Annotated in this window: 42 protein-coding genes (1 of these 42 running past the window's edge); 22 read left to right on the top strand and 20 right to left on the bottom strand. The window is 70.7% G+C overall.

Annotation, left to right across the window (positions count from 1 at the left end; all coding sequences use genetic code 11):
• Both AQJ27_RS09875 and AQJ27_RS09880 read right to left on the bottom strand, forming a co-directional pair.
• Positions 1-65 carry the beginning of a phosphatase PAP2 family protein gene (locus AQJ27_RS09875; protein WP_067364971.1) on the bottom strand. The gene continues 976 nt to the left of window position 1, outside the view, so 65 of the gene's 1041 nt are visible here — the first part of the coding sequence; the start codon lies at positions 63-65; its stop codon lies beyond the left edge, outside the window.
• Positions 66-304: 239 nt separating this feature from the next.
• Entirely contained in the window at positions 305-1474 is a 1170-nt protein-coding gene (locus tag AQJ27_RS09880) for a glycosyltransferase family 39 protein (protein ID WP_067364974.1), read from the bottom strand.
• Between the two features lie 258 nt (positions 1475-1732).
• Here AQJ27_RS09880 and AQJ27_RS09885 point away from each other — a divergent pair, with 258 nt between their 5' ends.
• Both AQJ27_RS09885 and AQJ27_RS09890 read left to right on the top strand, forming a co-directional pair.
• Positions 1733-3340 carry an MFS transporter gene (locus AQJ27_RS09885; protein ID WP_067364977.1) on the top strand — a complete coding sequence of 536 codons (1608 nt, stop codon included), beginning with the start codon at positions 1733-1735 and terminating at the stop codon, positions 3338-3340.
• Between the two features lie 262 nt (positions 3341-3602).
• Complete coding sequence (locus AQJ27_RS09890; RefSeq protein ID WP_067364980.1) at positions 3603-4793, top strand: acyl-CoA dehydrogenase family protein; 1191 nt, start codon at positions 3603-3605, stop codon at positions 4791-4793.
• A gap of 39 nt (positions 4794-4832) precedes the next feature.
• Here AQJ27_RS09890 and AQJ27_RS09895 read toward each other — a convergent pair whose 3' ends face one another.
• Positions 4833-5273 (bottom strand): cell division protein SepF, encoded by a 441-nt coding sequence (locus AQJ27_RS09895; RefSeq protein ID WP_067364983.1) that lies wholly within the window; start codon positions 5271-5273, stop codon positions 4833-4835.
• Positions 5274-5563: 290 nt separating this feature from the next.
• Here AQJ27_RS09895 and AQJ27_RS09900 point away from each other — a divergent pair, with 290 nt between their 5' ends.
• Positions 5564-6799 carry a DUF5685 family protein gene (locus AQJ27_RS09900; RefSeq protein ID WP_079064890.1) on the top strand — a complete coding sequence of 412 codons (1236 nt, stop codon included), beginning with the start codon at positions 5564-5566 and terminating at the stop codon, positions 6797-6799.
• 159 nt (positions 6800-6958) lie between these two features.
• Here AQJ27_RS09900 and AQJ27_RS09905 read toward each other — a convergent pair whose 3' ends face one another.
• On the bottom strand, positions 6959-7912 hold the full coding sequence (locus AQJ27_RS09905; protein WP_067364986.1) for an ABC transporter substrate-binding protein: 954 nt from the start codon (positions 7910-7912) through the stop codon (positions 6959-6961).
• 434 nt (positions 7913-8346) lie between these two features.
• Between AQJ27_RS09905 and AQJ27_RS09910 the strand changes: the two genes are divergently transcribed.
• The 11 genes from AQJ27_RS09910 (at position 8347) to AQJ27_RS09960 (ending at position 23392) form a co-directional block, all read left to right on the top strand.
• The gene (locus AQJ27_RS09910) at positions 8347-9204 is read left to right on the top strand and encodes an amino acid ABC transporter permease (protein ID WP_067364988.1); all 858 of its coding nucleotides are present in this window, start codon (positions 8347-8349) and stop codon (positions 9202-9204) included.
• Positions 9201-10955: an FAD/NAD(P)-binding protein gene (locus AQJ27_RS09915; protein WP_067364990.1), complete on the top strand. Its 1755-nt coding sequence runs from the start codon at positions 9201-9203 to the stop codon at positions 10953-10955. Before AQJ27_RS09910 ends, AQJ27_RS09915 begins: the two co-directional genes overlap by 4 nt.
• Positions 10956-10998: 43 nt before the next feature.
• Positions 10999-11760: an amino acid ABC transporter ATP-binding protein gene (locus tag AQJ27_RS09920; protein ID WP_067364991.1), complete on the top strand. Its 762-nt coding sequence runs from the start codon at positions 10999-11001 to the stop codon at positions 11758-11760.
• Between the two features lie 51 nt (positions 11761-11811).
• Positions 11812-12891, top strand: coding sequence for an LLM class flavin-dependent oxidoreductase (locus tag AQJ27_RS09925; RefSeq protein ID WP_067364993.1), 1080 nt, complete (start codon positions 11812-11814; stop codon positions 12889-12891).
• A complete protein-coding gene (locus AQJ27_RS09930) occupies positions 12888-14186 on the top strand; it encodes an NtaA/DmoA family FMN-dependent monooxygenase (protein WP_067364997.1) in 1299 nt (432 codons plus the stop codon). The genes AQJ27_RS09925 and AQJ27_RS09930 overlap by 4 nt, the downstream gene beginning before the upstream one ends.
• Before the next feature lie 4 nt (positions 14187-14190).
• The gene (locus tag AQJ27_RS09935; protein WP_067365000.1) at positions 14191-14973 is read left to right on the top strand and encodes a DUF1684 domain-containing protein; all 783 of its coding nucleotides are present in this window, start codon (positions 14191-14193) and stop codon (positions 14971-14973) included.
• 302 nt (positions 14974-15275) lie between these two features.
• Positions 15276-16175, top strand: a complete 900-nt coding sequence (locus AQJ27_RS09940) for a S1 family peptidase (protein WP_067365004.1) — start codon at positions 15276-15278, stop codon at positions 16173-16175.
• Positions 16176-16361: 186 nt separating this feature from the next.
• On the top strand, positions 16362-17318 hold the full coding sequence (locus AQJ27_RS09945; protein WP_079064891.1) for a slipin family protein: 957 nt from the start codon (positions 16362-16364) through the stop codon (positions 17316-17318).
• Between the two features lie 246 nt (positions 17319-17564).
• Complete coding sequence (locus tag AQJ27_RS09950; protein ID WP_079064892.1) at positions 17565-18647, top strand: S1 family peptidase; 1083 nt, start codon at positions 17565-17567, stop codon at positions 18645-18647.
• Positions 18648-18836: 189 nt separating this feature from the next.
• On the top strand, positions 18837-22421 hold the full coding sequence (locus tag AQJ27_RS09955; protein WP_067366352.1) for a DNA polymerase III subunit alpha: 3585 nt from the start codon (positions 18837-18839) through the stop codon (positions 22419-22421).
• Complete coding sequence (locus tag AQJ27_RS09960) at positions 22418-23392, top strand: DNA polymerase Y family protein (RefSeq protein ID WP_067365014.1); 975 nt, start codon at positions 22418-22420, stop codon at positions 23390-23392. Before AQJ27_RS09955 ends, AQJ27_RS09960 begins: the two co-directional genes overlap by 4 nt.
• Positions 23393-23409: 17 nt before the next feature.
• Here the strand turns inward: AQJ27_RS09960 and AQJ27_RS09965 are convergent, their stop codons facing one another.
• On the bottom strand, positions 23410-23784 hold the full coding sequence (locus tag AQJ27_RS09965) for a cupin domain-containing protein (RefSeq protein ID WP_067365017.1): 375 nt from the start codon (positions 23782-23784) through the stop codon (positions 23410-23412).
• A gap of 93 nt (positions 23785-23877) precedes the next feature.
• Here AQJ27_RS09965 and AQJ27_RS09970 point away from each other — a divergent pair, with 93 nt between their 5' ends.
• Positions 23878-24321, top strand: a complete 444-nt coding sequence (locus tag AQJ27_RS09970; protein WP_067365020.1) for a MarR family winged helix-turn-helix transcriptional regulator — start codon at positions 23878-23880, stop codon at positions 24319-24321.
• Between the two features lie 183 nt (positions 24322-24504).
• Positions 24505-25362: an esterase/lipase family protein gene (locus tag AQJ27_RS09975; protein WP_067365023.1), complete on the top strand. Its 858-nt coding sequence runs from the start codon at positions 24505-24507 to the stop codon at positions 25360-25362.
• A gap of 75 nt (positions 25363-25437) precedes the next feature.
• Here the strand turns inward: AQJ27_RS09975 and AQJ27_RS09980 are convergent, their stop codons facing one another.
• Positions 25438-26520: a lytic polysaccharide monooxygenase auxiliary activity family 9 protein gene (locus AQJ27_RS09980; protein WP_067366355.1), complete on the bottom strand. Its 1083-nt coding sequence runs from the start codon at positions 26518-26520 to the stop codon at positions 25438-25440.
• Between the two features lie 172 nt (positions 26521-26692).
• On the opposite strand from AQJ27_RS09980, the gene AQJ27_RS09985 reads away from it, so the two are divergent.
• Positions 26693-27154 (top strand): GNAT family N-acetyltransferase, encoded by a 462-nt coding sequence (locus AQJ27_RS09985; protein ID WP_067365026.1) that lies wholly within the window; start codon positions 26693-26695, stop codon positions 27152-27154.
• A gap of 52 nt (positions 27155-27206) precedes the next feature.
• On the opposite strand, the gene AQJ27_RS60145 is transcribed toward AQJ27_RS09985, so the two are convergent.
• Positions 27207-27341: a hypothetical protein gene (locus tag AQJ27_RS60145; RefSeq protein WP_096240005.1), complete on the bottom strand. Its 135-nt coding sequence runs from the start codon at positions 27339-27341 to the stop codon at positions 27207-27209.
• Positions 27342-27580: 239 nt separating this feature from the next.
• On the opposite strand from AQJ27_RS60145, the gene AQJ27_RS09990 reads away from it, so the two are divergent.
• Positions 27581-28177, top strand: a complete 597-nt coding sequence (locus tag AQJ27_RS09990; protein ID WP_067365029.1) for a class I SAM-dependent methyltransferase — start codon at positions 27581-27583, stop codon at positions 28175-28177.
• Positions 28178-28226: 49 nt separating this feature from the next.
• Here AQJ27_RS09990 and AQJ27_RS09995 read toward each other — a convergent pair whose 3' ends face one another.
• Together AQJ27_RS09995 and AQJ27_RS10000 are read right to left on the bottom strand one after the other, a co-directional pair.
• Positions 28227-28727, bottom strand: coding sequence for a ribonuclease FAU-1 family protein (locus tag AQJ27_RS09995; protein WP_067365032.1), 501 nt, complete (start codon positions 28725-28727; stop codon positions 28227-28229).
• Positions 28708-29637: a GNAT family N-acetyltransferase gene (locus AQJ27_RS10000; RefSeq protein ID WP_067365035.1), complete on the bottom strand. Its 930-nt coding sequence runs from the start codon at positions 29635-29637 to the stop codon at positions 28708-28710. Before AQJ27_RS10000 ends, AQJ27_RS09995 begins: the two co-directional genes overlap by 20 nt.
• Positions 29638-29708: 71 nt before the next feature.
• On the opposite strand from AQJ27_RS10000, the gene AQJ27_RS10005 reads away from it, so the two are divergent.
• Entirely contained in the window at positions 29709-30077 is a 369-nt protein-coding gene (locus AQJ27_RS10005; RefSeq protein ID WP_054231064.1) for a GntR family transcriptional regulator, read from the top strand.
• Here AQJ27_RS10005 and AQJ27_RS10010 read toward each other — a convergent pair.
• Positions 30074-30838 carry a DUF72 domain-containing protein gene (locus tag AQJ27_RS10010; RefSeq protein ID WP_067365037.1) on the bottom strand — a complete coding sequence of 255 codons (765 nt, stop codon included), beginning with the start codon at positions 30836-30838 and terminating at the stop codon, positions 30074-30076. The genes AQJ27_RS10005 and AQJ27_RS10010 overlap by 4 nt on opposite strands.
• Positions 30839-30873: 35 nt before the next feature.
• A complete protein-coding gene (locus AQJ27_RS10015) occupies positions 30874-31968 on the bottom strand; it encodes a DUF5925 domain-containing protein (RefSeq protein ID WP_054231066.1) in 1095 nt (364 codons plus the stop codon).
• 158 nt (positions 31969-32126) lie between these two features.
• On the opposite strand from AQJ27_RS10015, the gene AQJ27_RS10020 reads away from it, so the two are divergent.
• Positions 32127-33548 carry a GH39 family glycosyl hydrolase gene (locus AQJ27_RS10020; RefSeq protein ID WP_067365040.1) on the top strand — a complete coding sequence of 474 codons (1422 nt, stop codon included), beginning with the start codon at positions 32127-32129 and terminating at the stop codon, positions 33546-33548.
• Between the two features lie 50 nt (positions 33549-33598).
• On the opposite strand, the gene AQJ27_RS10025 is transcribed toward AQJ27_RS10020, so the two are convergent.
• From AQJ27_RS10025 to AQJ27_RS10045, 5 genes are all read right to left on the bottom strand, one after another.
• Positions 33599-37465, bottom strand: coding sequence for a lipopolysaccharide biosynthesis protein (locus tag AQJ27_RS10025; RefSeq protein WP_067365043.1), 3867 nt, complete (start codon positions 37463-37465; stop codon positions 33599-33601).
• A complete protein-coding gene (locus AQJ27_RS10030) occupies positions 37458-38258 on the bottom strand; it encodes a polysaccharide deacetylase family protein (protein WP_067365046.1) in 801 nt (266 codons plus the stop codon). Before AQJ27_RS10030 ends, AQJ27_RS10025 begins: the two co-directional genes overlap by 8 nt.
• The gene (locus tag AQJ27_RS10035; RefSeq protein ID WP_067365049.1) at positions 38255-39298 is read right to left on the bottom strand and encodes a glycosyltransferase family 2 protein; all 1044 of its coding nucleotides are present in this window, start codon (positions 39296-39298) and stop codon (positions 38255-38257) included. Before AQJ27_RS10035 ends, AQJ27_RS10030 begins: the two co-directional genes overlap by 4 nt.
• Positions 39295-40113 carry a glycosyltransferase family 2 protein gene (locus AQJ27_RS10040; RefSeq protein WP_067365052.1) on the bottom strand — a complete coding sequence of 273 codons (819 nt, stop codon included), beginning with the start codon at positions 40111-40113 and terminating at the stop codon, positions 39295-39297. The genes AQJ27_RS10035 and AQJ27_RS10040 overlap by 4 nt, the downstream gene beginning before the upstream one ends.
• Positions 40114-40525: 412 nt before the next feature.
• On the bottom strand, positions 40526-41068 hold the full coding sequence (locus tag AQJ27_RS10045; protein ID WP_341866066.1) for a hypothetical protein: 543 nt from the start codon (positions 41066-41068) through the stop codon (positions 40526-40528).
• 297 nt (positions 41069-41365) lie between these two features.
• On the opposite strand from AQJ27_RS10045, the gene AQJ27_RS10050 reads away from it, so the two are divergent.
• Positions 41366-42172, top strand: coding sequence for an SGNH/GDSL hydrolase family protein (locus tag AQJ27_RS10050; RefSeq protein ID WP_079064894.1), 807 nt, complete (start codon positions 41366-41368; stop codon positions 42170-42172).
• 7 nt (positions 42173-42179) lie between these two features.
• Here the strand turns inward: AQJ27_RS10050 and AQJ27_RS10055 are convergent, their stop codons facing one another.
• From AQJ27_RS10055 to AQJ27_RS10070, 4 genes are all read right to left on the bottom strand, one after another.
• Complete coding sequence (locus AQJ27_RS10055) at positions 42180-43865, bottom strand: serine/threonine-protein kinase (protein ID WP_079064895.1); 1686 nt, start codon at positions 43863-43865, stop codon at positions 42180-42182.
• Between the two features lie 54 nt (positions 43866-43919).
• On the bottom strand, positions 43920-45728 hold the full coding sequence (locus tag AQJ27_RS10060; protein ID WP_067365058.1) for an urease accessory protein UreH domain-containing protein: 1809 nt from the start codon (positions 45726-45728) through the stop codon (positions 43920-43922).
• Entirely contained in the window at positions 45725-47278 is a 1554-nt protein-coding gene (locus AQJ27_RS10065; protein ID WP_067365061.1) for a tetratricopeptide repeat protein, read from the bottom strand. Before AQJ27_RS10065 ends, AQJ27_RS10060 begins: the two co-directional genes overlap by 4 nt.
• 140 nt (positions 47279-47418) lie before the next feature.
• Positions 47419-48942 carry a DUF4331 domain-containing protein gene (locus AQJ27_RS10070; RefSeq protein WP_067365064.1) on the bottom strand — a complete coding sequence of 508 codons (1524 nt, stop codon included), beginning with the start codon at positions 48940-48942 and terminating at the stop codon, positions 47419-47421.
• 274 nt (positions 48943-49216) lie between these two features.
• On the opposite strand from AQJ27_RS10070, the gene AQJ27_RS10075 reads away from it, so the two are divergent.
• A complete protein-coding gene (locus AQJ27_RS10075) occupies positions 49217-49759 on the top strand; it encodes a sigma-70 family RNA polymerase sigma factor (protein ID WP_067365067.1) in 543 nt (180 codons plus the stop codon).
• Positions 49760-49836: the final 77 nt, after the last annotated feature.

Here is a 49836-nt window from a genome sequence, read left to right on the forward strand (position 1 = left end):
TCCGGCTCACGGTCCAACCGGGCGAAGACCCGGTCCAGACGGGTGAGGTTTCGTTCGGTACGCACTCAATCGACGTTACAGCGAGTGAGCTGCGTTCCAGGCCGAATCACTCGCTTTGTGATGACGATGTGATGTGGGATTCCTCTCAGGGCGATGTTTAATTCCAATGATTCTCTAATCATCGGCGCCCTGATCCTTCAATTCCATTGATCGGCTCGGGCTTCTGTTTTATGCCACTTTTGAATTCGTTCACCGAATCCTGGGGTGGAATTCTCCGGCCGCTCACCGAGCGTCAGCGGCTGGATCATGGCGGACCGGAGCCGTTCAGCCAGAACGCTCCGTAGAGCGCGGAGGCCATCGCCACGCCACCGAGAATCAGCGCTGACCTGGATGTACGCAGTCGGGCCAGGGCCAGGGCGAGGGGGAGCAAGAGGGGGAAAGCGGGCAGTAGGAGGCGCGGTTTCGAGCCGAAGTAGCTCGACGCGCACAGGGCGAGCGCGACGACGATCCCCGCGTACACCAGCAGCGCCGGCGGCTGGCCCTGTCGTACGCATGTCACGTACAGCCAGACGACCAGTGCGACTCCGACGATCAGTCCGACGCCGGCCAGGGCGGACGGGAATGACGTGAACTTGTCGCCCACGAAGCGGGCGAACGCGTACCCGCCGTCGAATCCGTTGCGCCAGCCCGCCTGGACGTCGAGATAGCCGAGTGGCCCCTTGCCTGTGTGGTGGCCGACCCAGAGCACATACCCGGCGGCGCCGAGCGGCGCGAGGAGCATGCCGAGGGCGCGCCGGAGCACGGGCGCGCCGTGCGCGGGGTGCGCGCTCCGATCCCGCACGAACGAGGCGATGGCCGCCACCCACAGGGCCGCGACCACCGCGGCCCCCACCGGACGGGTCAGGCCGGCGAAGGCGGCGAGCAGGCCGGCCGTCACCCAGCGATCGGTCAGCACCGCGTAGAGCGACCAGGCGGCGAGCGCCGTGAACAGGGACTCGCTGTACGCCATCGACTGCACGACGCCGACCGGCAGCACCGCCCAGACGAGCGCCGCGCAGACGCCCGCGCGGGGGCCGTACACGTGGTCCGCGACGGCGAAGATCCCCCAGGCCGCGGCGAGCGAGGCCAGCGTGCTGACCAGCAGCCCGGCATCCGCGTACGACAGAGGGGTGAGCGCCGAGACGAGCCGCTCCAGCCAGGGCAGCAGCGGGAAGAACGCGAGGTTCGAGTGCACGTCACCGTTGGGCAGCCGCACCTCGTAGCCGTAACCGAGATCGGCGACACGGGTGTACCAGAGCGAGTCCCAGCGGGCCGTCAGCAGTGTGTGGGCGCTCTTGCCGTTCGCCGCGCTCCACAGCGCGAGCGTGAGGACGCCAAGGGCCCGTACCGCGGCGTACCCGAGGAGGGCGGGCGCGGCCCGGCGTGGCGCGCTCGCGCCGGGCGGCGTCGCGAGGGGCGTCTCAAGATCGGTCACGGGCTCGATTATCGACGGCGGGCGGAACCGGGCGGCCGTCCGGGGCGTGGTGCACCAGGGGAGCGTGGCGTACGCCACATGCCCGGCAAGGAGAACGTGAGAGGTCCGCCACGTGTATGAGACAGGAACTCGCGTACTCTGGCCGCTCACTCGCCTTTGATGCGTGCGTCCGGGACCCCGCTCCTCCTGGACCGCAGCCGCAGGGAGTCCCCACCCAGCGGATCGCCGAACGCGAGGGAACATCTGGGAGGTACGTACATGTCCGGGACGACCACGGCCACCGCGCGTCGCCGTCGGGAGGCCGGGGCCGGTGCCAACCGCTGGGTCGTCCTCGTGGTGTTGTGCGTCAGCCTGCTCCTCGTGGCCCTCGATGCCACCGTGCTGCACGTCGCCGTGCCCGCCGTCACCGAGGATCTCAAGCCCGGCGCGATAGAACTGCTCTGGATCGTCGACGTCTATCCGCTCGTCTGCGCCGCGCTGCTGATCCTCTTCGGCACGCTGGGTGACCGGGTGGGCCGCAGACGTGTGCTCCTCCTCGGATACGGACTCTTCGGCATCGCCTCCGGGATCGCCGCGCTCGCCGACAACGCCCAGGTCCTCATCGGCGCGCGCGCCCTGCTCGGGGTCGGCGGCGCGATGATCATGCCCGCGACCCTGTCGATCCTGCGCCAGGTCTTTCCCGACCGACGGGAGCGGGCGCTCGCGATCGGCATCTGGAGCGCGGTCGCCGCGGTGGGCGCGGCGGTCGGGCCGCTGCTCGGCGGATTCCTTCTCGAACACTTCTGGTGGGGATCGGTCTTCCTCGTCAACATCCCGCTGATGCTGATCAGCCTGCCGATCGGACGGCTGCTGCTGCCCGAGTCCTACGGTGACCGCGACGGTCCCTGGGACGTGGTGGGGGCCCTGATGGCCGCCGCCGGGCTCTTCGGGCTCGTGCTCGGAGTCAAGCGGCTCGGCGGCGGTGAAGCGCCGTTCGGTCCGTTCACGCTGGCGCCGCTGCTCGTGGGCGGCGCGCTGATGTTCGCCTTCGTGCGGCGCCAGCGACGGCGTGCGCATCCGTTGGTGGACCTGCGGATGTTCTCGCGGCCCGCGTTCAGTACGTCCGTGTGCTGCATCGTCCTCGCCATGCTCGCGCTGGTCGGCCTCGAGCTGATCGCCGCGCAGTACCTGCAACTGGTCCTCGGGCTCTCGCCCCTGCAGACCGGGCTGCGACTGCTGCCGCTCACCTTCGCGGCGATGGCCGCGGGGCTCGCGGGGGCGCGGCTGCTGCGGCGGTTCGGGCCGCGCGCGATGGTCTGTTTCGGGTTCTGTCTCACGGCGGTGGCCGTGGTCATGCTCACCGCGATGGGAGTGGACGACAACACCGGGCTGCTGCTGTTCGGGTTCGTGCTGCTCGGGTTCGGGCTGGAGACGACGCTCTTCGGGGCGTACGAGTCGATGCTGAGCGAGGCGCCGCCGGCGCAGGCGGGTGGGGCGGCGGCGATCGGCGAGACCTCGTACCAGCTGGGGGCGGGGATCGGGATCGCGCTTCTGGGGAGTGTGATGAACGCGGCGTACGCGCCCGGACTGTCGTCCGTACGGGGGGTCTCGCCGGGGGACTCCGCCGCGGCGGGGCACTCGTTGGGAGAGGCGTACGACGTCGCTGCGCGGCTTGGCGGGGTGCGGGGGGCGGCCCTGCGGCATGCGGCTCGGGACTCCTTTGTGCACGGGCTGCATGTGACGTTGCTCGTCAGTGCGGGGTTGTTGTTGCTGGGGGCGGGGATGGCGTTGCGGTTGCCTCGGGTCATGGAGTGCGGGGTGCCTGCGGCGGGCTCGGCGGAGATTCCGGCGCCTCGGGGGGTTGCGGAGTCCCGCGTCTCGGCTTAGCCGACAGTTCTCCCACCCACGCACCACCCGTTTCCACCATGTCGACACGTGCGGGTCTCCCGTGGCGGTTGACCGCCGTCGGCGCCTGCGGCTTCCCGACGGCCGCCGAGCGCCCCCGATCGAACCGGAAGCCGCCGATGGCGCTTCACCCCCGCGGGGGACCCGCACTTGAGAGGTACTGGACGTGCGGGACGCTGGGTCGTACCGTCGGGGCGAGACCGTAACTAGCGGTGCTAGTTTTAGCGTGCCGGAGGCTGCCCCCATGTCCGCGTCCTCGAAGCTCCCGCCCTTCGACCCCACCGACCCCCTCGGCCTCGACGACCTCCTGGACCCGGAGGACCTGGCGATCCGGGACACCGTACGGACCTGGGCCGCGGACCGCGTGCTGCCGTACGTCGCCGAGTGGTACGAGAAGGGCGAGCTGCCCGGGATCCGGGAGCTGGCGCGCGAGCTGGGCGGGATCGGGGCGCTCGGGATGTCGCTGGAGGGGTACGGATGCGCGGGCGCGACCGCCGTGCAGTACGGGCTCGCCTGTCTGGAACTGGAGGCCGCCGACTCGGGCATCCGGTCCCTCGTCTCCGTACAGGGCTCCCTCGCCATGTACGCCATTCATCGGTTCGGGAGCGAGGAGCAGAAGCAGCGGTGGCTGCCGGGCATGGCCGCCGGTGAGGTCATCGGGTGCTTCGGGCTGACCGAGCCCGACCACGGGTCCGACCCGGGCGCCATGCGGACGTACGCCAAGCGCGACGGCGGCGACTGGGTGCTCAACGGCCGCAAGATGTGGATCACGAACGGGTCCGTGGCCGGGGTCGCGGTCGTCTGGGCGCAGAGTGAGGACGGGATCCGGGGGTTCGTCGTGCCCACCGACGCCCCCGGGTTCTCCGCTCCCGAGATCAAGCACAAGTGGTCCCTGCGGGCGAGCGTGACCAGTGAGCTCGTACTCGACGACGTACGACTGCCCGCCGACGCCGTACTGCCGGACGTGACCGGGCTCAAGGGCCCGCTCAGCTGTCTGTCGCACGCGCGGTACGGGATCGTGTGGGGCTCGATGGGCGCCGCGCGGGCCAGTTTCGAGGCCGCCGTCGAGTACGCGAAGACGCGCGAGCAGTTCGGGCGGCCCATCGGCGGCTTCCAGCTCACCCAGGCCAAGCTCGCCGACATGGCGGTGGAACTGCACAAGGGGATTTTGCTCGCCCACCATCTGGGCCGGCGTATGGACGCGGGGCGGCTCCGTCCCGAGCAGGTCAGCTTCGGCAAGCTCAACAACGTACGGGAGGCGATCGAGATCTGCCGGACCGCCCGTACCATCCTCGGCGCCAACGGGATCTCGCTCGAATACCCCGTGATGCGGCACGCGACCAACCTCGAATCGGTGCTCACCTACGAGGGCACCGTCGAGATGCATCAACTCGTGCTGGGCAAGGCGCTCACCGGACTCGACGCCTTTCGGTGAGTCGAGCACCGGAGAGCAGGGCCGGTGAGCGGCCCTGCCTCAGCTCTGGTTGAAGAAGCCGCCCGTCTGGCGTCCCGGGGCCTCGCCGCTGACGATCTCGGTGTTGGCAGGGGTCAGCAGGAAGACCCGGGTGGCGACCCGCTCGATGGTGCCGCGCAGGCCGAAGGTCAGGCCGGCCGCGAAGTCCACCACGCGCTTGGCGTCGGCGGGCTCCATGGCCGTGAGGTTGATGATGACCGGGACGCCGTCCCGGAAGAGTTCGCCGATACCGCGTGCGTCCCGGAAGCTGTCCGGGGTGACCGTGCCGATCCGGCGGCCTGTCTCTTCCGCCGTCTCGGACGCGACCTTCACGCGCGGGTCCGTGACCCAGGCATCGCCGGAGTCCTGTCCTTCGGCGTAGTTGTCGTCGTCGTAGTAACGCTCGTCATCGTTGTCGTCGACGAGGCCAAGCCAGGCACTCGCCTTGCGCACCGATCCCATGGACGCCTCCTCTCACAGCGGTCTTTCTTGCTTTCCGCATCCCCATGGTCGTCCATGATGCGGATGTCGCGCCAAGTGGATAGACGCCGCGCGGGGGTTTCGTGACGGTACTGGTGCACAGCGAATTCGTCGAGAGCCCGCGTCCCCCAAGGGTCTTGCGGTGTACGGCTGCTGACTGTGAGTGAAATATGATTCTCGACGGCGTTCGGGTGACGGGTAGGGCGTACGGGTGAACGAAGGGGTCGGTACGATGCCGCAGCTCAACGTCGTACGAGGCACGGGGGAGTGTCATGTTCGGAATCGTGAGGCCCTGCAGCCACCGTCTCGGTGAGGGGCTCAAAACGCAGTGGATGGCGCATCTGTGCGGACTCTGTCTCGCGTTGCGCGGAGACCACGGACAGTTCGCTCGGGTTGTCACCAATTACGACGGGCTGCTGATATCGGTTTTGACGGAGGCTCAGGCCGAGCGCACCACCGGGTGGCGGCGTACGGCGGGGCCGTGCCCGTTGCGCGGGATGCGGACCGCGTCCGTCGCGCAGGGTGAGGGAGCCCGCCTCGCCGCCGCCGTCTCGCTGGTGCTGGCCTCGGCCAAGGTGCGCGACCACGTGGCGGACAAGGACGGGCTGTTGGCGCGCAGGCCGGTGGCGCTCGCCGCCCGCCGGGTCGCCGCGAGCTGGGGGCGCGCCGGGGCCCGTACCGGATCCGACGTGGGCTTCGACACCGCCGTACTCGTCGACGCCGTCGACCGGCAGGTCGGCATCGAGGCGCTCGCCGGTCCCGGGACGCCGCTTCTGACCGTCACCGAGCCCACCGAGACCGCGACCGCCGCCGCCTTCGCGCACACGGCCGTCCTGGCCGGGCGGCCGGGCAACGCCGGGCCGCTCGCCGAGGCCGGCCGGCTCTTCGGGCGGCTCGCGCATCTGCTGGACGCCGTGGAGGACCAGGGGACTGACGCCGCGTCAGGAGCGTGGAACCCGCTCACGGCCACCGGCACCCCGCTCGTGGAGGCGCGCCGGCTCGCCGATGACGCTCTGCACGGGATACGGCTCGCGCTGCGCGAGGTGGAGTTCACGGACGGCAAGCTGGCGCATCTGCTGCTCGCGCACGAGCTGGGGCGGTCGGTGGACCGCGCGTTCGGGACCTCGGGGTGCGGGCACCAGGACCACGCGGACGGTGGGCGGGGGGCTTTCGGCCCGCCGCAGCACGGCGGGCCGTACAACCCGCGGAGCCCACAGAGCCCGCACGACGGGCAGAATCCTTACGGCGCTGGCGGCAACCCCTTCGGTGGCGCGCCCTCCTTCCCGCCGCCCGGGCCCGGCAGGCGAGGCTTCTGGGCCGGGTGCGCGGCCGCGATCGGGGTGTGCTGCACCTGCAAGGTGTGCTGTGCCGACGAGTTCGAGGGGCCGTGGTCGCGCAGGAAGCGCGAGGGCTGCCTCGGCAACTGCGACTGTGACTGCAGCTGCTGCGAGGCCTGTGAGATCTGCGAGTGCTGTGAATGCTGCTCGTGCTGCGACTGCGGACTGTGACGGACCTCGTATACGGCGGCGTGGGTGATCACGCCGCCGTACGGGTCCTGCCTGCCCGGACGGGAGCTGGGCGCGCCCGCGCGGCGGAGCCGCATGACGTCTCGGCCCCGCGCCCCTTCGTGGCGCTCCTGTGCGGGACGCGGGGAATGGCCAGGTTTCTCAGTTCTTGAGTTCCGGTGGGGAGATCTCCGACTTCGCTATCGCCGAGCCCGTCGTCCCCCACTTCTTCAGGATCTTGTCGTATGTCCCGTCCGCTATGAGCTTGTTGACTGCCGCCTGGAAGGCGGGGGCGAGCTTTGTGTCCTTCTTGAAGGCGAAGCCGACGTCGAGGCGGTGGTACTCGTTGAGGAACTTGACGCCCTGCTGGTGGGCGACGGCGTAGCGCAGGCCGTTGATGGTGCTCATCACGAGGTCGCTGCGGCCCTGTTGGAGTGAGGACCAGATCGCGCCCTGCTCGCTGTAGGTCTGCACCTTGTACGTCTTCTTGCCGGCGTCGGTGCAGACCTTCTTGTTCTCCTCCAGCGTCGCCTCGAAGGTGGTGCCCGCTCCGGTCGCGACGTTCAGGCCGCACAGCTGCTTGAGGTCGGTGATCTTGGCCAGCTTGCTGTCGGAGCGTGTGGCGAAGCCCTGGCCGTCGTTGATGTAGGTGACGAAGTCGATCGTCTTGCGCCGCTCGTCGGTGACGCCGAAGTTGCTGGCGCCGAAGTCGTACTTGCCGCTGTCGAGGGCCGGCAGGATCGCCTCGAAGCCGGCCTGTTCCGTCTTCAGCTTGATGCCCAGGACCTTGGCGACGGCGTCCGCGAAGTCGACGTCCTGGCCCGTCAGCGTCTTGCCGTCGTCCAGGTACGTCGTGCCGGGTGGCGTACCGCCGACGGCCACCGCCACGGTGAGGCCGGTGACGCCGGACGGGAGCAGCTTGGCGGCGGCCTCGTCCTTCGGGATGGCCGAGACGACGTCCGTGGTGGGGATCTTGTCGGCCTTGGCCGCCGCGTTCGCCGCGGTGCCGGTCGTGTCGTCCGAGCCGGAGCCGCATGCCGTGAGGAGCAGGGCCGTCGAGGTGATGATGACAAAGGGCGCAAAATGCCGATAACGGGTACGCGTGGACGTACGCATGGTGTGCGGTCTCCTGAGAGCAAGAGTGAGCAGAACCCGAGGGGAGGGGTGCGCGTGTGAAGGCGAAAGGGAGGGAGAACGCGAAGGGCGCCCGGTCGATCAAGGGATCAGGTGATCGGATCGATCAAGGGATCAAGCGATCGGGGCGCGCAGTGGGTCAGCTCAACAGGAAGAGGACCACACTCGACCGAAGTCGATGTGGGAGCGCTTGACCAGCCACTGCTGTGGATGCATGGGCCAAGTGGAACAGGCATCCGGTTGTGCGTCAACCGACTTGAGACGTACGGCTCACAGTATGGACAGCCTTGACAGTGGGGGGAAACGAGCCCGTACTCTCGGTGGACGGCCCTGCTGAGGGGCTCGGCCGTACTGCGCCGCGAGGCGCTTTGTGTGAAGGCATCCACCCGTGTTCGACTACGTCACGGAGTCTTCGCATGTCTTCCGACACCCTCGCCAAAACATCCGCCGCACCGGACATACCGGAGCAGGCCGATTCCCTGCGGATCGTTCCGCAGCGCCGTCTGGGCCAGTGGACGGCCGCCGTCGCCGTGCTCGTCCTGCTCGGGCTCGCCGTCACCTCCGTCGTCCGCAACAAGGCGTTCCAGTGGGGGGTGGTCGGTGACTACTTCACCTCGGACTCCGTGCTGCGCGGCCTGTGGCTCACCCTGTGGCTGACGGCTGTGGTGATGGTGCTCGGCTTCGCGCTGGGGACGCTGCTCGCGGCGGCCCGGTTGTCCGCCAACCCCGTTCTGCGCAGCGTCAGTTGGGGTTATGTGTGGCTGTTCCGGTCGATTCCGATCCTGGTGCAGCTGCTGCTGTGGTTCAACATCGGGGCGCTGTATCCCGAGCTCCTCGGTGTGAAGACGGTCAATCTGTTCACCCCGATCGCGGTCGCGATCATCGGGCTCACCCTGCACGAGGCCGCCTACGCCGCCGAGGTCGTCCGGGGCGGCATCCTCTCCGTCGACCGCGGGCAGATCGAGGCCGCGCAGGCGCTCGGTCTGAGCCGGTGGCGCCGCTGGTGGCGGATCGTGCTGCCGCAGGCGATGCGCTCCATCGTGCCGCCCGCCGGGAACATGCTGATCGGCACCCTCAAGGGCACCTCGATCATCAGCGTCATCGCCGTGCAGGACCTGCTCTTCTCGGTACAGCTGGTCTACCACCGCACCTACCAGGTCATCCCGCTGCTGATGGTCGCCACCCTCTGGTACACCGTCGTCACCTCGGTCCTCGGCCTCGGCCAGTACTACGTCGAGAAGCACTACGCGCGCGGCTCGGAGCGCACCCGATGAAGCCCTCTCTCGTGATCGTCGGGGCCGGGCCGCGGGGGACCGGTCTCATCGAGCGCATCGCCGCCAACGCGCCCGAGCTGTACGCCGGTTCGGGACTCGACATCCATCTCGTCGACCCCCATCCGCCGGGCGCCGGACGCATCTGGCGCGAGGCGCAGTCGCCGCTGCTGTGGATGAACTCGCACGCCGAGGACGTCACCATGTTCACCGACGAGACGGTGGTCATGGACGGGCCCGTGCGCCCCGGCCCCACGCTGCACGAATGGGCGGCCATCGACGGTCGCACCTTCGCCGACCGGCAGCTGCAAGGGGCTTACCTGGGCTGGGTGCACGAGCAGGCCGTGGCCGCCCTGCCGCCGGACGTCGCCGTCCACCATCACCCGTGCAGGGCCCTGCGCGTCAGCGGCCCGCGCGAGGGGCGCCAGCAGGTGTGGCTGGAGGGCCGTCCGCGTCCCCTCCTCGCCGACCTCGTCGTCCTCGCGCTCGGCCATCTCGACGCCGAACTGGACGAGGAACAGCGCGAGTTGGCTTCGTACGCGCACGCCCACGACCTGGTCCATCTGCCGCCCGACTTCACCGCCGACAGCGACCTGTCCTCGCTCGCGGCGGGCGAACCCGTCCTCGTGCGCGGCTTCGGGCTCGCCTTCGTCGACCTGATGGTGCTGCTCACGGAAGGGCGGGGCGGGCGGTACGACGGTGACACCTACCTTCCGTCGGGGCGGGAACCGGTGCTGTACGTCGGGTCGCGGCGCGGAGTGCCGTACCACTCGAAGATCGGTTACGACTGGACCGGTGAACGGCCGCCGCTGCCACGGTTCTTCGGGCCCGCCGAGGTCGACGCGCTGCTGGCGCGGCCGGATGGCTTCGACTTCCGGCGGGACGTGTGGCCGTCGATCGAGAAGGAGCTGGGGTTCGCGCACTACCACCGGCTGTTCACCGTCCACCCCGAGCGGACGGGCATCGCCTGGACCGACTTCGAGGAGAAGTACGCGGCCGGGGAGGCGGCGGAGCGCGAGGCCCTCGTGGCATCCGCCGTGCCCGACCCCGCCGACCGGCTCGACCTCGCGGCGCTCGACCGTCCGCTGGACGGGGTGCGCTACGCGTCGCACGAGGAGTTCCAGGACGGGCTCCGGGCGTACGTCGAAGGAGATCTGAGCCGCCGTCACGATCCCGAAAACAGCCCTGACCTGGCCGTCTTTCTCGGACTGCTTTCCGTATACGGGCAGTTGATACGGCTCGGAGACGTCGGACCCTGGTGGCACGGCTTCTTCAGCTACCTCGCCTCAGGGCCGCCCGGACCCCGGCTGCGGCAGATGCTCGCGCTGTCCCGGGCCGGCGTCGTGCGGTTCGTGGGCGCGGACATGGCCGTGGTCGCCGAGGACGGGGTGTTCCGGGCGTCGAGCGTGACCGTGCCGGGCGAGACGGTCGAGGCGCGGGCGCTCGTCGAGGCGCGGCTGCCCGAGCCCACCGTCGGGCGCGCCCTCGACCCGCTGCTGCGTGAACTGCACGCCGACGGGGCCGTCGAGACCCCGGAGGGGCTGCTGCGGGTGGACCGCTCCGACGGGCGGATCCTCGACCGGGGCGGCCGGCCGCATCCCCGGCGCTTCGCACTGGGGCCCTACACCGACGTGCGTACCCCCGGCGCCTTCACCCGGCCGCGCACCGGCGGGCCCGCGTTCCGGCAGAACGACGCCACCGCGCGAGCCGCACTGGCGTTCCTGCGCGATCTTGCCTGTCGGGCCGCCGCGTAACCCCCGACCGTCAACTCCACTGCCAGCACAAGGGATTCACACGATGACCGTCATGGTCGACATCAGGTCCGTCCACAAGAGCTTCGGCCCACTGGAAGTGCTCAAGGGCATCGACCTCGCGGTGCGCACCGGCGAGGTCACCGTGATCCTCGGCCCGTCCGGCTCCGGCAAGTCCACGCTGCTGCGCACCATCAACCACCTGGAGAAGGTGGACCGGGGCCGCATCAGCGTCGACGGCTCGCTGGTCGGCTACCGGCGCTCCGGCGACAAGCTGTACGAGCTGCGCGAACGCGAGATCTTGAGGCAGCGCACCCGCATCGGGTTCGTCTTCCAGAACTTCAACCTCTTCCCGCACCTCACCGTGCTGGACAACATCGTCGAGGCCCCGGTCTCCGCGCTGAAGCGCCCGCGCAAGGACGCCGTCGAGGCGGCGCGGGCGTTGCTCGACCGGGTGGGGCTCGCCGACAAGGCCGACGCCTACCCGAAGCAGCTCTCCGGCGGCCAGCAGCAACGCGTCGCCATCGCCCGCGCGCTCGCCCTGGAGCCGAAGCTGCTGCTCTTCGACGAGCCGACCTCGGCGCTCGACCCCGAGCTGGTCGGCGAAGTCCTCGACGTCATCAAGGACCTGGCCCACCAGGGCACCACGATGATCGTCGTCACGCACGAGATCGGGTTCGCCCGGGAGGTCGCCGACACCGTCGTCTTCATGGACGACGGGCGGATCGTCGAACAGGGCGCCCCCGGTGACGTACTCGACCGGCCGCGGCACGAACGGACGCGGTCGTTCCTGTCCAAGGTTCTTTGATCCCTCTCCAGGGGGCTCTGATCGGATTACCGGAGAAAGGTTTCACCCGATATGACCGCACCGCACGGCCGGGGGCTGCTGCACCTGGCCGCCGCCCTCGATCAACAGGCGGCCTTCGACGCCGCCTCGTATGTCGGGCCGGCGCAGCTCGCGGAGCGTGGCGGGCTCGACTTCGTGACGCTCGGCGACACCTTCGCGCGCCCAGGGCCCGACGCGCTCGCCGTACTCTCCCGTGTCGCGCCCGCCACCCGCCGGATCGGTCTGGTGCCGACCGTGACCACCACCCACACCGAGCCCTTCCACGTCCAGGCGGCGGTGGCGACCCTCGACTGGGTCAGCCGCGGCCGGGCCGGCTGGCAGCTCGACGTGTCGACGACCGAGGGCGAGGCCCGCCTCTTCGGCCGCAGGCACGCGGCACCCGCCGACGCGCTGTGGCGGGAGGCCGGCGAGATCGCCGAGGTGGCCGCCCGGCTCTGGGACAGCTGGGAGGACGACGCCGAGATACGCGACGAGGCCACCGGCCGTTTCATCGACCGGGACAAACTGCACCACGTCGACTTCCGGGGCGCCACCTTCTTCGTGAAGGGCCCCTCGATCGTGCCGCGGCCCCCGCAGGGCCACCCCGTCCGGGTCGTCGACGCCACCGAGGGGCCCGCCCGGCGGGTCGCCGCCCGGTACGCCGACGTGGCGCTCGTCCGGGTCGTGGGACCCGCGCAGGCCCGGGCCGTACGGGCCGAACTCCGGGACGCGGCGGCGGAGTTCGGCCGCAACCCCGACACCCTGCGGGTCCTCGGCTCACTCGTCGTCGACCTCGGCGACGGGGAGCGCGCGGCCGAGCCTGGCCATGGGGGTGGCGGTCCCCGGCAGAGCGCGCAGGGGCCGCTGTACCGGGGCGGCCCGGTCGACCTGGCCGAGCTGATCGCCGCCTGGCACGCGTCCGAGGCCGTCGACGGCTTCCACCTCACCCCGGTCGAGCCGCGCCGTGACCTGGAGCGGCTCGTGAACGGAACGGTGGCGCTGCTCCAGCACCGCGGTCTCTTCCGCACCTTCTATCCGGGCAGCACGCTCAGGGAGCACCTGGGGCTGGCCCGGCCCGCCAACCAGTACGCCGTGACAGGGGGAGCGTCATGACCGTACGCAAGCGCATGCATCTGGCGGCGCACTTCCCGGGCGTCAACAGCACGACCGTCTGGACCGACCCGCGCTCGAAGTCCCAGATCGACTTCGCCTCCTTCGAACACCTCGCGCGCACCGCCGAACGCGGCCTGTTCGACTTCTTCTTCCTCGCCGAGGGGCTGCGGCTGCGCGAGCACAAGGGACGCGTCCACGACCTGGACGTCGTGGGGCGACCGGAGTCGATCACCGTCCTCAACGCGCTCGCGGCCGTCACCGAACGGCTCGGGCTCGCCGCCACGGTCAACGCGACCTTCAACGAGCCCTACGAACTCGCCCGCAGACTGGCCACGCTGGACCACCTCAGCGGGGGCCGGGCCGCCTGGAACGTGGTCACCTCCTCCGACGCCTTCACCGGGGAGAACTTCCGCCGCGGCGGCTTCCTCGACCGCGCCGACCGGTATGCGCGCGCCGCCGAGTTCGTCGCCACGGCACGAGAGCTGTGGGACTCCTGGACGCCGGAAGGCGTGGCGCGCCCCTTCGCCCACCAGGGGCAGCACTTCGACATCGCGGGGGAGTTCGGGCTGCCGCGCTCACCGCAGGGGCAGCCCGTCGTCATCCAGGCCGGGGACTCGGACGAGGGCCGGGAGTTCGCCGCGGCCACCGCGGACGTGGTCTTCACCCGGCACGGGACCCTGGACGCCGGCCGGGAGTTCTACGCCGATGTGAAGGGGCGGCTCGCGACGTACGGGCGGGCGCCCGAGGACCTGAAGATCATGCCCGGAGTCACCGTCGTGCTCGGTGACACCGCGGCCGACGCGGTGGGGCGGGCCGCCGAGATCTGCCGCCGGCAGGTCTCCCCGCAGAACGCGCTCCTCGCCCTGGAGCAGATCTGGGGCGTCGACCTCTCCTCGTACGACCCCGACGGGCCCCTGCCCGACATCGATCCGGAGCCGGAGCCGGCCCTCGCGCAGGGGCGGGTGCGCGTCGCCGACCCCCTCGCGGTGGCGGAGAAGTGGCGGGCCCTGTCGCGGGCGAAGGGACTGTCCATCCGGCAGACCGTGATCGAGGCGTCCGGGCGGCATTCCTTCGTCGGCACGCCGGAGACGGTCGCCGCCGGACTCGACGAGTTCGTGACGGCCGGCGCCGCCGACGGATTCATCCTCGTCCCCCAGCTGACCCCGGGCGGACTGGACGAGTTCGTGGACCGGGTGGTCCCGCTGCTCCAGGAGCGGGGCGCCTTCCGCACGGAATACACCGGCACGACGCTGCGCTCACACCTCGGGTTGCCGGACCCCATATGGAAGGGTTGATCACATGACGAAAGACGCATCCGAGGACTGGGGGCGGTGGCACGAGCGCCGCGTCGAGACGGTGTCCGCCTCCTACGGCCCGTTGGCGCTCACCGGCACACACTGGCTGGAGGACTATCCGGACGGGCGACTTCCGGACATCCCCGGTCTGTGGACCGACCAGGAGGACGGCGTCCTGCTGACGGCGGCCCCCGAGGACGGTCTGAGCCTGGACGGAAAGCCCTTCACCGGCGAGGTCCGGCTCGACGCCGACCCCGGGTCGGCGGCCGGGTCCCGGGTCGGGCTCGGTGAGCGCCGGTTCGTCGTCCTGGTGCGCGAAGGGATCTGGGGCGTACGCGACTTCGACCCCGCCTCCGAAGCGCGCGCGGCCTTCAAGGGAGTCGAGGCGACGCCGTACGACCCGCGCTGGTCGGTGCCGGGGCACTTCACGCCGTACGGCGAGAGCCGGACCGTCCATGTGGAGAACGCGGACGGAGTCGCCCGCGGTCTGGGGCTCGGCGGCATCCTCGCCTTCACCCTGGACGGCGAGGACCTCACGCTCCAGGTGTCGGTGGAGAGCGACGGCTCGCTGTGGGCCGTGTTCGCCGACACCACCAGCGGGGACAGCAGCTACCGCTTCCGGTTCCTGCGCCCTGCCGCACCCGACGCGGAGGGGCGTACGACGGTGGACTTCAACCGGGCCGTGCTTCCGCCGTGCGCGTTCGCAGACCACTTCCTCTGCCCCTTCCCGCCGCCCGGGAACACCCTGGGCGTGGCCGTCCCTGCGGGGGAGCGCACGCTGCTCTGAGGTTCACTCCTGCGCGCCCTCCACTCACTCCTCCAAGCCCTCCAGGCACTTCGAGTGCCCCGACGATCCACACGCAATCCGCACACCCGAGTCTGGGAAGATCAACTGCCGCTGGTGGTACGTCAGTTGAACGCTGCACGGCCGAAAGGCGCCCTTGCGCCGGTCGGCCGTGCCGCCGAATACTCCCCCACAGCGCTTGTCAGGAGCACGGCTTGTCCGGAATCCGGTCAGGCGGCTCCCGGCTGCGCCTCACGGGCCCCGACCCCACGCGGGCCCCCTACTTCCCTCGGGAGGAACGACAAGTGAGGATCAAGCGCACCACCCCCCGCAGCGGTATAGCGAGACGGACCCGGCTGATCGCCGTGACCACCGGACTCCTGGCCGCCGCAGCGTTCTCCGTCCCCACCGCGAACGCATCCGACGTCCATACGTTCAGTGCCACCCAGCTGAGCACGGTGAACAAGTCGGTACTCAAGTCCGACATCGCGGGAACCGCCTGGGCGGTCGACGCCAAGACGAACCGCGTCGTCGTCACCGTCGACAGCACGGTCTCCAAGGCCGAGATCGCGAAGATCAAGAAGGACGCGGGCGGCAACGCCGCGGCCCTCACGATCAAGCACACCCCGGGCAAGTTCAAGAAGCTGATCACAGGCGGCGACGCCATCTACGGCGGTGCCTACCGCTGCTCGCTCGGCTTCAACGTGCACAGCGGGAGCACCTACTACTTCCTGACCGCCGGCCACTGCGGTGAGGTCGCCTCCACCTGGTACTCCAACTCGGGTCACACCACCACGCTGGGCACGAACGTCAGCTACAGCTTCCCGACCAACGACTTCGCGCTGGTGCGCTACACCAACACCTCGATCGCCCACCCGAGCGCGGTCGGCAGCCAGACCATCAGCAGCGCCGCCACGCCGAGCGTGGGCACGACCGTCTACCGTCGCGGCTCGACCACCGGCACGCACAGCGGCCGGGTCACCGCGCTGAACGCCACGGTCAACTACGGCAGCGGCGACGTGGTCTACCAGATGATCCAGACCACGGTCTGCGCCGAGGGCGGCGACAGCGGCGGTCCGCTCTACGCGGGTTCCGTCGCCTACGGTCTGACCTCCGGCGGCAGTGGTGACTGCACCTCCGGCGGTACGACGTTCTTCCAGCCGGTCACCGAGGCGCTGAGCTACTACGGCGTGAGCGTCGGCTGACCGACGATCCCCCGCAAAACCCGCACGACCGGACCTGCAGCCAGCAGCAGGCGAGCCCCCGTACGCAACTGTCGTGCGGGGGCTCGCCCTTGCTCGGGTGACGGAGTTACCGTCGAAGTACACGCCGGGTACGCGCCTGATGCGGTACTTGCCCGATGCGCCCACTTCGGACCCTGGGGGGCCGTGATGGTCGAGGAACTGGTGGCGGCGGGAGTCTCCGTCGTATCCGTGGGGATCGTCTACGCGATGGCCGGGGCCCGTGTCGTCAAACAGTACGAACGCGGTGTGGTGTTGCGTCTGGGCCGGTTGCGCTCGGACGTGCGCGGGCCCGGGTTCACCATGGTGGTGCCCTTCGTCGACAAGCTGCGTAAGGTCAACATGCAGATCGTGACGATGCCCGTCCCCGCGCAGGACGGCATCACGCGGGACAACGTCACGGTCCGGGTCGACGCGGTCATCTACTTCAAGGTGGTCGACGCGGCCGACGCCGTCATCCAGGTCGAGGACTACCAGTTCGCGGTCTCGCAGATGGCGCAGACCTCGCTGCGTTCGATCATCGGCAAGAGCGACCTGGACGATCTGCTCTCCAACCGGGAGAAGCTCAACCAGGGCCTGGAGCTGATGATCGACAGTCCGGCCATGGGCTGGGGTGTGCAGATCGACCGGGTCGAGATCAAGGACGTGTCGCTGCCGGAGACGATGAAACGGTCGATGGCCCGGCAGGCCGAGGCCGACCGGGAACGGCGCGCGCGGGTCATCAACGCGGACGCCGAGCTCCAGGCGTCGAAGAAGCTGGCGGAGGCCGCCGGGGTGATGTCCGAACAGCCCGCCGCGCTCCAACTGCGGCTGCTGCAGACCGTGGTGGCGGTCGCCGCCGAGAAGAACTCCACCCTCGTGCTCCCCTTCCCGGTGGAACTGCTGCGGTTCCTGGAACGGGCGCAGGTCCAGCCGGCCGCCCCGGCGCCCGAGCAGGCGCGGCCGTCGACCGGGCAGCCGGTGCGGGAATCGGTGGAGCAATCGGTGGAGCAACCGGTGGAGCAATCGGTGCGGGAATCGGTGGAGCAATCGGTGCAGGAGCAACCGTCTTCCGTCGCGCCCTCGTTGGGATCGGACCCTGAAGGGTCGAAAACAAGACAGGACTAGACCTCACGGGCTGCACATACGTCACTCGCACATGGTGTTTGCACTGCGAACGCACAGGGTGCGATCACGCAGGGTCAAGGTGCCGGGGGCGTACACCCGTTGCTGCACGCGCGTCCTGAAGTCGACCTTGTGAGCCACCTGTGGGCCTCGGAATAGTGGGCGCCCGTACGCCTTTCGATTCCGTACACCTTCCGGCCCCGGAGGTCCCCACGACCTCTCGGGCCGCCCCCCACAGGAGGACGCGAAGTGAAACACCGACGTATATCCGGGCGGCGCGCAGCCGTGGCAGGCGCGGGTGTCGCCGCCCTGATCGCCGCGGGAGTCACCTTCCAGACTGCGAACGCGAGCGAGACGCAGAAGAGCGCGACGCCCCGGCCGCTCTCGATCGCGGCGGCCGGAAAGCTCGCCTCGACGCTCGGCAAGGACCTGGGTCCCGACGCGGCGGGAACGTATTACGACGCGATGGCCGGGCACCTCGTCGTCAACGTGCTCGACCGGGCCGCGGCGCGCGTCGTCGAGGCGGCCGGCGCCCAGGCCAGAATCGTCGAGAACTCCCTCGCCGAACTGACGAGCGCCCGTACCACCCTCAAGGAGGACGCGACCATCCCCGGCACGTCCTGGGCGACCGACCCGGGGACCAACAAGGTCGTCGTCACCGCCGACCGCACGGTCGGGGGCGCGACCCTCGCCCGGCTGACCAAGGTCGTCGACGGTCTCGGCGCCAAGGCAGAACTCCAGCGCACGAAGGGGGAGTTCAAGCCCTTCATCGCGGGCGGCGACGCGATCACCGGCTCCGGCGGGCGCTGCTCGCTCGGCTTCAACGTGGTCAAGGGCGGCCAGCCGTACTTCATCACCGCCGGGCACTGCACCCGGGAGATCTCCACCTGGTCGGACTCCAGCGGCAAGGAGATCGGCACGAACGAGCAGTCCAGCTTCCCCGGCAACGACTTCGGTCTGGTCAAGTACACCTCGACGGTCGCCCACCCGAGCGAGGTCGATCTCTACAACGGCTCCGCGCAGCCCATCACCCAGGCGGGTGCGGCGACCGTCGGGCAGTCGGTGACGCGCAGCGGTTCGACGACCCAGGTGCACAGCGGCACGGTCACCGGCCTGGACGCCACCGTGAACTACGGCAACGGCGACATCGTCGACGGACTCATCCAGACCGACGTCTGCGCCGAGCCCGGTGACAGCGGCGGCTCGCTCTTCTCGGGCTCCACGGCCATCGGCCTCACCTCGGGCGGCAGCGGCGACTGCACCTCGGGCGGCGAGACCTTCTTCCAGCCGGTCACCGAGGCGCTGTCGGCCTTCGGCGCCCAGATCGGCTGACGCGCTCCGTCCTGCCTGCTCAGGGCCGGTGGACCGGTGTTTGCGCAGGTGGGACGGGCTCGAACGGATGTCGCACACTTGTTCGGAAATTGGTCTATGGTGGGGGTGAGGTCATTGGGAACGAATGTTCGAGAGCCTGGCTAGGGGCCCTCGGACACGAACGGATACGGACGGGTGCGGGAGGTGCGTGTGCCGGGGTTCACGCATCTGCACACCGTCTCCGGGTTCTCCCGGCGGTACGGGGCCTCGCACCCGGAGCGGCTGGCCGAGCGTGCCTCGGAGCGGGGCATGGACGCCCTCGCGCTCACCGACCGGGACAGCCTCGCGGGCACGGTCCGGTTCGCCAAGGCCTGCGCGAAGGCGGGTGTCCGTCCGCTGTTCGGGGTGGACCTCGCGGTCGAGGCTCCCGCCCGAGAGGCGAGGGCCTCCGCCCGAACGGCGGGGTCCTTCGCCCGGGCGGCCGGGGCCTCCGCGCCGACGGGCTCGGCTTCCGCCCGGGCGGCCGGGGAGCCCGTACGAGGAACCGGGGAGCCCGTACGAGGAGAGCGGCGCCGCGCCCCGGTCCGTGGCGGTGCCTTCATCGACGAGTCGACTCCCCGCGTGACCTTCCTGGCCCGGGACGGCGCGGCCGGCTGGGCCGACCTCTGCAGAATCGTCACGGCGGCGCATGCGGGCGGCGGTCCCGACGGCGGCCCGGGGCGGCAGCCCCTGCTGCTCCGGCCGGACAACCACGCCGCGGGACTGACCGTACTGCTCGGCCCCGCCTCCGACGTCGGCCGCGCACTCGCCGCGGGGCGCCCCGACCGCGCCGCGAAGCTGCTCGCGCCCTGGCGGGAGATCTACGGCGACGCCCTGCGTCTCGAAGCCGTCTGGCACGGCCGCGAGGGCACCGGGCCCGGGTCCCTGCGGCTCGCCGCCCGCACCGTCGGCTTCGCCGCCGAACAGCGGGTGCGCCCGGTGCTCAGCAACGCCGTCCGGTACGCCGACCCGGGCCTCGGTCCGGTCGCCGACGTCCTGGACGCCGCCCGCCGCCTCGTCCCCGTCGACCCCCGGCGCGAGCTGGACTCCGGCGAGGCCTGGCTCAAGGGCGAGGCCGCCATGCTGGGCGCCGCCGAACGGATCGTCGAGGCCGCGGGCTACCGCCGTGACACCGCGTACCGTCTGCTCGAACAGACCCAGGCCACCGCCGCCGAGTGCCTCGTCGATCCCGAGGACGACCTCGGCATCGGCACCGTCCACTTCCCGGAGCCGCGTCTCGTCGGCGCGGGCCGGCGTACCGCCCAGCGCGTCCTGGCCTCCCGGGCGGCGGCGGGCATGGTGCTGCGCGGCTACGACCGCAGGCGGGACTACTGGGAGCGGATGCACCGCGAGCTGGACATCATCGCCCACCACGACTTCGCCTCCTACTTCCTGACGGTCGCCCAGGTCGTGGACGACGTACGGAAGATGGGCATCCGGGTTGCCGCGCGTGGCTCCGGCGCGGGCTCCCTCGTCAACCACCTCCTCGGCATCGCGCACGCCGACCCGGTCGAGCACGGGCTGCTGATGGAACGCTTCCTGTCCAAGCGCCGCTCGGTGCTGCCCGACATCGACATCGACGTGGAGTCGGCGCGCAGGCTGGAGGTCTACCGCGCGATCATCGACCGGTTCGGCACCGAGCGGGTCGCGACCGTCTCGATGCCCGAGACCTACCGGGTCCGGCACGCCGTCCGCGATGTGGGCGCCGCGCTCTCCATGGACCCGGCCGACATCGACCGGATCGCCAAGTCCTTCCCGCACATCCGCGCCCGCGACGCCCGTGCGGCGATGGACGAGCTGCCCGAACTGCGGGAGCTGGCACGGGAGTTCCAGTGGGAAGGCGAGAGGTACGGGCGGCTGTGGGAGCTGGTCGAGTCCCTCGACGCCCTCCCGCGCGGCATCGCCATGCACCCGTGCGGGGTGCTCCTCTCCGACGCCTCGCTGCTCGCCCGTACGCCGGTCGTGCCGACCAGCGGTGAGGGTTTCCCCATGTCGCAGTTCGACAAGGAGGACGTCGAGGACCTCGGGCTGCTCAAGCTCGATGTGCTGGGCGTGCGGATGCAGTCCGCGATGGCGCACGCGGTGGCCGAGGTGCAGCGGGCCACGGGGGACCGGCCGGACATCGACGCGGTGGCGCCGGGCGACCCGGCGACGTATCGGCTCATCCAGTCCGCCGAGACGCTGGGCTGCTTCCAGATCGAGTCGCCCGGACAGCGCGACCTGGTCGGACGGCTGCAGCCCGCGACCTTCCACGACCTCGTCGTCGACATCTCGCTCTTCCGGCCGGGACCGGTCGCCGCCGACATGGTGCGGCCGTTCATCGAGGCGCGACACGGGCGGGCGCCGATCCGCTATCCGCACCCGGACCTGGAGGGACCGCTGAAGGAGACGTACGGCGTCGTGGTCTTCCATGAGCAGATCATCGACATCGTCGACATCATGACCGGCTGCGGACGTGACGAGGCGGACCGGGTGCGGCGCGGGCTGTCCGACCCCGAGTCGCAGGGGCGGATCCGGTTCTGGTTCGCACAGAACGCGGCGGCCAAGGGGTACGACGCCGAGACCATCGCGCGGACCTGGGAGATCGTCGAGGCCTTCGGGTCGTACGGCTTCTGCAAGGCGCACGCGGTCGCCTTCGCCGTCCCGACGTACCAGTCGGCGTGGCTGAAGACCCATCACCCGGCCGCCTTCTACGCCGGGTTGCTCACGCACGACCCCGGGATGTATCCGAAGCGGCTGCTGCTGGCGGACGCGCGGCGGCGGGGGGTGCCGATCCTGCCGTTGGACGTGAACCGGTCGGCGGTCGCCCACCGTATCGAACTGGTGTCTGAATCTACTGGCTCTGCCGGCCACTGGGGTGTCCGCCTCGCCCTCTCCGACGTGCACGGCATCAGCGAGGCCGAGGCGGCGCGGATCGCGGACGGACAGCCGTACGCCTCCCTGCTCGACTTCTGGGAGCGGGCCCGGCCGAGCAGGCCGCTCGCACAGCGGCTCGCGCAGGTCGGCGCGCTGGACGCGTTCGGCGCCAACCGGCGTGACCTGCAACTGCACCTGACCGAACTGCACCGGGGATCCCGGGGCGCGGGCGGCGGCCAACTCCCCCTGTCCGGCGGGCGGAAGACCGCCTCCGCCGGGCTGCCCGACCTCTCCTCGGCGGAGCGGCTCAGCGCCGAACTGGGCGTGCTGTCGATGGACGCCTCGCGCAATCTGATGGACGACCACCGGGAGTTCCTGGAGGAGCTGGGCGTGGTGACGGCACGCCGGCTGCGGGAGGCGCGGCACGGAGAGACGGTCCTGGTCGCGGGCGCCAAGGCGGCCACCCAGACCCCGCCGATCCGCTCCGGCAAACGCGTCATCTTCACCACCTTGGACGACGGCACCGGCCTGGTCGACCTCGCCTTCTTCGACGACTCGCACGACGCCTGCGCCCACACCGTCTTCCACTCCTGGCTGCTGCTGGTGCGGGGAGTGGTGCAGCGCCGGGGCCCGCGCAGCCTCAGCGTGGTGGGCGCGGCGGCCTGGAACCTCGCCGAACTGGTCGAGCTGCGCGCCGAGGGCGGCCTCGACGTGGTGGCGGCGCGGCTGGCGGAGCCCGTAGCGGAGCCCCTGCCGGAGGGGGAGGGTGCGAAGGAGGGCCGGAGGATCCGGATGCCCACGGGGTACGAGATGCACCCCTGGGCCGATCTGCGTCCCGCGGGCGAAGGGCCCGCGGGAGGAAAGAAGTTGTGGCACCAGAGTCCGGGGAGTGCGGGATGACCATCCTCTGCGTACGTTTCCAGCTGCCTCCGATGTACGAGGCCGCCCTGCCGGGGCTCCTCGGACTGTTGGAGGAGTTCACCCCCGTCACCGAGGCGCTGCCGCCCGACCGCGCGCTGGTCGATCTGCGGGGCGCCGAACGGTACTTCGGGCGGACCGCCGTGGAGTTCGCCTCGCTGATCAGAGTGCGGGCACTCGCCCGGTACGGGATCGACTGCGCGATCGGCGCCGGACCCGGGCCGATGCTCGCGCGGATGGCACTGCGGGAGGCCGTGCCCGGAGTGACCCGGGTGGTGCCCGGGGAGCCGGACGCCGTCGCGGAGTTCCTCGCCGAGCGGCCCGTCGGCGCGCTGCCCGGAGTCGGCGGCGCCACCGCCCGCACCCTGTGCGAGTACGGCCTCGACACCATCGGCAAGGTCGCCGCCGCGCCCCTGTCCACGCTCCAGCGCCTGACCAGTGCCCGGACCGGCCGCGAACTGCACGAGAAGGCGTCCGGCATCGACCGCGGCCGGGTCGTCCCGAACGCCACCTCGCGCTCTCTCGCCACCGAACGCCCCTTCTCCCGCGACGAGTTGGACCCGTCCCTGCACCGCCGCGCGCTGCTCTGCGCCACCGAGGAACTGGGCACCCGGCTGCGCGCCCTGGAGAAGGTCTGCCGCACCGTGACCCTCACCGTCCGCTACGCCGACCGCTCCTCGACCACCCGCAGCCGCACCCTCAAGGAGCCGACCGCCCACTCCTCGGCGCTCACCGCCACCGCGTACGCCCTGTACGAGACGCTCGGCCTCCAGCGCGCCCGGGTCCGTGCGGTCGGCCTGCGCGCCGAGGGCCTCACCCCCGCTGAACAGGCCTCCCACCAGCTGACCTTCGACCCCGTGGACGAGAAGGTCCGCCGCATCGAGGAGGTCGCGGACCGCGCGCGAGCGAAGTTCGGCCCGCATGCGGTGATGCCGGGCACGCTGGCGGCGTAACTCTCCTCAGGTGTGTGTCAGTTGGCCCACGGAGGGCTGATGCGGGTGCCGTCGGACAGCTCCGCCGTCAGGCCGATGGGCGTGGTGACCCAGGTGATCACGGTCCGGTCGGTCGGGTTCTCGACGCCGAAGGTCGCCCCGGGGTTGATGATCAGCGTGTCGCCCGCGGTGACCCGCTCGGTGCGTCCGTCGAGTGTGATCACCAGCTCGCCCTCGAGGATGTGGAGGATCTCCTCGCGGCTGACGGTGTGCAGGGGCGCCTTGGTGCCGGCGGGGATCTCGCCCCGCCAGGCGCACAGTTCCTTGCTGCCGGTGCCGGGACGGGCGTACGAGACGAAGCGGGCGCCGTGCATCTCGTGGACGACGGCATCGGAGGAGTGGATGACGGGCATGGCTGCCTCCTGGGCAAGTGGTCAAGTTGCTTGACTATATGGACTCATGGTCAAGCTGCTTGACCAATCCGTCAAGGGTGTTTCAATGCATCCGTGGAAAACTCCGAGGCCATGGCCCTGACCGCCGTCCTGCTCGCCGCCGCGGGCGACCTGACACGGCGCATCAATGACGGCGTCGAGGCCCGTGGCTTCGATGGGCGCCCCGCGTACGGCTTCGCGTTCACCCGGCTCGCCCCGGACGGCGCGACGGTCACCGACCTCGCGACCCACCTGGGGATGACCAAACAGGCCGCCAGCCAGCTCGTCGACGAGCTCGTGCGCAAGGGATACGCCGAGCGGCGCCCGTATCCCGGCGACGCGCGCGCCCGCCTCGTCGTGCTGACCGAACGCGGCTGGGCCTGCACCCGTGCGGCGGAGGAGGCGGCCGCCGATGCCGTGCGGGCGTGGGTCGAGGTGCTCGGTGAGGATGAAGTGCGCGTGTTGCGCGACCGTTTGGCGCGTATCGCGCCCTATGGTCCCATCAGGCCCGCCTGGTGATGGTTCGTCAGGTCTTGGTCTGTGACCGAGACTGCCGCCGTTTGTCGCCGGAAGTTTTTTACTGACGCGTAACTTCACACTTGAGCTACTCGCCCGTAACTTGACGAGTGAACAGCATCCTCGTGATCCGGATCACAGGGCGTACGTCGTCGCAACTCCCTTGAGCCGCAAGGAGATCACCCGATGCTGCCCTGGAAGCGCCTGCTCAGACCCCTCACCGCACTGCTGCTGACCGCAGTGGTCGCCGTGGTCCCCGCCGCCACCGCCCACGCCGCCGCGCCGAGCAGCGGCTGGAACGACTACTCCTGCAAGCCCTCCGCCAGCCATCCCCGCCCCGTCGTCCTCGTCCACGGCACCTTCGCCAACTCGATCGACAACTGGCTGGCCTTCGCGCCCTACCTGGAGGACCGCGGGTACTGCGTCTTCTCCCTCGACTACGGGCAACTGCCCGGCGTCCCCCTCTTCAACGCCCTCGGCCCCATCGACAAGTCGGCCGAACAGCTTCAGACATTCGTCGACAAGGTGCTCACCGCGACCGGCGCGGCCAAGGCCGACCTCGTCGGCCACTCGCAGGGCGGCCTGATGCCCCGCTACTACCTCAAGTTCCTCGGCGGAGCCGCCAAGGTGAACACCTTCGTCGGCATCGCGCCCGACAACCACGGCACCACCCTCGACGGCCTCACCAACCTGCTGCCGTACTTCCCGGGCGCCGAGGACCTGCTGTCGGCGGCCACACCCGCGCTCGCCGACCAGATCGTCGGCTCCGCCTTCCTGACCAAACTCAACGCCGGCGGCGACACCGTCCCGGGCGTGCACTACACGGTGATCGCCACCAAGTACGACGAGGTGGTCACGCCGTACCGCTCACAGTTCCTCACCGGATCCGACGTCCACAACGTGCTGCTGCAGGACCTGTGCCCGCTCGACCTCTCCGAGCACGCCGCGATCGGCCTCCTCGACCGGATCGCCTTCCACGAGGCGGCCAACGCCCTCGACCCGGCACACGCCACCACCACGAACTGCGCCTCCGTGTTCAGCTGACCGCCCCGGCCGGGGCCTGTCCGACCTGAGCCGCCGGACAGGCCCCGGAGTGCACCGGGAATGTGACGACAGGGCCTAGCGACCGCGCCGGTCGTCGCCCGTCGCGCGGCGGCGGACCGAGGAGAACAGCGCCGCCGCGCCCAGCGCCAGCGCGCCCGCCCCGCCGATCGCGAGATAGGGGCTGGAGGAGTCACCGCCGGTCTCGGCGAGGTGCCGCTCCGAGACACCCGCGGCCTCGGGCCGGTCGGCGGAGCCGCCGGGAGCGGAGTCGGAGGTGCTCGTGTCGGCCACCGCAGTGGCCGTGCCGTCGTGGTGGTCGTGCCGCACCGTCGACTTGTCGGCACCGTCGGCTATCTGCCGCTCGGAGGGCGCGGAAGCGGTGGGTGCCGGGGTGGTCGGCGCGGGGGTGCTACGACTTCCGGTGCTGCCCGTGCCCGTGCTGCCCGTGCCCGTGCTGCCCGTGCCCGTACCGCTGCTGCCCTTGCTGTCGCCACCGGCACCGGCGTTGCCCGAACCCCCGCCACCGAAGGTGACGTCCGAGCAGGAGTAGAACGCCTCCGGACTGTCCGAACGCTGCCAGATCGCGTAGAGGAGCTGTCTGCCCGAGCGCTGCGGCAGGGTGCCGGAGAAGGTGTAGTAGCCGTTCGTCGCGACCGGGTCGGTCTTCGTGGCGACCGGGTGAGCCAGGTCCAGGTCGGCCCAGGCCAACGGCTTGGACGGGTCGTAGCCCGCCTTGGTGATGTACACGTCGAAGGTGCCCTTGTGCGGGGCCGTCACCCGGTACTTGAACGTGTACGCGCCGCCGCTCACGCTCGTCGTCGGCCAGTCGGCGCGCGCCAGGTCCAGACCCTTGAACTCGTCGTTGCCCGCGCTGCACAGCTTCCCGTCGGGGATGAGCCGCTGGTGTCCGCCGTTCGCGTCGCCGATCCGGATGCCGTTCCAGTCGTACAGCGCCTGGGTGCCGCCGGTCGCGACCGCCGCCTCGCAGGCGCTGGACTTCGGGCTCTCGGGATTCTCCGCGTAGCACTGGAAGACCCGGCTGACCGGGTCGCCCATCGTGCCGTGCGCGACGGCGGGCGCCGCGGCGAGCGCGGTCAGGGCGACCGGGGCGACACCGACGGCGACTGCGAGGACGGCAGCCTTGCGGCGAGCAGACATGTGGGGGAACTCCTCGAAGCGGACCTTCGGCATACGGCGGACCCCGTGGGGGGTGATCAGCAAGCTAGCCCCAAGAAACCGCGAAATCGCCTGTTGGAGGCGGGTGAGGGAGATCCTTATGGTCGGCTTAAGGGAGTGCTGAGCCTGCGCTCAGGTAGCTACCGTTTCGGCCATGACAGATGTCCCGAACGAACCGGAGATCCGCCCGGCCGTCGCCGCCGACGTGGCCGCCGTGAAAGCGGTGACCGACGCCGCCTACCACCACTACATCGAGCGCATCGGAGTGGTGCCGAAGCCCATGGAGGCGGACCATGCGGCGAACGTGGCCGCGGGGCGGGTGTTCGTCACGGGGGAACCCGTGAGGGGCCTCGTGGTGATCGAGGCGCGCGAGGACCATCTCTTCCTCGACAGCATCGCCGTCCACCCCGACGCCCATGGCAGGGGCGTCGGGCGACGGCTGCTGGCGTTCGTGGACGCACACGCGCGTGCGCTCGGGCTGTCCGAGGTCAGGCTCTACACGAACGCGATGATGTGGGAGAACCAGAAGATCTACCCGAAGTACGGGTACGAGGTCCTGGAGCGCCGCGTGGACGGCCGGTACGACCGGATCCACTACCGCAAGCGGCTCGACTGACGCCTTCCGCGCTGGGGCGTGTCTCAGTGCCGGGGCGCGCGGCCCGGGCCGCTCACTCGTCCGGCCACCACGTGCGGTGGATGTCCTTGCGGACCTCCGGACGCTCGGCCGGGCGCTCGTCGGCCTTGTCCCGCACTCGGCGGGACTCCGACTTCCTCAGGGGCTTCTGCACGGTCACACGGCGCATGGCTGCCTCCTTGTGCCTACCGGGATCCGCGGTTGTACGGAGGTAGACCCTTTCCGGGAGAGTTGCTCATCAGTCCGGATCTGTCTGTGGCGGCTGTCACGATTCGACTGTCAGTGGTGGGTGTCACCCTGGGGCACATGACGGGTTACGACGAAATGAATCCAGGTCAGAGCGGTGTCAAACCTTGTCCGAGCGAGGTGGGGCCGGAGCTCGTCGGCGCGGGCGGGGATGCTCAGGCGGTGGCCGACACGGACCGGGTGGACTGGGACGCCGAGGCCGACACCTTCGACGACGAACCGGACCACGGGCTGCGCGACGCCGTCGTGCGGGAGGCCTGGGCGCAGCGGCTGCGGGCCTGGCTGCCCGAGACCCCGTCCGACCTGCTCGACCTCGGCTGTGGCACCGGCAGCCTGGCGCTCCTCGCGGCCGAGCGGGGCCACCACGTCACCGGGATCGACCGCGCGCCGCGCATGGTCGACCTGGCCCGCGCCAAGCTCGCCGGACGTGACGCGGTGTTCCTCCTCGGTGACGCGACGGCACCGCCCGTCGGCGAGCAGCGGTTCGACGTCGTGCTCGTGCGGCACGTCCTGTGGGCGCTGCCCGACCCCGGGCGCGTCCTGCGGCGCTGGCGCGGGCTGCTGCGCCCCGGAGGGCGGCTCGTCCTGGTCGAGGGGGTGTGGGGGACGCTGAGCCCCGCCGGCATACCCGCGGACCGGCTGGCCGCCCTGCTGGAACCCCTGACCTCGGACCTCCGGGTCGAGCGGCTGTCCGACGACGCGCGGCTGTGGGGGCGCGAGGTGGCGGACGAGCGGTACGCGGTGGTGGCCCACGTCTGACCACCGGGTGCTCGGCGGTCACCGGGCGGGTGTCCGCCGGGTACCGGCCCTAGCCGAGCAGGGCCTCGAAGTCGCCCTCTCGGGCCAGGAGTTCGAGTGTGTCGAGGGCGTTCCGCGCGGCGGTCGCGGCCCGCGGATCGGTCGTCGCGAGGCCGCTCGCCGCGAACTCGTCCTCGTCCAGGCGCAGTACGTCCGTGCCGTCCGCGGAGCGCCACAGGTCCAGGTCGAGGTCCTCGACGACCAGTTCGCCGCCGGAGAGGGTGGCCGGGCGGGTGATGTCGCAGTACCAGCCCTTCCGTACGCCCTCGGCGTCCCGGACCTCCTTGACCGCGTACCAGCGGTCCCGCCAGTAGTACTCGGTGAAGACATCGCCCGGCTCGAACCGTACGAAGCCGAAGTCGCGGACGCCCTCGCCCGCCCACGGCGCCCGCACGGTGACGCGGGTGCCGTCGTCGGCGAGCAGTTCGGCGGGGTAACGGATCTTCGTGCGACCGGACTTGACGAGGACGACGTCCACGGTGCGCGGCGCGTCAGGCGAGTTCGCGGACATAGCGCACCTCCGTCCCGCAGATCTCGTAGCCGAACCACTTGTTGATCGCGATCATCGGTTCGTTGCCGGCGTCGTTGCCCGTGAACGCCTCCGTGTACCCGGCGGCGCGGGCACGGTGCAGCGAGTCGTTCTTCGCGAGCTTGGCGAGGCCGCGACCGCGGAACGCGGCGGCGGTGCCCGTCATCACGGTGCCGTAGTGGGTGCCGCCGTCCGTGCGGGCCGCGCTGAACGCCGCCGGGCGGCCGTCGACGAGCGCGACCGTGGTCAGCTCGGCGCTGAACAGGGGGTGGTGCCAGGTCTCCTGGAGCCAGGCCTGGTAGTCCGTGAACTCGTGGGGGATGTCGCTGGGTTCGTCCGCCATCGTCTCCGCGTCCAGGGCGAACAGGGGGCGCGGGTCGTCGGCGAAGTCCGAGCCCTTGCGCAGTTCGACGCCCGGCGGCGGGCTCTGGAGCGCCGGCAGGGTGCTGCCCGCCAGGTCGAGGCGGAGGAAGTGGGCGGAGCGGCTCGCGTGGTAGCCGTGCTTCTCGGCGAACGCGCGGTTGCCCGGCTCGTCCAGGACCCAGGCGAAGAGCTTGGTCGCGCCCCGGGCCGCCAGGTGCTCCTCGGCGGTGCGCACCAGGAGGGAGCCCGCGCCCCGGCGGGTGTGGCCGGGGTCGACGTACACGTTGAGGTAGCCCTGGTTCGGCTCCGCGCTGTCGTGCGCGATGCCGACCTGGGCCGTGCCGATCGGTTCGCCGTCCTGCTCCGCGAGCAGCGGGCGGTAGTGGGCGTCGGGGTGCGCGTGCGTGACGTCGTACGCGATGGAGTCGGGGGTGTACAGCACGAAGGGGAGGGCGCGGTTTCGGATGCGGGCGAAGCCCTCGGTGTGCCGTCGGTCGTCCGGGCGGACGTCGCTGATGATCGCAGTCATGGAGTCGGACGCTACGCGCGAGGTGTGTTTGAGTGCCTCTCATTTTCCGTTCCGTACGGGACAATCGCTGCGTGACGTTGAAGATCCACATCGATGAGGGGGCCGCGCCGTACGAACAGGTGCGTGCCCAGATCTCCGAGCAGGCGCGGTCCGGCGCGCTGCCGGTCGGCTACAAGCTGCCCACCGTGCGGGGGCTGGCCGAGGAGCTCGGCCTCGCCGCCAACACGGTCGCCAAGGCCTACCGGGCGCTGGAGTCGGACGGGGTGATCGAGACGCGCGGCCGCAACGGGACGTTCGTCGCCGCCGCGGGCTCGGCGGCGGAGCGCGAAGCGGCGTCGGCCGCACAGGCGTACGCCGAGCGCGTGCACCGCCTCGGCCTCTCCGAGTCCGCCGCGCTGGACGCCGTACGGGATGCCCTGCGGGCGGCCTACGGGTCCTAGGGCATGTCGTCCGGTGTGCGGGTCACCGTCAGGCCCGTTGTTCTTGCCGCGTGGGCGAAGGCCACCGCGTCGTGGATCGCCGCCGCGTTCGGGTCGTTGTTGAAGTACGCGTACACGTCGTGGTCGTCGGACCAGGTGTCCGTGACGCGCCGTACCCAGGTCGTCAGGGACTGCCGGCCATAGCGCGGCCACGGCTGGGCGCGGCCCTCGTGGAAGCGGACGTAGCCCCAGTCGGTGGTCCGCCACAGGGGTGTCACGGGGCGGGCCAGCACATCGGCCCAGCAGAGGGCGGCGCCCCGTGACTCGAGCACCTTGCGCACCTCCGGTGTCCACCAGGAGTCGTGGCGCGGTTCGACCGCGACCCGGACGCCGGCGGGGAAGCGGCCCAGGCACTCGTCGAGAAGGGCGGGGTCGGCGTGCAGCGTGGGCGGGAGCTGGAGCAGGACCGGGCCCAGGCGGTCGCCGAGCCCGGCGGCGTGGCCCAGCAGTCGGCCGACCGGCTCCGCCGGGTCGCGCAGCCGTTTGATGTGCGTCAGATAGCGGCTCGCCTTGAGGGCGACGACGAAGTCGGCCGGGGTGCGCTCCCGCCAGCTCTCGAAGGTCTCCCGCGACGGCAGCCGGTAGAACGCGTTGTTGATCTCGACCGTGGCGAACCGTGCCGCGTACTCCTCCAGCCACAGCCGTATCGGCACCCCGTCCGGGTACAGGACGCCGCGCCAGTCCTTGTACTGCCACCCCGACGTGCCGACGAACAGGGTCATACGGCCATCAAAGCACCGCACGCAGTGCCGGGCAGCTACAGATACAGCCCCGCGTCCGCGCCCTCCCGCTGGTCCGGCACCGACGTCGGCGTCGTGCCCCGGCGCAGCGCGTACAGCTCGGCCAGGGTCGCGCCGTCGCGGCCGACGCCCTCCTCCGTGCCCAGCCAGCTCACCGCCTCCGGGCGGGTCAGCGCACCGACCTCGATCCGGGCGAGGCAGCGGCCGGGGCGGACCACGGCGGGGTGGAGGCGCTCGAGGTCCTCGTTGGTCGTGACGCCCACGAGCACGTTGCGGCCCTGGCCGAGGAGGCCGTCGGTGAGGTTGAGCAGCCGCGAGAGCGCCTGGCCCGCGGTGTGCTTGGCCTCGCCGCGGATCAGCTCGTCGCAGTCCTCGAGCAGGAGCAGCCGCCAGCGGCCCTTGCCCGTGCCGTCCTCCTCGCCGATCGCGATGTCCATCAGATAGCCGACGTCGGAGAAGAGCCGCTCCGGGTCGAGGACGCAGTCCACCTGGCACCAGTCGCGCCAGGAACGGGCCAGGGTGCGCAGGGCCGAGGTCTTGCCCGTGCCGGGCGGGCCGTGCAGCAGCAACAGCCGGCCCGCGATGTCCTCGGGCGTCGTCTTCATCAGCCGGTCCATGGCGTCCGCCACCGGTCCGGTGTAGTTCGACCGCACCTCCTCCCACGTACCCGCGGAGATCTGCCGGGTGGTGCGGTGCGGGCCGCGGCGCGGGGAGACGTACCAGAACCCCATCGTCACGTTCTCCGGCTGGGGTTCGGGTTCGTCCGCCGCGCCGTCCGTCGCCTGGTCGAGGATCTTGGCGGCTAGTTCGGTGCTGGTCGCGGTGACCGTGACGTCGGCGCCGCGGTTCCAGCGGGACACCAGCAGGGTCCAGCCGTCGCCCTCGGCGAGCGTGGCGCTGCGGTCGTCGTCGCGGGCCGAGCGCAGCACGCGGGCGCCCGGCGGGAGGAGCGTCGCCCCGGACCGTACGCGGTCGATGTTCGCCGCGTGCGAGTGCGGCTGCTCGCCCGTCGCGAAGCGGCCGAGGAACAGCGCGTCGACGACGTCCGACGGCGAGTCGCTGTCGTCGACGTTGAGCCGGATCGGCAGTGCGTCGTGTGGGTTGGCAGACATGCCGCCATGATCCGTCACGCGGGCGCCCCGTGCACCCGGTTTCCGCGGTGCGTCCTGTGTGTCGGCTGTGTCTGCCCGTATCCCCTCCGTCCTGTTACACGGCTGTGGTCCTACAAGACCTGTCCCACGGCCGATCCCCGCCGTTACTGTTGCCCTTGATGGGACGTCATGGGTGGAATTCGGGGGCACGGCGGTGGCGGCTCACCGCGCTGCTCGGCGTGGGAGTGGCCGCTCTGGCCCTGGTGGTGACCCTGCTCAACACCCTGCCCGGAGGCGGCGCGAGCACCGCGGGCACCACCCGCGACGGGGACAAGGTGCACGGCACCCCTGTCACCCCGCCCCCAACGCCGCGACCCGAGGTGGGCTGGGGCTTCACCCACACCCAGTACAGCGCCGACCAGGGCAGTGACACGGCCACCCGGCGCGTCGAGGGGCTGCTGGAGAAGCAGTCGGTGCCGCAGATCCAGCACATCATGGGCTGGGGGGCGGGCAACCCCGAACCCTCCAAGGGGCGCTACGACTTCTCCGAGATGGACCGCCGTATCGACTTCATGCGGAAGTCCGGCGGGACCCCGGTCGTCACCCTGTGCTGTTCCCCGGACTGGATGAAGGGCGGCAAGGCCGGCGCGAACAACACGAACTGGAGCCAGGCCGCCCTGGAGACCGCCCCGGACCGCGCCCACTACGCGGACTTCGCCGCGCTCGCCGCGACCGTCGCCAAGCGCTATCCGGACGTCCGTCACTTCATCGTCTGGAACGAGTTCAAGGGTTTCTGGAACGACGGCAAGGCCCGCTGGGACTACGAGGGCTACACCGAGCTCTACAACCTCGTCTACAAAGCGCTGAAGAAGGTCAACAAGGACATCCTGGTCGGCGGGCCCTACCTCGTCATGGACAGCGTCGACCCGCGCCAGACGGAGAACGCGTCGACGACCCTGAAGGGCACCTGGGGCACCATGGACCAGCGGGTCCTCGACGCCTTCGACTACTGGAACAAGAACAAGGCGGGCGCCGACTTCGTCGTCGTCGACGGCTCCAGCTACACCAAGGACGACGACCTGCTCCCGAACGAGTTCGCGGCCACCGACAAGTTCACCGCCGTCAGCCGGTGGGTGCGCGAGCAGACCCACGGACTGCCTCTGTGGTGGGCCGAGTACTACGTCGAGCCCGCCGACGGCAACGACGAGCGCACGGGCTGGTCCGAGGCCCACCGCGTCGCCGTCCAGGCCGCCGGCCTGATCGCGATGGCCCGCGGCGGCGCAACCTCCGGCTTCTACTGGAACCCGGAGAAGGAGAAGGGCACCGACTGCGCGGGCTGCCTGTGGACGCCGACCGACCGTGCCGGCGGCGGCGCGGCCCTGCCCATGCTCGACCTCGTCTCCCGCTTCAGCCGGGCGTTCGCCCCCGGCACCACGTACGCGACGGTGTCCGTGGCGCCCGACGACGTGCCCAACGTCCGTGTCCTCGCCACCGACAAGGCCGTCCTGGTCGTGAACACCCAGAACCGGTCCATCAGCGCTCAGGTGGACGGCAAGCGGTTCGACATGTCGGCCTACGAAGTGAAGTGGCTCACCCGCTGAACCCGTGATCCCGGGTCCGGGTGAGCCACTCCGTCTGGCTGGACCTCGTGCTACTTCATGGTCAGGAACCGCTGGACGAGCGAGGCCAGCAGCACCGCCAGCAGCGGCAGCGAGAACCAGAAGCTGCTCTGCAGCCACCGCAGCTGCCGCACACTCGGCCGCACCGCGACCCGTACGACCTCCCGCGCCGCCAGCATGATGATGAGCGCCACCGCCGCCAGCGCGCCGACGACCGACCACGGTGTCCAGGTGACCAGCGGACCGATCGGCCCCGGATCGGGCTCGAGCACCTTGCCCGCGGGCTGCTTGCGCAGCGCGTACATCGTCACGTCGTCGTTGACGAGGACCTTCTTCAGGTCCTGCCGGTCGTCGAGGTTGCGGATGAGCCGCGACTCCCAGGTCGCCGAGTAGCCCACGTCCATCTGGAGGTAGACCACCTGGCTGCGGTTGATCATCAGGTACGAGTTCGGGCCGGCGTCCTTGAGCGACTTGACCAGCCCGGACACCAGCACCGGGTCGCTCGGCGCCAGCGTCGGCACGTACTGCACCTTCTCCATGTCCCGGGTGCCCCACGGCATCGCGGGCGTCACGTTGTTGACCGTGTCGTTGCTCAGCCACAGCAGCCGTACGGTCGGCTTGTCGTGCGCGTACACGTAGTTCATGGCCGTGACCTCGCCCGGCCGGATCCGCTCGAAGGACTCGTTGCCCCAACGGGCCACCAGGAAGCCGCCCATGAGCAGCAGACCCGCCATGAGCGCGGCCAGCGGGGCGAGGCTCACCCGGTCCTTCTCCCGTTCCTTCGCGGTGACGCCGGTGCGCGGGAAGAGGGCGAGTCCGGCCAGCAGAGCCGCCCCCGGCAGGGCGAACATGAAGACCCGCAGGGCCATCTCGCCGCCGTACGACTGCATGCCGAAGCCCAGGAACGGGACGAAGGCCAGGACGATCAGCGACCGCTCGCGGTACTTGTGGTCGCGTCGCCGCCACCAGCCCCAGCAGGCGAAGGCCATCACACCGCCGGCGAGCAGCACGCGCGCGTAGAGGACGAGTTTGTGGGTCGAACTGCCGCCCTGGATACGGCCGGAGACGGAGGTCGACACATTGCTGCCGACGCCGCCGACCCCGCCGAACAGGTCGTTGAAGTGCCCCGACCAGTACGGCTCGGCCATGAAGCCGATCCAGACGGAGACCAGCACGGCGAACAGGATCGGCAGCCCGCGCAGTTCGCAGCGGCCCACGAGGACGAGGACCGCGAGCACCCCGAGCATCACGAACGGGGTGAGCTGGTGTGCCGGGACGCTCGCCGCGAACAGGCCGATCAGCACCATGAGGAGCACGGCCCGCTGGCGCCGGTCGGTCGCCTCGACCTCCGCCTCGCCCGGGCGCACCTTCGCCCACAGCACACGCGGCGCCCGGAACCACACCAGGAGGATCGCCACGAAGACGAGGTAGAGGAGGTAGGTGAAGCCCTGGGGGGAGAAGTAGTCCTGGCCCACCCAGCCACTCAGCACGAAGATCCAGATGCCGGTCCACTTGGCGCGCCAGCTCGCCCGCATCGAACGCACGAGCAGGAACATCGGGGCCAGGTAGAGCAGCTGCATGGTCAGCGGCCACCAGCGGATCACCTCGGTGAGGTCGCTGACACCGCAGGCCTTGGCGACGAACGCGGCCCCCGCGAAGAAGCCCGGCCAGCTCCAGCGGGCGTCCAGGTCGGGCACTGCGGACCCGGTGCGGTCGATGTAGTCGATGAAGCCGAGGTGCTGCCAGGCGGTGGCGAACCGTGGCTCGGTCTCGATGACCGCGGGGAGCGCGTGCAGGGAGATCACGGTGGCGAGCAGGGTGATGAGCAGCAGGCCCCTGTGCTCGCGGTTCATCCAGAGCAGCGAGGCGAAGACCGTGATCAGGAGGGCCGCGCCGATCAGGGTGGGCAGCGGCAGGATCGAGATGAGGCCGAGGCCGCCCATCCTGTCGAGGGAGGCGTCGTCGAGGCTCAGTGCCGGGACCCAGTAGAGGAGCAGTGCGGAGATCAGCAGGAAGCCGAGGAGCACCCCGGGTTTGGAAGGGTGCCGCAGGCGGTCGCGGAGGGGTGGTGGGGGTGGGGGCGTGTCGTCTGCCGGCTGTGGGTCGGTGGTGGCTGGTCGCGCCCACGCGGCGGAGCCGCTTGATGTCCCGCCCCGCGCCCCTGTCGGGGCGCTGTCCGAACCGTCCGTCTCGAAGGGCGCGTCGACTTCCGGGGCCTCCGCCGGGCCCAGGGAAGCCTCCGAGCCCGGCTCCCGCGCCTCCACCGGCAGACCCACCGAGGGCAGTTGCGGCTTGAGCGCCCAGGTCGGGCGGTGGTCCGGGCGTGCCTTGGGTGTGCCCGTGGGTGGGGTGCCGGGGCCCGGGCGGACGTCCGGGCGGCGCTCCTGGTGGTCGAAGTCGACGTGCACGCCGAGGGCGAGGGTGTCGGAGTCGAGGGCCCAGGCGGGCCCCCGCTTCCCCTCGCGCGGCTTGGCCGCGGCCACGTCGCGCGCACCCAGGTCGGCGAGGTCACCGTCCGGCGCCGCGCCCGCCGGGAGTTCGGCGGGCGGCGCGGTCCGTACGATCTTGAACAGCTTGGGCGCGGCGATCGACACGATCACCGCGAGGCTGGAGATCTCCGCGACGCCCGCCCCGGTCAGGCCCATCCGGGGCAGCAGGATCACCGTCAGGCCGAGGACCAGGACGCACAGCAGGCCCTGCAGATAGGCGAGTCCGGAGGTGCGGCTCTGGGCGCGCAGCACCGCGAAGTACGTCTCCATGACGACCCGCAGCAGCGCGCCGACCGCGAACCAGCGCAGCAGCGGGGTCGCCGCGTGCGCGTAGCCGTCGCCGAAGACGTGCAGGATGAACGGCGCCCCGACGAACAGCAGTCCGCACACGGGCAGCATGAGCCGGGCCATGCGCTTGACCGCGGCCCGGGTGTTCGCGGCGAGCCGCGCGGGGTCGTGGGAGCCCTCGACGGTCAGCGAGGCGCCCATGTTGATGGCGAGCAGGTTGACCGTGCCGCCGATCGTCGTGGTGATGTAGAAGTACGCGTTGTCGGAGGAGCTGACCTGCGAGGCGACGATCACCGGGACGAGATAGACCACGGCGAGCGAGAAGAGCGAGCCGGTGTAGTCGCCGGCGAGGAAGCGTCCGACCTCCTTGAGCGTGGGCGGGTTCGCGCGCTCCTCGGTCGCCTTGATGTGCCGGGGGACCAGCCGCCGGAAGACCAGCAGGCCGAGCGGTACCACCGACAGGGCGATCGCGGCGACCCAGGAGACGAAGACGCCCGTCGTCGGGATCGCGGCGGCGAGTGCGACCAGCAGTGCCAGCTTCACCGCGGAGAACACGGTGTTGCCCACCGGCACCCAGAGCGCGCTGCGCAGTCCGGTCAGCACGCCGTCCTGCAGGGTCAGCAGCGACCAGGCGACGACCGCCAGGATGAAGCCGAGGCCGTTGAGCGGGCCGTGCAGGAAGCGGTACGAGGGTCCCCATGCGTTCAGCGTCAGCAGGAAGACCACGGCGGCCAGCGCCACGACCACCGAACTTCCCGCGTACGTACGGAAGATGAGGCGTCCGGTGGCGCGGCCGGCGACGGGGATGAAGCGGGCCAGGGCGCCGGTCAGGGTCACCGCGGTCAGGCCCGCGAGGAGCTTCATCGCGGCGATCGCGGCGGAGCCCTGGCCGACCGCGGCGTCGGAGTAGTAGCGGGCGGCGACCAGCCAGTAGCCGAGCCCGAGCACCGCGGAGATCCCGGTGTTGAGCATCAGGGCGTAGGCGTTGCGGAAGAGTTGGTTGCCTCCGCCGCCGCCGTCCTTGCGGCCCCGGCCGGGCAGGCGGAGGCGGCGCCCGGGCCGCTGCTCGGGCGCCTCGGCGGTGGGCGATGAAGCCTGGGCTGTGGTCGTCGTGTCAGACACGGGAACGGATGGCCTTCCGGCGGACCTGTCGTGCTCTTCGGACCATGGCGTACCCCTTGGTGAGGGCGCGGTCCCGGACGAAATTGAGGGCGATCGCGCGGCCCTCGACGAGCCGCTCGAACTCCTCGATACCGGTGGTGCGGCGCACGGTCACGCGTTGCAGGGCGTACGGGCCCTGGCGGCGGCGCGCCAGACCGTTGCCGACGGCGAGCGACTGGGCGAAGCCCGTGTCCCGCACTATCTGGCGCACCCGACGGCTGGAGTAGCCGTAGGGGTACGCGAACGAGGCCGGGCGGATGCCCAGCTCGTCGGCGATGATCTGCTTGCAGCGCAGCACCTCGAACCGGAGCGCGTCGTCGGAGAGCTGGTCCAGCTGCGGGTGTGTGTGGCTGTGCCCGCCGATCTCGACCTGCTCGGCGGCGAGTTCGCGCACCTGAGCCCAGCTCAGCATGGCGTCGAGGCCGCCTCCGGTGTCGTACGCGCCCTTGATCCACCCCGTCGAGACGAACAGCGTGGCGGCGAAGCCGTGCTTGGCCAGCACGGGCAGCCCGTGCCGGTGCACGCCCTCGTAGCCGTCGTCGAAGGTGATCAGCACGGGTCGCTCCGGCAGTGGTCCGCCGGACCGCCAACGCGCCGCCAGCGCCGCCGTGTCGACCGGGGTGAACCCCTGGTCCCCGAGCAGCGCCATCTGCTCGGCGAACGCCTCGGGCCCCACGGACAGCTCACGCGTGGCGTCATTGGGCGCGGCGGCGATGGAGTGGTACATGAGGATGGGTACGGGGGTGTCGTTCACCGGCCCGCACCTCCCTCGTGCACCCGGCCCGCCGCCCCCTCGCGTCCCGGACCGCTCTCGATCCCGTTCCCGATCTCGGCCACGGTGAATGTGGCGCCGCCCCTGCGGGCCCGGACGCTGCCGAGTACGTACCCGCCGGCCGCCGTCAGGACACCGGCCACGATGGCGCCCGCGCGGCCCGCGCCGCCCGGGCGGGCGAGCAGGGCGTCGCGCAGCCCGCGGGCCACCCCGGCGGGCAGGACGCGGGTCGTGTAGCGGCGCTCCGACTCGAGGCCCTTGTCGGCGCCGACGCTCCGGGCGACCAGGGCCTTGGAGAGGCCCTCGGCGTAGGCGCGGGTGCGGAAGTACGCGAAGTGCTCACGTGGTTCCGGTACCCGGTGGTGGATGACCGCGCGGTCGTCGATCAGCAGGATCGCGTCCGGGCGGGCGCGGGTGAGGCGGATGCACAGCTCCGTCTCCTCGCAGCCCAGCGGACGCTTGTCGCCGTCGCGGCCGATGCCGGTCGCGAAGCCGCCCGCCGCGTCGAACGCCGTACGACGGAAAGAAGCGTTTCCGCCGAGGACGTTGCGGACCTGGACCCGGCCCGGCGGCAGCCCCTTGTACGTGCAGCCCACCACCCAGTCGAATTCCTCGGGGAACCAGGCGGGCCGGCGACCCGACGCCCAGATCGGCATCGTACGGCCGCCGACGGCCATGACCCGTGGGTCGGCGTATCCGGAGGCGAAGTGGCGCAGCCAGTCGCGCTCGGCCACGGCGTCGTCGTCGAGGAACGCGATGATCTCGCCGTACGCGACGGCGATCCCGGTGTTGCGGCCCGCGGACAGGCCGCGCGGGCCCGCGTTGGGGAGCACCCGTACCGCGTCGGTCTCCTTGTACTCCCTGCTCAGCCGGTCGAGCAGGGTGGCGTTGTGGTCCACGACGAGGAGCGTCTCCAGGGCGGGCAGCGACTGCGCCCGCACCGAGGAGACCGCCGCGAGGATGTCCTCCCAGCGGTCCTCGGTATAGACGCAGATCACCACAGAGATGTCCGGACTGCTCAAGACACCTCTCCCTGGCCCGAGTCGAGCTGGGCGGCGTGCGGCCTGCGGCGCAGAGCACGCCGGTTGGAACGCTCACCCATGATCACCTTGAGCACCCGGAACCCGTCCCGCACGGCCCGCAGATTGCTCGTGCCGTGGATGCGGAGGTACTCGTGGCTGGGTATCTCCTGCACCTTGAGCCCGGCCTTGACCACCCGGATGTTCATCAGGGTCTCGACCTCGAAGCCGGTGCAGTCGAGTTCGATCTGGTCCAGGCAGTGCCGCCAGAACGCGTTGTAGCCGTAGCAGAGGTCGGTGTAGCGGGCGCCGAACTTGGCGTTGACGGCCGCGCACAGCACTCGGTTGCCCAGCTTGCGGATCGGTGTCATGTCGGAGGTGCCGCCGCCGTTGGCGAACCGCGAGCCCTTGGCGAAGTCCGCCCCGGACACCAGCGCGGACACATACGACACGATCTCGTGGCCGTCGGCCGAGCCGTCCGCGTCGACCATCACGATGATGTCGCCGGTGCACGCCTCGAATCCGGTGATCAGGGCGTCGCCCTTGCCCTTTCCCTGCTGCTCGACGACCTTGACGTCGGGCCACAGTTCACGGGCCACCTCGACGGTGTCGTCGGTGGAATTGCCGTCGACAAGAACCACTTCGTGTATCCAGGAGGGAAGGGTCTTGAAGACGTACGGGAGGTTCTCCGCCTCATTCATGGCGGGAATCACGACACTCACCGGTGGCGCGATGGCCAGGTGAGAGGAGATCGGCCGGTATTTGCCGGCCATTAACGGATCTTCGCCCGATACGGCTGGGCGCAGGACTGAGCTCATGAGTCTGGTCCCTCTCGTCCGGTGGACCGCCCGCCCCTGGGCGGTCCGGCTTTTAGTCCGGTTCGAAAGGGGGGTTCTCACTTACGGCATGACGAAATGGATCTCCGTGCATGCCGGGTGAGCTGGCAAAGCTGGCCGATTCCGAAGGCGGAAGTCCGAAGACGGAAGCCCGAGAACGGAATTCCGGATGCGGAAACCGGTCGCGCGGCACGACTCGGCACAAGTGTGGTCACCGAGCACGGCACCCCCCTACCGCGCCCCGCGCCGGACCCTCTTCGCGATCTTGAGCCCTCCCCTAGATCGCATGTGCGTGATGGCCCAATGCGGGTGAGATGTATGACGATATTGACGATTGCGTCCATATGGCAAGGCCTGGAACGACGCCTCACGTTTTTGTTGGTTTGGCCGTTACCTAACGACTCGAACGGATTTTCCCCATCCGCTTGCGCAGTCGACGTACCGCCATCAGCAGGAGAACAAGAGAGCTGATCGCCGTCACGGCAACGATTCCGCCAGGGACCGACCACCGGTGCACCGCCAGCATGCCCTGGGCGACAAGGAGGTCGACGGCGATCGCTCCCGCGACGGACACCACCGCCCTGGCGAAGGGATCCAGCCCGCGCAGCGCGACCCCGATGGCGGCGCCCGGTGCGGCGAGCAGGAAGAAGAGCGTGAACGGGCCGCGCAGGGAAGAGTCCGCGTCGGCGAGCGCGAGTACCGCGCCGACCCCCGCGACAGCAACCGCCATGCCCGTGAGCAGCGGGACCAGGTCCCTCCCCGGATCCTGTCCCGACCGCTTGTCACTGTCTGATGAAGGTGACTTCATGCCTATGGTCTGCATTGGCGACTTTGCCCCCTGAAGCGCCGGATGCCGGGCTTCAATGTCGCGCAGCGGGCTGGTGGCCGTCAAGACGCGGTGGGCGCTCATGGGGGCTTCTTGGTCGACTTCAAACATGTGGCGCGAGTGTTCACCGCGTGTTTTCCGGAGGCGTCGGCCCGTCTCCGGAGAACCGCGTCGCGGGGCGGGCGAGTTGAGGCGTCGCGGGGCGATCTCCGGCGCGATCTTCGGCGCGATCCGTATCGGCGCACGGTCGTCGTGCGGCCATCCATGGTGTGGGGCAAGAGAGTTGACGCCCCGTCATCACGACGGACGGGGGCCGCGAGAGGCGAAAAGTCTTGGCATGGACACTTCCTGTCAACACGCGTAGCTGCTACGACAGTTGTGGCAGAGATCCTGCTAAAGGGAGGTTCCATGAGACGTTCCCGAATTACGGCATACGTGACCTCACTCCTCCTCGCCGTCGGCGTCGCCCTCACCGGGGCCGCGACGGCGCAGGCGTCCGGAACCGTCGCGGCCACCGGCTATGTGGCCCTCGGTGACTCCTATTCGTCCGGTGTCGGCGCGGGCAGCTACATCAGCTCGAGCGGCGACTGCTTGCGCAGCACGAAGGCGTACCCCTACCTCTGGGCCGCCGCCCATTCACCCTCGTCGTTCGACTTCACGGCCTGCTCGGGCGCCCGTACGGGTGACGTCCTGGCGAACCAGCTGGGCCCGCTCAGTTCCTCCACCGGCCTCGTCTCCCTCAGCATCGGCGGCAACGACGCGGGCTTCGCGGACGTCATGACGACGTGCGTACTCCAGTCCGACAGCGGCTGCCTGTCCCGCATCGCCACCGCCAAGGCATACGTCGACTCCACGCTCCCCGCCCAACTCGACTCCGTCTACTCCGCGATCAGCTCGAAGGCGCCCGCCGCCCACGTGGTCGTCCTCGGCTACCCCAGGTTCTACAAACTGGGCGCGACCTGCCTCGGCCTCTCCGACACCAAGCGCGCCGCGATCAACGGCGCCGCCGACTACCTGGACAGCGCCATCGCCAAGCGCGCCGCCGACCACGGCTTCACCTTCGGCGACGTCAGGAGCACCTTCACCGGTCACGAGCTCTGCTCCGGCAGCGCCTGGCTGCACAGCCTGAACCTGCTGAACATCACCGAGTCGTACCACCCCACCGCGGCCGGCCACTCCGGCGGCTATCTGCCGGTCTTCACCTCGGCAGCCTGACCGTCCCTCACGGAGACGTGGAAGCGGAGGCCTCGTCCGACGGGGTCTCCGTCACACATGTCACCGAGAACGGCACCGAGTTGGACGTCGTCCGGACGGGCCCCCGCACCTCCACGCTGATCTCGTTCTGGAAGATCCCGCTCGCGTTGTACGTCGTCAAGAAGATCGACTTCTGTTTGGTCCTGCCACCGTCCGACGAGAACGACAGGGTCTTCCAGCCCGGGTCGGACACCTCGCCCGTCTTCAACACCCAGCGGTACTGGACGTCCACCGGTACACGGCCCACCGTGAAGGTCGCCGTGAAGGTCGGCGCCTGGGCCTGGGGCGGCGGGCAGGAACCGGAGTAGTCGGTGTGCGCACCCGCGACCGTCACCTGCACGGACTGGGCCGGCGGCGAACTCGCAGAAGGGCTGCTCGACGGACTGGCCGAGGGCGTGGAGCCGCCCGGTGCGGCCGTCTTGCCCTTGCTGCTGCTCGCGGACGGCGAACTCCCGCCGTCGGAACCGCTCTTGGTGCCACTTCCGCTGCTGTCGTTGCTGCTCCCGCCGCCGTTGTCACGGTTCACCAAGGCGTACGTCAGTCCGCCCAGCGCGAGTGCGAGCGCGATCACGCCCGCGATCACGGCGGCGGCCGCGCGCCGGTTGCGTACGGGCTGCGTGGAGGTGGGGGTGTCGGTGTGCGGCGGGTACGGCGTGTAACCCGGCTGCGTTCCCTGCGGAGAGGTCCGGGACGGCTGCGGGGGAGGCCCGAATCCCGGCGGCGGCTGCGCGGGCTGGGAGAACGAGGAGATCGTCGGCGACTGGGCGGTCGACGACGGTGGTCCCGCGGCCGGGAAGCCGCCCGCGGCGACGAGCCGCAGATCGCTCTCCGCCTGCGCGGCGCTCAGCCGCTCGGCCGGGTCCTTCCTCAGCAGACCCTCGATCACGGGCGCGAGCGGCCCCGCGCGGCGCGGTGGTGGCAGCGGCTCGTCGACGATGGCCCGCAGCGTGCTCAGCGGGGTGTTGTGACGGAAGGGCGAGTTGCCCTCGACCGTCGCGTACAACAGGACGCCGAGCGACCACAGGTCGGATTCGGGCCCGGGCGTACGACCGAGCGCCCGCTCGGGGGCGAGGAACTCGGGCGAACCGATGACCTCGCCCGTCATCGTCAGCGCCGAACTGCCCTCGACCGTCGCGATACCGAAGTCCGTGAGGACGACGCGGCCCTCGTTCGACAGCAGCACGTTCGCCGGCTTCACATCGCGGTGCAGCACCCCGGCCTCGTGCGCGGCCCGCAGGGCGGAGAGCACCTCGGCGCCGATGTCGGCGGCGCGCTGCGGCGACTGCGGGCCCTCGGAGTCCAGCAGGTCGGACAGGGCGATGCCACGGACGAGTTCCATGACGATCCAGGGGCGGCCGTCCTGCGTCGCCACGTCGTACACCGTCACCACATTGCGGTTCGCGACCCGGGCCGCGGCCCACGCCTCGCGCTCCAGCCGGGCGTACATCCGCTCCACGTCGTGCGCCGGGATCCCGGCGGGCGCACGGACCTCCTTGACGGCGACCTCGCGGTGCAGCACCTCGTCGCGGGCGCGCCACACGGTCCCCATACCGCCCTCGCCCAAAGGGGAGAGGAGGCGGTAGCGGCCCGCGATCACACGTTCACTGCCCGGCTCTTCGGACACGGGTGTCCCCCATTCGTATCCGCTGTGCATCCGCGTGATGCCTCTTCACGATGTCTCTTCGCGTGATTTCTCCACAAAAGTAGCTCAGCCGAGTGCGGATGCCGCCCCCTTGAACACCAATCCAGCCCCCAGGGCGACGACGATCAACGCCGAACCCAGGGGGGCGGTCCTGCGGATCAGGGCCGCGGCCGGTCCCCCTGCCCACCGGGGACGCTTCGCCAGCGCCCGGTTCATCCCGTCGCCCAGCTTGACGACGGCGAACCCGGCCGCCGTGAGCGTCAGGGCGAGACCGACGCCGTACGCCAGGACGAGAAGTAGGCCGAACCAAGCCTGTCCCAGCGCCGCCGCGCCCACCAGGACGACCACGGCGGAGGGGCTGGGCACGAGTCCGCCGGCGAATCCGAGCAGGATCGTCCCGCGGAGGGTGGGGGCCACCTCGTGGGTGTGGGTGAAGCCGCCGTGGGTGTGTTCGAGGGTGGGGGAGACGGCGGGGTCGTGCGAGTGAGCGTGGGGGTGAGGGTGGGGGTGGGGGTGCGCGTGGTCGTGGTGGTGGCCATGGCCATGGGCATGGCCGTGGTCGTGGTCGTGGGAATGCCCGCGCTCGTGCCCGTGTGTGTGCGCCCCGCTGTCCGTTGCCGCCGCCGCTGTCGTCGCGGCGGAGGCGTGGGCGTGGGCGAGGACCAGGGGGCGTTCGCGCTCTTCGGCGTGGCCGTGCTCGTGCTCGTGCTCGTCAGCGTGGCTGTGCGCGTGGTGGTCATGGTCGTGGTCGTGCGCGTGTCCGTGGTCGTGGGCGTGCTCAAGTCCGGGTCGCCGCGGCCGGTTGTGCCAGGCCCGTCGTACGAGCGTGGCACCCGCGAAGGTCACCAGGACGCCGCTGGCGATGCCGAGCCACGCGATCACGGAGGGCGCCGCGGCCGAACCGGCCGTCACCAGGAGGCCGAGGGCGACCACGCCCAGGGTGTGGGTGACCGTGACGGAGGCGGCCAGCGGCATGACGTCCCGCAGCCCCGCCTTGCCGCCGCGCGCCGCGGCCGTCGCCGCCATCAGGGTCTTGCCGTGACCGGGCGCGAGCGCGTGCATCGCGCCCAGGAACACGGAGATGAGCAGGGCCAGCGCGGCGAAGCCGACGGTGAGGTGATGGCGGGCCACCAGGTTGTTCAGCGCCTCGGTCCAGCGGTCGGCGCCCCGGGGCAGTATGGAGGCGCCGGGGGCCTGCGACCGCTCCTCGACGAGCGCGGGGCCGCCGGGGCGTATCCGCAGGGACGCGGTCGCGGTGTCGGCGGGGGAGGAGAGCAGTGCCTTGGGGTAACTGGTCAGTTCGTGCGACACCGACTTGGTCGGTACGTCCGAGGCGGTGAGCGTCATCCGGTCGCCGCGCGCGGTGATCTCGCGCCAACCGGGTCCCCGGTCGGCACCGGCGCTGTGGAAGCCGAGCGAGACCGTGCCCTGCTTGGGCAGCGTGGCCGTCAACCGGCACTCCACACGAAGGGTGTTGAGCCCGGCCTGTCCGGGGCGCAGCTTCGCCCGGCTCGTGGCGACGGTGAGCGCGGCCGGATGTCCGTCGACGGTGACCTTGCTGCCGTTCGCGGCCGTCTCGCAGCGCTGCCGGGCCCAGTCCGTCATACCGAGCTTCTCGAGGTCGGGCTTGGCCTGGGTGGCCGGGATCTCGGCGAGGTCCTCGACGTGGTCGACGCGCAGCTGCCCCGGGGCGGCGACGAGTCCGTCGTAACGGTTGACGGTGAAGTTGCCGAGCGGATGCGCGCTCGCGGCCCCGCTGGGTACGAGGACGAGGGCGCAGGCGGCGGTGAGGACGGCCGCGCAGGAGGCGAACAGCCGACGCGACCTCCCCCGAGGGGACTTCGCCCGCCGACCGCGCGTGCGAAGGGGCTTCACTTGGCCTCCCCCAGAGCCTTGCGAGCCGCACGGGCACCCAGGGGCGAGAAGCCCGCGTTCAGGTCGAGGGCCGACTTCAGCGAGGCGCGGGCCTCCTTCTCGTGACCGGTGGCGCGCTCGATCATGCCGCGGTGGTAGAGGAAGGACGCGTTGCGGTAGCCGGTGGCCGTGGCCTGGCGGGCGTACGGCAGGGCTTCGTTGTCGCGGCCGTTGACGTGCAGTGCCCAGGCGAGCGCGTCCGCCGTGTGCACGGTGTGGCGGCGGGCCCACTCGGCGCGGGCCGCCTTGAGCGCGTCCCCCCGGTTGCCGTGGTCGGCGGCGGCGAGGGCGGTGTCCAGGTCGGCGTTGACACCGTAGGAGTGGGCCAGCGAGACCCAGGCGGTCACCAGGGCGTACTGGTCACGGGCCTTCTGCGCGTCGCCGGCGTGGCCGCGCGCCTCGTACAACTCACCCAGTTCGACGAGCGGTTGGGGGAGCGGATAGCGCTCCACGACCTGCTCCATGCCCTTGATCGCCGCCGCCTGGTCGCCCTTCGCGGCCTGGGCGCGGGCGCGGCCCTCGAGCGCGGGGAGGTAGCTGTCGTCGGCGGCCAGGGCTCGGGCGTAGTACTTCAGCGCGGAGTCGTAGTCTCCCTGGTTCCAGGCGAGTTGGCCGAGCGCCGCCGCCACGTACGAGACGTCGCCCCGGCTCGTCGCCGTGTCGAGCGCCTGCTGAAGGACGCGGCGGGCGGTCTTCACATCGCCGCGCAGTTCGTGGACGTAGGCGTACCGGGTGAAGACGGGGACGCCCGGTCGGCGCGAGTCGGCCAGGTCGGCGGCCTTCGAGGCGTCGGTGTAGCGGCCGAGTTCGACGAGCGCGTCGATACGGGAGGAGAGGGCGCGCTCGCTGTACGGGTTCTCCTTCAGCACCTTGTCCGCGTAGGTCAGGGCGCCGGTGAAGTCGTGCCGCGCCGCGGCGAGGGCGGCGCGGCCCGCGAGCGCCGACTCGTTGTCGGGGCGCAGCTTCAGGGAGCGGTCCAGTGCCTGCTGCGCCTGGGGGTAGCGGGAGGGGTCGCCCTTGGTGCGGGCCTGTTCGACGTACGCGAGTCCGAGGGTGGCCCAGCTGTCGAAGTCCTTGGGCTGGGTGCGGAGATGAGCCTGCAGCGAGGTGATGCTGGCGTCGAGGTCCCCGCCGGCCAGCAACTCCGGTGACACGGCGCCGGTCGTGGCGGCGACCGCGGTGCCCGAGCCGTCCCGCAGGGCCCCGACGATCACGGCCCCGGCGGTGAGGGCGAGAGCCAACGAGGCCGCACAGAGGCCGAGTTGGGCGGCCCGCCAGCGGCGTGTCGAGGCGGACACCCGCCGCACGGCGGCGACGCGTTCGTCGGCCACGGGCAGGACTTCTTCGGGTTCGGGATCACCGGCATCCTGTGGAGGCTGCGGGCCGGCCTTGGCTGGTCGCGCAGTCTCCCGCGCCCCTGAAGGGGCACTCTGCCCAGGCCCCTGTTCGTCAGCCGTCGTCACCTCGTCGGGCTCGCCCTCCGGCGCGCTCTCGTTCGTACGCGGGGACATGCCCTCTCCTCAAAGTCCTTGGGGTGAACGGTCGTCGTGGGGGTGGGGCGGCGCGGCCCGCGGTGTGGGGGGTGGTGGGGTGCGGGCCGCGCCAGTCGGTGGGACCGGGCCCGGTCAACGGGCCCGGTCGCGAGGGCCGGTCAGTAGGCCCGGTTGTACATGCGGCGGCGCCACCACATGACGCCGGCGCCGATGAGCAGGACCCCGGCCACGCCCGCCGCCGCGGAGCCCGCGATCAGCATGATGTTGGTGCTGCCGGAGCCCGTCTGCAGGGCGTCACCCAGCTGGTTCTTGACGTCGCTTCCGGCGCCCTTCGCCAGCGGTCCACGCGAACCCGAGGTGGGCTCGGCCACGTAGGGGAACGACTTCTCGAAGCTCTTGTCGTTCTTGTCGACCGAGTCCGACAGGCCGGTCTTCTGACCGAGGAGTTCACCCTCGACGACCCGCAGCGAGGCATCGATCACGTCGTCGGCGAGCCGACGCCCGTTCGGGAAGCCCGCCTTGTCGCCGTCGAGCACACCGAGCCGCTTGGGATGCATGCTGGGCTTGATCGAGGTGTTGAGCCGCAGCTCCTCCGCCGGAGTCACCTTGGGCGGCTGGTTGAGGCCCTTCACGCCCTTCAGGAACACGTCGACCAGGTCGTTGCGCGGCTCGGCGGGTGCCTTGATCTTGTAGATCGCCTCGATGAGCTTGGGCAGCTCCGGGTTGGTGACGTTCTTCAGGAACTGCGCGTCCTGCCAGGGCGAGGACGCGTTGAACTTGTCCTTGTCCTTCTGCGGGTTGACGACCTCGTTGACCAGCGGGCTGCCCAGGCGCGAGACCTGGGTGTAGTAGCCGCGGGCGTCCTTGCGCTGGACGGTGGACCAGATGCCGACGATCGGCTGGTGCGACGACTCCTGGATCATGTAGTTGGGCACCTGCAGGGCCAGCGTGTTGACGTTGTAGCCCTTGAGCGTGTCCCGCCCGACCTCGGACAGGTTGCCGCCGTACAGCAGGTCGAAGACCCGCAGATCGGCGAAGAAGGGGTCGTCCGCCTGGCCGGCGAAGGTCGTCGAGTCGCCCGCGAGCTTGTACACGGCCTGGTTGCGCAGCTTCGTGTAGTCGGGCATCGAGGCCTTGCCGACGTTCGACGGCGCGACAGGGATGTCGTCCGCGACCTTCGTCTTGGAGAGCACCTTCTGCTTGTGCAGCCGCAGCAGATCGATGTCGTAGGTCTGCGTGATGTTCAGGTCCGGGTCGTCCAGGCTGTTGACCGGACCCGTGTTGTAGAGGAACGTGTCGCCGTTCTTGCGGTGCGTCTTGAAGGTGTACCGGTACACCAGCTCGCTCTGCGCGTCACCGTCGTTGTCGATGTGGATGTCGTACTGGGCGTCGTCGGCGAACGTGTAGAAGTTCGGCCCGCCGGCCGGCTCCTCGAAGGGTATGAAGTTCGCGATGACGGTCGTCGTGTCCGGCTTGTCCGGGCTGACGAAGGCGTACAGGTCGGTGTTGTCGTACTGGGGAGTGCCCGAGATGAGCGGGGCCTCCCGGTGACTGGAGGCGGAGGCCGCCCCGGGGTCCAGCGCGGCCACGCCGGCGGCTACGAGGCCCCCGGTGGCCAGCGCGCCACAGACGAGGGTCGCGAGACTCCTGCGTCCCAAGCCACTCCTGGAGATAGGTGTCATGCCGTCCGTCCTCAGTTCCCAATTGCCTGACGCACGCCATTCGGAGCGGTCGCCGGGGTGGATTGGTCGAATCCCAAACGTTCTTACGGCGGGTTTCGCGGCTCGTTTCATCGTCGGGCCGGTTTCTTTCACGGCGTCCTCATGAACCCCTCATCACTCTTTGGCAACCGACCCGCGTTTTGACTGCCGTGATCCGTAACCCATCCGGAGGCGCTCGCGCTGCGAACATGTAGGTGCAGGGACAGGCCGCGCGCGGCCGGAGAGGGGGGAACGAGTGGAGGCGGACGAACTTCTGGTGCTCGTGGCCAGAGGCGACCAGAAGGCATTCGAGGAGCTGTACGGGCAGGTGTCCGGACCCGTGTTCGGACTCGTACGCCGTGTGGTGCGGGACGTGGCCCAGTCGGAGGAGGTGGCCCAGGAGGTGTTGCTCGAACTCTGGCGCTCCGCCGCGCGGTTCGACCCCGGCCGGGGCAGCGCCCTGTCCTGGATACTCACCCTCGCGCACCGCCGGGCCGTCGACCGGGTCCGCAGCGCCCGCGCGGCCACCGAACGCGAGCAGCGTGAGGGGCAGCGCGCCCATCATCCCGCCTTCGACCAGGTCGCCGAGGAGGTGGAGGCCGGGCTCGAACGCGAGTGGGTGCGCCGCTGCCTGGAGCGGCTGACCACCCTGCAACGGCAGTCCGTCACCCTCGCCTACTACGACGGCTACACCTATCGCGAAGTCGCCGAACGCCTCTCCCTGCCGCTCGGCACGGTCAAGACACGCATGCGCGACGGACTGACACGGATGCGCCACTGCCTGGGAGGTGCGGCATGAGCGCGCGCCGGACACCGCGCCACGGGCGGCACGGCCTACCGGCCCGTCAGCCCGCCGCGCCGGGTCAGGAGTTCGCC

The sequence above is a fragment of the Streptomyces olivochromogenes genome, assembly GCF_001514115.1.
GTDB lineage: Bacteria > Actinomycetota > Actinomycetes > Streptomycetales > Streptomycetaceae > Streptomyces > Streptomyces olivochromogenes.

Coding starts and splice junctions, on each gene's coding strand:
- AQJ27_RS09885 (WP_067364977.1), top strand. CDS start 1,733: ATGTCCGGGACGACCACGGCCACCGCGCGTCGCCGTCGGGAGGCCGGG.
- AQJ27_RS09890 (WP_067364980.1), top strand. CDS start 3,603: ATGTCCGCGTCCTCGAAGCTCCCGCCCTTCGACCCCACCGACCCCCTC.
- AQJ27_RS09895 (WP_067364983.1), bottom strand. CDS start 5,273: ATGGGATCGGTGCGCAAGGCGAGTGCCTGGCTTGGCCTCGTCGACGAC.
- AQJ27_RS09900 (WP_079064890.1), top strand. CDS start 5,564: ATGTTCGGAATCGTGAGGCCCTGCAGCCACCGTCTCGGTGAGGGGCTC.
- AQJ27_RS09905 (WP_067364986.1), bottom strand. CDS start 7,912: ATGCGTACGTCCACGCGTACCCGTTATCGGCATTTTGCGCCCTTTGTC.
- AQJ27_RS09910 (WP_067364988.1), top strand. CDS start 8,347: ATGTCTTCCGACACCCTCGCCAAAACATCCGCCGCACCGGACATACCG.
- AQJ27_RS09915 (WP_067364990.1), top strand. CDS start 9,201: ATGAAGCCCTCTCTCGTGATCGTCGGGGCCGGGCCGCGGGGGACCGGT.
- AQJ27_RS09920 (WP_067364991.1), top strand. CDS start 10,999: ATGACCGTCATGGTCGACATCAGGTCCGTCCACAAGAGCTTCGGCCCA.
- AQJ27_RS09925 (WP_067364993.1), top strand. CDS start 11,812: ATGACCGCACCGCACGGCCGGGGGCTGCTGCACCTGGCCGCCGCCCTC.
- AQJ27_RS09930 (WP_067364997.1), top strand. CDS start 12,888: ATGACCGTACGCAAGCGCATGCATCTGGCGGCGCACTTCCCGGGCGTC.
- AQJ27_RS09935 (WP_067365000.1), top strand. CDS start 14,191: ATGACGAAAGACGCATCCGAGGACTGGGGGCGGTGGCACGAGCGCCGC.
- AQJ27_RS09945 (WP_079064891.1), top strand. CDS start 16,362: ATGGTCGAGGAACTGGTGGCGGCGGGAGTCTCCGTCGTATCCGTGGGG.
- AQJ27_RS09960 (WP_067365014.1), top strand. CDS start 22,418: ATGACCATCCTCTGCGTACGTTTCCAGCTGCCTCCGATGTACGAGGCC.
- AQJ27_RS09965 (WP_067365017.1), bottom strand. CDS start 23,784: ATGCCCGTCATCCACTCCTCCGATGCCGTCGTCCACGAGATGCACGGC.
- AQJ27_RS09975 (WP_067365023.1), top strand. CDS start 24,505: ATGCTGCCCTGGAAGCGCCTGCTCAGACCCCTCACCGCACTGCTGCTG.
- AQJ27_RS09980 (WP_067366355.1), bottom strand. CDS start 26,520: ATGTCTGCTCGCCGCAAGGCTGCCGTCCTCGCAGTCGCCGTCGGTGTC.
- AQJ27_RS09985 (WP_067365026.1), top strand. CDS start 26,693: ATGACAGATGTCCCGAACGAACCGGAGATCCGCCCGGCCGTCGCCGCC.
- AQJ27_RS60145 (WP_096240005.1), bottom strand. CDS start 27,341: ATGCGCCGTGTGACCGTGCAGAAGCCCCTGAGGAAGTCGGAGTCCCGC.
- AQJ27_RS09995 (WP_067365032.1), bottom strand. CDS start 28,727: ATGTCCGCGAACTCGCCTGACGCGCCGCGCACCGTGGACGTCGTCCTC.
- AQJ27_RS10000 (WP_067365035.1), bottom strand. CDS start 29,637: ATGACTGCGATCATCAGCGACGTCCGCCCGGACGACCGACGGCACACC.
- AQJ27_RS10010 (WP_067365037.1), bottom strand. CDS start 30,838: ATGACCCTGTTCGTCGGCACGTCGGGGTGGCAGTACAAGGACTGGCGC.
- AQJ27_RS10015 (WP_054231066.1), bottom strand. CDS start 31,968: ATGTCTGCCAACCCACACGACGCACTGCCGATCCGGCTCAACGTCGAC.
- AQJ27_RS10020 (WP_067365040.1), top strand. CDS start 32,127: ATGGGACGTCATGGGTGGAATTCGGGGGCACGGCGGTGGCGGCTCACC.
- AQJ27_RS10040 (WP_067365052.1), bottom strand. CDS start 40,113: ATGAGCTCAGTCCTGCGCCCAGCCGTATCGGGCGAAGATCCGTTAATG.
- AQJ27_RS10045 (WP_341866066.1), bottom strand. CDS start 41,068: ATGTTTGAAGTCGACCAAGAAGCCCCCATGAGCGCCCACCGCGTCTTG.
- AQJ27_RS10050 (WP_079064894.1), top strand. CDS start 41,366: ATGAGACGTTCCCGAATTACGGCATACGTGACCTCACTCCTCCTCGCC.
- AQJ27_RS10055 (WP_079064895.1), bottom strand. CDS start 43,865: ATGCACAGCGGATACGAATGGGGGACACCCGTGTCCGAAGAGCCGGGC.
- AQJ27_RS10065 (WP_067365061.1), bottom strand. CDS start 47,278: ATGTCCCCGCGTACGAACGAGAGCGCGCCGGAGGGCGAGCCCGACGAG.
- AQJ27_RS10070 (WP_067365064.1), bottom strand. CDS start 48,942: ATGACACCTATCTCCAGGAGTGGCTTGGGACGCAGGAGTCTCGCGACC.